This window comes from Paenarthrobacter sp. NCHU4564, assembly GCF_052156435.1.
Classification (GTDB): Bacteria; Actinomycetota; Actinomycetes; order Actinomycetales; family Micrococcaceae; genus Arthrobacter.
Genome location: NZ_JBQLIS010000018.1, coordinates 1 through 55,118, shown reverse-complemented (window position 1 = coordinate 55,118; position 55,118 = coordinate 1). Strand labels below are relative to the sequence as shown.

Sequence of the window (55,118 nt, the reverse complement as noted above, 5' to 3'; positions counted from 1 at the left end):
TGAAACCCTTGCCCGAACGGCGCCGCACGATGCCGGGCTTGGAAAGGTCACTGCGCCGAAGCCTGGCCATGGGTGCTCCGCGTGTCCGGTGCCGGGCCGCCGGTCAGGCTTCGTCCGGGTCCGTTACTGCGGCGCCGGCACCCATGATTTCTGCATTGATCATCCAGACCAACTGCTCAAGGCGGGCGATGAACTCATGCAGGAGGTCCGCCGTCGTGGGGTCTTCCTCATCCACCTCGTCATGGACGTCGCGCATGGTCTGGACGGCTCGTTCCACGCGGTCTGTGACCAGTTTGACGGCGTTCTTGGTGGAGACAAGGCCGCCCGGGAACTCCTCCAGCCGAGTGCCCTTGGCGATCGTGGCGCTGCGGCCGTCGGGGAGGGCGTGCAGTGCCCGCATGCGCTCCGCGGTGTCATCGGCAAACTGCCGCGTGGCCACCACAAGTTCATCCAACTGGAGGTGGAGGTCACGGAAGTTGGGGCCAACGATGTTCCAGTGGGCCTGCTTGCCTTGGAGCTGTAGCTCGATGAGGTCCGTCAGGACGATTTGAAGGTTGTCTGCAAGCTGCTGTGACGCTTTCATGTTTTCCTCTCGTGGACGGTCGCTTGGGCGAAAAACCATGCCAGCAAATTTCTTCACCAACAGGTCAATCATCAGGTGACGACTGCAATTACTCTTTCATAAGGATGCTTAGTAGTACAATGGAGAGTGTCGCTGTTCACAACTGGCGAACCCGCTCACCCGCGGGCCGCTGGCGGTGATAACGGCCAAATGGCACCCGGCGGCAGCAATGCACCGGGAACCGCAACAAAGAAATGAAGTAAGCAGGAATGCATAGTCAGGAATCCAGGAAGATCCCCGGGATTCCAAGGAAAGGAATGTGCTGACCATGAATACGCTTCTGATAATCGCTGGTGTAGTGGCAATTGTTCTTCTTCTGGTGGGCGGCTTCTCGCAGGCCCTCAACTGGCTGCTGTGGGTAGGCGTGGTCCTTCTGGTCATTGCCGCCATTGGCTGGCTGCTCAGCTTCATGTCCGGACGCAGGGGCCACACGGTTTAGAGCGGCGCCGCCAGGATTGACTCCTCAGGCGCCCCAAGCGCCACACCCCGGATGATCGCGGAACGCGAGGGCTGTCCCCCTGCAGCAGGCTTGCGGCACGGGGCAGCCCTCACGCTGCTCAGGCGTTGTCGTCCGGCGAAGCGCCGGTCCCTTCTTCGTCCGTACTTTCCGGTTCCGGAGAGCTCCCGGGTGCGGGCCGTTCCGGGGTTTCGCGTCCGGAGCCACCACCGGGCAATTCCTGCTCCGGTGTAGGTGTTCCGTAGCCGCCGGGTGCATCTTCCGGGTCGACGCGGTGTGGGTCCTGGCTCATTTCTTCCTCCTGGTAATTCCTGTGAGGCCCCGATAAAACACGAGGAATGCTGACAGTTCGACCGTAGTCCGGCGTTCCGTTGGCGTCCACCACATACCCAGCTGGAGGTGCACGAATGGTTGAGCCCGATCAGGCTCCCAGGACCGGCAGGAATGAATCCACCGAAGAGCGGATGGACCGCAATTGGATGGAATTGATCCAGGAATTACGGGTCCTGCAAACAGGCGTGCAGATCCTGGGAGGTTTCCTGCTGACCCTGCCGTTCCAGGAAAGATTCGAGGACCTGGACGATTGGCAGCGCGGGCTTTACCTCTTTAACGTCATGGCCGCCGCCCTCACCACGTCATTGATTGTGCTGCCCGTCAGCGTCCACCGCCGGCTGTTCCGCCAAGGCCTCAAGTCGACCCTCGTCTCCAGTGCCAACATCATCACCAAGTTCGCACTGTTCGGCGTGGCCATCCTCATTGTGGGATCAGCATCGCTGGTCTTCGATGTAGTGGCCGGTAGGACCGCCGGGCTGGTCTCCGGGGGTGTCATCATCCTGGTCCTGCTTGTCCTTGTCCTCGGGACACCGATCTGGCTCCACCGGCGGGCCCTTCGAAACCATGACAACGGTGACAGCGCTGATGAGGCGACAAACGGTAGGGAACGCTGACCCGTGCTGCGGCCAACAGAGCATCAGGAAGCCTCAACGAAAGGAGGACCGATGCGCCAATGGATGAAAGACCACGGCTTGCTGCTGGCAAACGCCGGCCTGTTCGTCGCCTTCCTGGGCGGCATGGTGGTGTCCGGGGCAGCCAGCTACAGCGAGGAGCAGCAAAGCCACGGACAGCCGCCACTGGGCGTCCTGGAGTACGTCGGAACAGGCCACTTTGTGGAGGCCGTGTTCGAGAACTGGGAATCCGAGTTCCTGCAGATGGCCATGTACGTGGTCCTGACCATTTTCCTCTTCCAGAAGGGCTCCTCTGAATCCAAGCCCGTGGATAAACCGGCACCGCAGGATGAGGATCCCCGGGACGCCAAGCACACTGCCAAGACCCCCTGGCCCGTGCGCCGTGGAGGATGGGTCCTGAAAGTGTACGAGCACTCCCTCGCCGGCCTGTTTGCCCTGCTCTTCCTGGCGTCGATCACGCTGCACGCCTTCGGAGGAACGGCGGCGTACAACGAGGAACAGGTCAGCCATGGGCTCCCGGAAGTGGGCCTGTGGGAGTATGTTGGCTCCAGCCAATTCTGGTTTGAGTCATTCCAAAACTGGCAGAGCGAATTCCTGGCCGTCGCCGTCCTCGTCGGCGCCTCCGTTTACCTGCGCCAGCGGGGCTCTCCGGAATCCAAGCCAGTGGCTGAACCACACAAGGAAACCGGCGCCTGATCGACCAGAGAAAGGAAAGACATGCCAGCCAGGAAGAATCCCAGCCTGAAGGATCCGGAGCTTTACGAGGAACTCCGGGAAGACGGTGCTTCCAAGGAAAAAGCCGCGCGCATCTCCAATGCCGCCGCAAACCAAGGCCGGAAGGAAATAGGACGCAAGGGCGGTAAATCCGGCGATTACGACGACTGGACGGTGGACAAGCTGAAAGCCCGCGCCAAGGAGCTCGGCATCACCGGCTACTCAGGGAAGAAGAAGTCGGAGATCATCTCCATGCTGCGGAACCACTGACAACTAGTCCTGAAGCCGCGGCGCGGGCCTGAGCTTTTTCAGCCACTGTTCGGTCTGGGCAATATGCGCCGCCATGGAGGTTGCCGCGAGCGTGGGATTGCGCTGGGCAATCGCCTCAACGATCGCGCGGTGTCCGTCGGTGCTGCCCTCGCGCACGGCGGCGCCAATGTCGCCGTCGAAGATGTGGAAGTGGCCCCCGCGCGAACGGAAGATGCCCACCAGGCCGGCTAGCGTGGAGTTGCCACTGGCACGGCAGATTTCTTCATGGAACCGGGAATCGTACTCCGAATACTCGGAAGGGTTGTCCGTGCCCTCCATGCTTTCCAGCAGCTCCGTGAGGGCAGCGACAGCGGCCGGGGTTGCATTGGCTGCCGCAGCGGCCGCCGCGTGGGACTCCATCAGCCTGCGGATCTCGAACAGTTCCAGCAGCCCGTCCAGGGGCAGCAGGTCCACCAGCAGGGCGAAGTTCTGGAGAATGACGGTAGGCTCCAGCGACGAGATGTAGGTCCCGGAGCCGTGGCGCGACTCCATGATCCCCAGCGCCGACATCGCCCGGACAGCTTCCCGCAAGGAACTCCTGGACACCCCCAACTGCGCACAGAGCTCAGCCTCGGGGGGACACTTTTGCCCGGGCCCCAGCTCCCCGGATGCGATCTTGTTCCGCAGGCCCTGCATGGCCGTTTCAACTGCACCCACTGAGCCGCTCCCTCCAGACGTGTTACACGCTACCCCACCCAGGCAAGCGTGCGCCGGATCGTCATAGTGTCGGACTTTTCTCTAAAGACATCTTATCTCTCCGTCATGTTTTCAACCTTAGAGCCACTTAAGCGCTTTATTTCGCCAAAGTCCTCTGACTTCTTTGCAAAGTTGTCTGTTGTCTTGGCTGCTCCTGTGATGTAACTTACAGACAGTCCCGCCTCTTCGACCAAGAAGGCTTCTGTGTACCCAGCCAGCAACCTCACGGCACCGCATCCGATGACGACTCCGGATGGCAACCCGTCCATCTCCGACTGGAGCCTGACCCCACACAAGACCCACCTGAACCACGGTTCATATGGCTCAGTCCCACGGGCTGCCCAGGAAGTGCAGCTCCAACTCAAGGCCCGCATGGACGCCAATCCGTGCACCTGGTTCATGGGGCAGTACAGCGCCGTGGCCAAAGCCCGGGCACAGGTTGCCGGCTTCCTGGGAGTTGACGCGGGCCATACAGCCCTCGTCCTCAACGCGAGTGCCGGCATCAGCGCTGTCTACAACTCCCTGGACTTCGAGCACGGCGCGGAGATCGTCACCACAAGCCATGCTTACGGGGCCGTGCTGCACGGGGCCCACCGCATCGCGCGCAAGCACGGCGGCAGGGTCCGGATCGCCGACGTTCCGTTGGATGCAGACGCGGAGACCGTCTGCGCCCTGGTTCTGGCCGAAGTCAGCAGCAGGACGGCCCTCATCGTCGTTGACCAGATCACATCGGCAACTGCACGCGCCTTCCCGGTCGAGGCCATCGCGCGGGCCGCGGCCCCGCTCGGCATCCCGGTGTTGGTGGATGGAGCACACGCGCCTGGCATCGTGGAGTCACCCGTGCCCGACTTTGAGGGTTTCTGGGTGGGGAACCTGCACAAGTTTGCCTGCGCCCCCAGGGGAACGGCGGCACTTGTGTGCAGCGGCGACCGTGCTGCGGGCCTGGTGCCGCTCATCGACTCATGGGGATTCCCTTACCGCTTCCCCGAAAACTTTGACCACGTGGGAACCCAGGACGTTACCTCGTGGATGGCTGCCCACGCCTCTTTCGACACCATCGAGGAACGATACGGCTGGGGGACGTTCCGCAGCTACGCCGGCGGGCTGTGCGACTACGGCGCGTCGATCATTGGAGATGCTTTCACCGCGCACACCGGCGAGGACCACTCCGTGGAGGTCGGCATGCCCGTAGGTCCCCTGCGACTCCTCCGGCTGCCGAAGGGCCTTGCCACCACCCACGAGGATTCGCATAGCGTCCGGGAGCTAATCTCCGAACGGTGGGACTTTGAAACTGCCGTGACCACCTTCGCGGGTGAGGGCTTCCTGCGCCTTTCCGCGCATCTCTACAACTCGCCAAGTGATTACGAGGCCTTCGCGGAGAAGGCCGTTCCCGGGCTCGTGGAGCTTGCCCGATCCATTTGAGGAAACCCCGCTGCGCCGCCAACCGGTGCAGGACCATCCATCACAACCATTCAACGGAGGACCCACGTGAAATCCAGATTTATGGCCACTGCCGCAGCAGGCCTTGCGGCTGTTCTTGCACTTGCCGGATGCGGAGGCGGCCAAAATGCTGCCGATGGCAAGGTCACCCTGAAAATGGTGGAAAGCCTCACCAACCCCACCAGGACTGAGACCCTGAAGAAGCTGATCTCCGGGTTCGAGCAGGAGAACCCGGACATCAAGGTGGAGCTGATTTCGCCGCCCACGGATCAAGCCGACCAGAAGATCCAGCAGATGCTGCAGTCCGGCAAGGGGATCGACGTCGTGGAAGCCCGCGATATCACGGTGGGGTCCTTCGGAGCCAACAATTGGCTGTACGACATGACCAAGGACCTGGACGGCTGGGATGGCTGGAATAACCTGACAGAGAACGCCGTCACCTACTCCAAGCAAAACGGCAAGACCTACTACATTCCCTATGGTTTCTACGGCCTCTCCCTGTTCTACCGGTCGGACCTGGTCAAGGACGCCGGCTTTGACGGCCCGCCCAGCAGCTGGCCGGAGATGGCGAAGCAGGCCGAGGCCCTGAACAAGCCGTCAGAGAACAAGTTCGGCTACGCGTTCCGGGGTGGTACCAACGCCAACTCCAACGCCGTCGCCATCATCGAGGCCTATGTGGCCGATGAGATCGACCGGGAGAACGCCTTCAAGCTGACCAACGGCAAGACGATCTTCTCATCCCCCAAGGCCCAGGAAGCCATGGACCTCTACATCGACCTCTTCAAGAAGGGATCGCCGCCGTCGTCCGTGGCCTGGGGCTACCCGGAGATGGTCCAGGGCTTCAGCAATGGTTCCACGGCCTTCCTGCTGCAGGACCCCGAGGTCATCGCCACCGTCAAGGAGTCACAGGCCATCAAGCAGGACCAGTGGAATGTTGCGCCGTTGCTCGTAGGACCGGGCGGCAAGGCGATACAGCCAGTGGCTTCGGCCGGCTGGGGCATCGCACAGTCCTCCAACGCCAAACCGGAGGCAGTCAAGCTCATCAAGTACCTCGCCCAAGGTGACGCCGCCACCACATTCAGCAAGGACAACAGCCTTGTCCCCACGCTGAAGTCCGCCGCGCAGGACCCCTTCTACAGCACCGGCCCCTGGGCTGCCTACGTGAAAATGACGGAGAACCCCGACACCTACATCTCGGCCATCCAGCCACGCAGTGTTTCCTGGTGGACCGAGTGGATCAAGAAGTCCGACGGCGAACTTCAGCGGGTGCTCACCGGCCAGATGAGCACCGCCGACCTGCTGTCCAGCTGGGACACCTACTGGACAGAAAAGATGAAGGGCTAGCCGTTCATGAGCCTCGACATCAAGCGGTCCACGTCGCCTCCCTCGGGGCGCAGGGACGTGCAGCGGGACCAGGGCAGTGGCGGCTCCAAGAGGCGGTTCAGCGGCCGGACAGCGCTGACCCTGCTGGCCTTCCTGGCACCGGCCGCCATATTCGTGGGGATCTTCACCTACTACCCCATGCTCGCCGGCAGCCAGATGGCCTTCCGGAACTGGAACCTGAACGACCTGTCCGATACGTCATGGGTTGGTTTCGGGAACTTCCAAAGCCTGTTCGACGCACCCGAGTTCGGAACAATCGTCCGCAACACCGTGGTGTGGGTTGTCGGCTCCCTGGTTCCCCAAGTGGTCATCGGCTTTGCCGTCGCCCTGTACCTGAAGCGGAAGTTCAGGATGCGCGGCGCCTACCAAGCCATGATCTTCTTTCCCTGGGCAGTTTCCGGTTTCCTCATCGGGATGCTGTTCCGCTGGATGTTCAACGCGGAATTCGGGGTGGTCAACGACCTCTTGATGAAATCCGGACTCATCAGCTCGCCCATCCCGTGGCTATCCGATCCGGGCTTTGCCATGGCGGCGATCATCATAGCCAACATCTGGTACGGCGTGACGTTCTTCGCCATCATGATCCTCGCTGCCCTGCAGTCGGTGTCCGACGAGATGTATGAGGCCGCCGCACTGGACGGCGCCGGCAAAGTACGGACGTTCTTCAGCATCACGCTGCCCAGCATCTCCACGACCCTCGCGCTGACCATCCTGCTGCGGGTGATTTGGATCTTCAACTTCCCCGACATCATCTTCGCGATGACCGGCGGCGGACCTGCGGACCAAACCCACATCATCACCACCTACATGATCAAAATTACCCAGGAAGGCGACTACGGCAAGGCTTCCGCCCTGGGATTGATCGTGATGGTCACCCTCATGCTGTTTGCAGCGTTCTACCTCATGGCTGTCCGGTTTCGAAAGGGAGCCCCATGATCAACAGTCCAACGCTCATAGGCCGCGTCTCAAAAGTTGTCTTCCTGGGCTTATGCCTGATCGTCACTGTCTTCCCGCTGTACTGGATCGTGGTGACCTCCCTCAAGGAGCCGGGAGCAATCTATTCGCTGCCGCTGGACTACTGGCCGCGGCAGTTGTCCCTGGACAACTACATCGGGCTTTTCACGAAGTCGGACTTCGGCCAGTACATGCTCAACAGCCTGGTGGTGGCCCTGGTGGCCGCCTCGGTGGCCACGCTTATCTCGCTGCTCTCCGCCTACGTTCTGGCGCGGTTCCAGTTTTCCGGGCGCGGTGCAGTGCTGGGTGCTTTCCTCATCACGCAGATGATCCCCGGCTTCATTGCCCTGGGTCCGCTTTACCTGATGATGACCGATTTCGGCCTGGTCGATTCCAAAACCGGGCTGATCCTGATCTACATCGCCATTTGCATCCCGTTCTGCACCATCATGCTGCGGGGCTTTTTCGAGAACGTCCCGGATGCCTTGGAAGAGGCGGCCATGATCGATGGCTGTTCCAGGATGGGGGCGCTCTTCAGGGTTATCGTCCCGGTCATGCTGCCCGGCATCGCAGCCAGCTTTGTCTTCAACTTCGTCAATTGCTGGAACGAACTGTTCCTCTCGGTGACCCTGATGAACAGCGACAGCAACAAGACAATTCCGACGGCGTTGGCCGGTTTTATCTCCAGCTTCAACATCGATTGGGGTTCTATGTCCGCCGCCGCAGTCCTGACTGTGGTTCCCACGCTGGTGATCTTCGCCTTCGCCAGCAAGTTCATCGTCCAAGGCCTGACCGCCGGATCCGTCAAAGGCTAATCCCCCCGATTCACCCAACCAGGTCGCAGTTAAGCGCGTTTAGAGCCGTCTAAACGCGCTTAACTGCGACCCAGTTGGGTTTACGACGGCGGGTCACGCCTTTTTCTTGGCCCGCGTCTTGGGTTTGGCCGCAGTTTTGGTGGCGGCAGCGTCGTCGTCGGCGGCTTTTTCCTTGCCGCGCTTCTTGTCGAGGCTGCGCTTGAGGGCCTCCATGAGGTCGATGACGTCCCCACCTTCCCCTTCGCCTTCCACCGCACCGAAGGTGGCCTCGGTGTCCAGGGCCTCGCCCTTCTCCAGCTTGGCTTCGATGAGTGTCTTCAACTGGACCTGGTAGTCATCGGTGTACTCATCGGGGTCGAAGTCGTGGGCCATGGACTCCACCAGGGCGGAGGACATCTCAAGCTCCTTGTCCGAGATCTTGATGTCCGTCTCAAGGGACGGAAACTTGGCCTCGCGGACTTCGTCGCCCCACAGCAAGGCCTGCAGGAGCAGCACGTCGCCGCGGACACGCAGCGCGCCGAGCCGTGTCTTCTGGCGCAGCGCATACTGGACGATTGCGATCCTGTCCGTGTCCTCCAGTGTTTGCCTCAACAGCATGTAGGCCTTGGGCGACTTGGAGTCCGGCTCCAGGAAGTAGCTGCGATCGTACATGATGGGGTCAAGCTGCTCGGCGGGGATAAACTCCACCACCTCGATCTCACGGCTGTTTTCCTCGGGAAGGGACTTCAGTTCAGCCGCTGTGAGGACCACAGTGCGGCCTTCTTCCTCGTAGGCCTTGTCGATGTCCTCGTAGGCAACAACCTCGCCGCAAATTTCACATTTCCGCTGGTAACGGATGCGCCCGCCGTCCTTATTGTGGACTTGATGGAGGCTGATGTCGTGGTCCTCCGTGGCGCTGTAGAGCTTCACTGGTACGTTGACCAGACCGAACGCGATAGATCCCTTCCATATGGCCCTCATGCACCCAGTCAACAGCACAAGCCAGCAGAGGAGAAGAGGTGGCAGTCAAGCAGAAGGAGCGTGTCGTCGTCGAGGGCCATGAACTGACCCTGACGAACCTGGGCAAGATCATCTACCCGGAGACAGGCACCACCAAGGCTGAAGTCCTTGCCTACTACGCAGCGGTTGCCGCGTTTCTCATCCCGGCGGCAGCCAACCGGCCCGTGACGCGCAAGCGGTGGGTCAACGGGGTAGGCACTGCAGAGAACCCCGGGCAGGTCTTCTTCCAGAAGAACCTGGAGGACTCGGCGCCCAAGTGGATTCCGCGCGCCACCATCCACCATTCGGACCACACCAATGACTATCCGATGGTCAACAACCTCGCCACGCTCACCTGGATGGCCCAGATCGCGTCGTTGGAAATCCATGTGCCGCAGTGGCAGGTGGATCCGGCCGGCAATCCGCTGCGCCCGGACCGTTTTGTGCTGGACCTTGACCCCGGCCCCGGCGCAGGCCTGCCCGAATGCGTGGAAGTGGCCAAACTCGCCCGGTCCATCCTGCAGGACATGGGCATGGACCCCGTTCCAGTGACCAGCGGCAGCAAGGGTATCCATCTCTACACGGGGCTGGAAGGCACGCTGAAATCAGAGCAGGTGTCCGCTTTCGCCCATGAGCTCGCCCGCGCCCTTGAGTCCGATCATCCGGACCTGGTGGTCAGCGACATGAAGAAGTCCCTCCGCCACGGCAAGGTCCTGGTGGACTGGAGCCAGAACAGCGGCAACAAGACCACGATCGTGCCCTACTCGCTCCGCGGCAAGGCGCACCCCACGGTAGCTGCACCACGCACGTGGCGGGAACTGGCCTCCCCCACGCTGGACCACCTTGACTTCACCGAGGTCATGAAGCGCGTCAGCACGGGGAAGGACCACTTTGCGCCGATTTCCTCGCGTCATCTCCCGCCGCACGGGGAAGATGAGGACGACGGCGGCACCTCCACGGGCGGCAGCGGCGCCTCCCGGCGGGGTACTCCGGGCGGCCGCGAGCGGGTAGTGACCGTTGAGGACCGTCTTTCCAAATATGTGGGAATGCGCGACCCGGGGAAGACTCCTGAACCTTTTCCGGCGTCGTCCTCCAACCGCGATGGCGGGCAGGCACCTGCCGCACGTTCATCAGAGCAGCCGAAACCCGGCGACCCGCCGCCTCCCGGAGGCATCTTCGTCATCCAGGAACATCACGCCCGCCGCTACCACCTGGACCTGCGGCTGGAGCGCGACGGCGTCCTGGCCTCGTGGGCACTGCCGCGCGGCGTGCCGGAAACGCCGGACCGGAACAACCTGGCCGTCCATACCGAAGACCATCCCATGGAATACGCAAACTTCGCGGGCGTCATCCCCAAGGGCGAATATGGGGCCGGGACCATGACCATTTGGGACCGGGGCGAGTACACCTGCGAGAAATGGCGTGAGGGGAAGGAAGTGATCGCCACCCTTACGGGCCAGCCCGGTGGCGGTCTGCAGGGCACCAAGCGCCTGGCCCTCATCAATACCGGCGACCGCTGGCTCATCCACCTGATGAAGGAACAACCCGGCGGCCGGAAGAAGCCCGCCGCGAAGGTGGCTCCGGAAACGAAGCCGCCACCCGCCGTCGGGCCTGAGCCCATGCCGGCCTACACCCCTATGCTGGCAACCTCCGGAACCGTGGGGGAACTCCGCGGCGGCGGCTGGCTGTATGAACTGAAGTGGGACGGGATCCGGGCGATCATCACGGGCACCGGGAGCAGCATCCGCCTGACGAGCCGCAACGGAAACGACCTCACCGCGACCTACCCGGAGCTCACGGACCGGAAATGCTGGCCGCCGGGCGACTTCGTGGCGGACGGGGAGATCGTGGCGCTCGGCAAGGGAGCCCGCCCGGACTTTGGCCGGCTGCAGTTGCGGATGAACCTGGTCAAGGCTGCGGACATTGAAAGGGTCCGCGCGTCAGTCCCGGTGAGCCTGATGTTGTTCGACCTGTTGTACGACGGCGGCACCGACCTCAGCCGGCTGCCGTTCCACGCACGTCGGGACCATTTGGCGGGCTTCGCAGGGAAGCTGCCAGGCGGCTGCCCAATCCACCTCTCCGAGGTCCTGGACCATGACGTGGACGACCTCATGGCGAGCGCCGCCGAACTGGGCCTGGAAGGGGTGATGGCCAAGAAGGCGGACAGCCGGTACGTGGTCGGACGCCGGAGCCGGGCGTGGTTGAAGCTCAAGCTCGAACAGAGCCAGGAAGTGGTGGTTGGCGGCTGGCGTGTTGGTGCCGGCGCCCGCAGCGGCACGTTCGGTGCCTTGCTGCTGGGCGTGCCCGACGGCGACAAACTGCGCTACGTGGGCCGGGTAGGAACCGGGTTCAAGGACTGGCAGCTGCGGGACATTATGGACAAGCTCGCGCCGCGGGAGATCCCGGAATCACCGTTTGCGGACATCCCGCGGGAGGACTCGGCCAATGCCCGCTGGGTAAAGCCTGAGCTTGTGGCGGAAGTGGCTTTCGGCAACTGGACGGGTCCCGGCCGGCTTCGGCACCCCGTGTGGCGGGGTTGGCGCCCGGACAAGTCGCCTTCCGACGTCAGCCAGCCCAACTAAGTCGCATTTGTGCGCGTTTTGAGCCCTCAAAACGCGCACTGCTGCGACCCAGTTGGGCTGGCTTGGGTTGGTGGGTGTTCAGGAGGAGTGCGGCATCTGGGGCCGGCTGGTGCGGTGGACCGCTGTTACTGCGGCGCCCTGGCCCATGCGGCCATGCGCCTGTTCCCGGTCCTTCGGGTGGCGGCGCTTGCCGTTGCCATCGGGCCACTGGTTCCGCGGAGTGCCGCCCAGGGCGACAGCCAAAGTTGCCGGTTCCGGCATGGGAGCCATGTCCATGGACTCCACCAAATGGTTGGCAACCACAGGATCGATGTTTTCGGCTTCATGCTTGGCAGCCATGGTTCTTCCTTTCCACGCTGAAAATGAAGGGACTTCAATATTAGGGTGGTGCCTCGTTGCTTGTCTGCAGGAATTTCCCCGACAGCTACCAACGCACCTTCTTGACCGTTTTCGCTTGCTTGCCGCTCGCTGACGTTGGCTTGTGGCCCTTGCCCGTGCTTTGCCAGCCGCCAGGCGCGCCACCACCGGACTTGCTGGCGAGCATTGCACGCTGGGCTTCGGTCAGTTTGGAGCGGATGCCTCCGCTGGCGGGGGCATCCTTGGGGCTTTTGCTTGCGGGTGTGGCAGTCATATGCGGACTCCTTAAAAATGGTGAGTCCTGGAGAGGCGGGGGAACCATGGCGTCACGAGCGCACGATCCTTAACGGAAAATCACGGGCGGGAAGGCGTCGACAACGGGAACGGCATGGAGGCATGGCCTCTACAGGCGTGGATTCTTGGTCGGATGTAAACGGGCGAAAAGGCCGGTTTACTCAAAAATCAGTGTTCCCATGCGTCATACCCTAACTACCCTCTGCGGTGTTTGTGAACCCCTCGGCTAGCATTCCAGCATGACCGGGTCCTCCGCTATCGTCGAAAGGCTGCGTACGGCAGGCTGCGTTTTTGCCGAGGATGAGGCGCGGCTGCTGCTGGAAGCTGCCAACGGACGGGACCACCTTGAGCATCTGGTTGAACAGCGGGTCCAAGGATTCCCCTTGGAACACATCCTGGGCTGGGTGGACTTTTGCGGCAGCAGGATGATCATCCGGCCAGGTGTTTTCGTTCCGCGCCGGCGCACTGAATACCTTGTCCGGAAGGCGGCGCACCTCGTTGCCGCGCTGGGCAAGCCCGAGGCCGTCGTCGTGGACTTGTGCTGTGGTTCCGGCGCCATCGGCGCAGCCGTCAGCGACCTGGTGGGCGGCTGCGAGCTGTATGCGGCCGACATCGATCCGAACGCCGTGGCCTGCGCACGGCTTAACGTCCAGCCGCGGAGCGGACACGTCTTTGAAGGCGACCTCTATGACGCTCTTCCGCCCCGTCTTAGGGGCCGCGTGGAAGCGCTGGTGGTGAACGCACCGTATGTTCCCACGGACATGATCGCGCTGATGCCACCGGAGGCGCGCCTGCATGAGTCAGCGGCAGCGCTCGACGGCGGCACTGACGGTTTGGAGGTCCAGCGGCGGGTCGCCGGGGAGGCGGCTGAGTGGTTGGCACCGGGTGGCGCGCTGGTTCTGGAAACGTCATCCAGGCAGGCCGCCGGGACAGCCCGCGTGATGGTCGCCGCAGGGCTCGCGGCTGAGGTCTTCGTCGAAGACGAGGAGGGTGCCACGGTGGTGGTCGCCTCCATCCCCTGACCTTGGGGCGACCCGTCAGTTTTTGGCGCACTAAACGGCCGTTTCGGTGGGCTAAGCCAAACAATTTGGTAACAACGTGCTCCGGAGGGCAAAAACGGGCCAACATCCGCGTCTTTACAGGGCAAAACCGGGCAATGAGATGCAACACAACTGGGCAATTTGCGTCCAGAAACGGCCCAAAAATCGGATCTCAACTCGGGTTTTGGGCACAAACCCCGTAAAATTGAACACCTGCCCAGAGCGGGGCAGCAGAAGTCGCAAGCAAATGACCTCCCTAGGAGAAGCCCAAATGCCCATAGACCCAAGCAACACCGTCTCTCCGGATGGCGCAAGGAACGCCGCCGGACCACAGGTAACGGCAGGCCATGCAACGGCCGCCACGCATGCAGTCAAGAGCCCCAAGAAGGGCAAACTCCGCCCCAGGCGCCGGTTGAAGGAATCCGACGTCAATGTGGTGGACCAGCCGATGCTGAAGAAAGCCCTCGGCGGCACGATCGTCGGCAACACCATGGAATGGTATGACGTGGGTGTCTTCGGTTACCTCATCACCACCATGGGACCTGTCTTCCTTCCGGAAGCTGACAAGTCCGTCCAAACCCTCTTCCTCCTGGGTACGTTTGCTGCCACCTTCATCGCACGCCCTCTCGGCGGCGTAGTGTTCGGTTGGCTCGGCGACAAGATGGGCCGCCAGAAGGTGCTCGCAGCGACACTGATGCTGATGGCGGCAAGTACTTTCGCCGTCGGGCTCTTGCCTGGCTACGCGCAGATCGGCATCTGGGCCGCCGCGCTCCTGGTCATCCTCAAGCTCGTCCAGGGCTTTTCCACCGGTGGAGAGTACGCCGGTGCCACTACTTTCGTCAGCGAGTACGCTCCGGACAAGCGCCGAGGCTACTTTGCCAGCTTCCTCGACATGGGCAGCTACATCGGATTCGCCCTCGGCGCCGCCCTGGTTTCGGTCCTGCAGCTCACGCTCGGACAGGCCGCCATGGAGGAATGGGGCTGGAGGATTCCGTTCCTCATCGCAGGTCCGCTGGGCCTGATTGCCGTGTACTTCCGCAGCAAGATCGAGGAGTCACCCCAGTTCCAGGCCACCCTGGACGCCCAGGAGGCCTTCGCCAAGGACGCCGCATCAAAGGATGCGGACGCTGCCAAGGGTCCGGTGGGCATCATCAAGGCCTACTGGCGCCAGATCGTGCTGGCCATGATCCTCGCCGCGGCCGCCAACACGGTCGGTTACGCCCTGACCTCCTACATGCCCACTTACCTGACCGACTCCAAGGGCTACGATCCCGTTCACGGCACCCTGCTGACGATCCCCGTCCTGGTGGTCATGGCGATCTGCATCCCGCTGACGGGCAAGCTGTCAGACCGCATCGGCCGCCGCCCCGTGCTGTGGATCGGCGCAGGCAGCACCATCCTGTTCGCGGTTCCCGCGTTCCTGCTGATCGGCCTTGGCGAGATCTGGTCCACGCTGGCCGGCCTGGCCCTGGTTGCCTTCCCGGTGACGTTCTACGTGGCCAACCTTGCTTCGGCACTGCCGGCACTGTTCCCCACCTCCAGCCGCTACGGCGGAATGGGCATTGCCTACAACTTCTCCGTGGCGATCTTCGGCGGCACCACCCCGTTCATCGTGCAGGGCCTGATCGAGGGAACCGGCAGCGACATGATGCCGGCGTACTACCTGATGGCAACGTCCATTGTTGGTGCAATCGCGATCTACTTCCTGCGTGAATCCGCCCAGCGTCCCCTGCCCGGCTCCATGCCCAGCGTGGACACCCAGGCAGAAGCACGGGAACTGGTAGCCACGCAGGACACCAATCCCCTGATCAACCTGGATGAGATGCCGTTTGATGGCCAGCCCGTGGACAACGTGGCATTCGGCAACGACAAGAAGGATCTGGCTTCCGTCTAGGAGCCATCTGACTGCAACTTCTGCGCAGCGTTCAACACCCGCGGCAGGCAGCCGCCCACTGCAGCCACCGATCCCAAGGCGCTCTCCTTGGATTGGTGGCTGCGGGCGTTAAATGGCAGACGTGTTTCAGCATGGACTCTCCCCCTGAGTCGATCAATTCGTTTTATGAAACAGCTGTATCGTAGCGCAGATATCCCGCATGACAAGCCGCTTCGCTTGACTTGACTTACCGCAGAAAACCCGCAACGCTCATTCACGGTTGTCCGGTTCGGGAAATTTCCTCCCGCATTGGATAACCAGACTCATCACATTCATATCCCATGGGATAAATATTGAAAGGGCACTCTCATGTCAACTGCTGTTGATGGCGGTAAGCGCATTTTCGGTCGTACTCCGGCCCAGGTGGCGAAAATTGGAGGCGTCACCTTGGCCTTCTTCGCGACCCTGTCCGTGGCTTTCCAGGCTGTTGCAACGCTGGGCATTTCTTCCGGCCTGGCAACAAATCTCTACTTTGCCTTGAACGCCCTGTCCTGGGCCGCTGCAGCTGCAGCAATCGTGGCATCGTTCGGCATTGGCACGGCGCTGGCCGGACTGATCTTCGGGCTGGCCAAGAAGTGGGCCCTGAAGCAGTTCGTCGCCTGGTAAACCGCTGATAGACGCCTGACCCAGAGAGGGCCACTTTGAATTCACCCATCGCCGCCCATCGGCATGACCGTGCCTTCAGTGTGGTCCTCTCCGGGTGCCGGGCAACCTTCACCAATGACTTCCGGCGGAGGTCCCACCGCTTCCAGGACATCGCGGGAAGCCTCGGCTTTCGTGTTGGCGCCGGGACAGCCAACGGCTTCCTGCTGGCCGGGCAGTTCCTGACGCTGCTGCTGATTGTCGCCGGGCTGGCATGGACTCCGCCGGAAGCAGGCCTGGAACCACTGGGGATTCCTGTCACCACCCCGGAACTGGCGGGCGTCGCGGGAGTCCTGCTCGCGGTAGCACTGCTTCAAGCCCGGCGCCGTTACAGGCGGAGCCATCGCCACTGGAACACCGTGTCGCAGGCACTGGATACCGGCATGCGTGCAGGGGTGGTCCTGCTCGATGCGGGCCTCGCCCTGATGCTCGTTGTCCAGAACCTGCGGTGGGCCGGGGCGGGCAACATCCTGGCGACACTCAGCCTGCTGGCAGCCTTGGCACTGGTCCTTTCCGCCGCCAAGCCCTGGTTGATACGGCCCCTCGCGATCGCGGCGGTTTCCGCAGGAGCCGGGAGCCTCGTGGCTGTTGCGGCACAGGCGCCATGGCTCGCCACAACAGCCGGCATCCTGGGTGGCGGCATAGCATCCACGGTGCTGTCGCTTTCCCTGGGGCTCGCCGTCACGGTCTTCGCCACACCCCTGCTGTACAAAGCGTCAGCCCATGTCCGCGCCCTGCAATCGAGGGGCCTGCTGATTGACCTCAGCGTGAAATCCGGAAGCCTGTTTATTTTTGCCGGCGCAGCACTGCCTCTTGCCGGGTCAACGCCTTGGCCATGGACTGCTCCCTTTATTTCGCTAGCGGTATTCTTCCTGGGCCTCGTCCTTTTCCGTTCTTCATTTGCACGGATATCTTCTCCTGAAACAGCAGGATATTCGCTATTCCTTTATCGGCTGGCACCCCATCACATAAGACCACTTATTATCAGAAGCCTGCTGACCTATCTGCTGCTGGTATTGCCGGCCAGTGTGGCATTGGCGATAACCCTGGTCGTCAGCGGCTACGCCCTTCAGGCCGTATTGCTGGCCGCACTTGTTAGCCTTGAAACGAGCATTGACGCCTTGGTTATCCAACGGCGTACGGCCATATTGCCGGCCTCCCATATTTCGCAGTTGGCGCAGAAATCCAAGGCAGGCCTGGGGGCCGCCGTGTGCGCGGGCGTGGCAGTGGTCTTCTCCGGGATCCTCGGCGCGGTCAATCCGCAGGCCACGGAAAACCCTTGGCTGGCCATGGCTTCCGGAGCATTGGTCCTGGTAGCCGGGTTGCTGACCGGCGTGGTCCTGGCCGACGCCACATCCTGGCTGCGTGAACTCTCGGCAACAGAAACGGAAGATGCATGAAGTCCCTTGCCCGCGTTGACCATGCCTTTGGCGCCCATGTGATTTTTGATGCCACCGCGATCGAACTCCCGGAAACGGGCGTTGTAGCCCTGCGGGGCCCCAACGGTTCCGGCAAAACGACCCTGCTCAAGTTGTTGGGCGGCATTCTCGCCACCTCCTGCCAGGACATCAAAGCCTGGCGCAAGGAGTACTCGGCGGTCTATCTGGACACGGACTTCCTGACGCTCGACTACCTCCGTGCCAGCGAAGTCCTGGAAATGGTCAGGCCGCTCACCGGAGACATTCCCCGGGACGGGCTCCTGACCGAACAACTGCTGGCTGCCAAAGTGAGCGACCTCTCCCTGGGCCAGCGGCAGCGGCTGGTCCTGAGGATAGCCCTGTCCCTCAGGAACGTGGACGTGCTGCTGCTGGACGAACCCCTGAACGGTTTGGACCGCGAGGCCTCCGCCACGGCACGGCAGGCGATCCGGGAGGCAGGCCGGAACCAGCTGGTCATCGTTGCCACCCACGAGGACGATCACTGGACCGACTACGACCTCAGTATCGGGCCCGGCCACGGAGTGGAGCTGGAAACCACAGGAGCACGCAAGTGACAGTCCTTCCCGACAGGAGCCGAGCCACCGGGTTCCGGGCTTTCACCACCGGAATCCGGAACAGGTTCCCCAACCTGGGCAAGGACCTTGCCAAAATCCTCGTGGCCGTCGCCTGCGGTGCAGGCTTTGCGTCACTGTTCACCTGGGACACCGGGACTGACGCGCCAGCCATCACGGCGCACGGCATTTTCCTGCACAACACCGCCCTTGCCGTGCTGGCACTCTTCCTGACGCACTACGGTGCCACGTTGATGATGGTCCTGAACGGATTCTGGCTGGGCATGGGGATGGTGGGCAGCATGGCAGCCGCCGGGGTGGAGAAGACCCTGGCGCTGACCGTCGTCCACGTGCCCTTGGAGGTCATTGCGTGGGCACTGACCATCCAAGGCGCCCGCGTCCTGTGGCCGGTTCTGCTGGGCGCGGCCCGTAAAGTCCACAGCTGGCGCGACGCCGGCGCCACGCTCCGCGGCGTCCTGGCCGCGCCGTTCATCTTTTACATCCTCGCGGCCCTTGCCGAGTGGGCCGAGCATGCTCTTCTGGAAAGGTAAGCAATGACCCCCGCGTATCCCGCAACCTCCAACCAGCCGGCGCCCGCGGCGGTGAAGAAGGTCAACCCGGCCTGGATCATAGCCCTCCTGCTGGCCTACACCGCAGCTGCCCAGGTGGCGGTGGGAACCGGCATCGACCGGCTGGTGGCCGAGAACGCCGAGTACAACCAGTTCTCCAGCCAGGAGGTGCTGGTCACCTTCCTCCGGGTCGGTGTCATTGTATGGAGCGCCCTGGCATCATTCCTCCAAGCGCTGGTCCTGCGGCTGATCTACAAAGGCATCGTCCGGGGGCAGGCTCCCACGCTGCGCAGCAGTTGGTTCTGGGTGCTTTTGGGGCAGATCCCCTTCATGCTGACAGTCCTCGGCCTGTTTCTTGCCGCGGACGCGTTTACTGCTCCGGACGCACTGGGCGTGCTGGGCCAGGCCTGGCTGAGGATCCTCTTCGGGGCTGTGGGTGCCGCGATCTACGTAGTTTTGGCCCGCAAAACCCTGGGGGCGCCTGTGGGCCGGCTCGCCGTGCTGTTCGCGATCGTCACGATCGTCAACTCGGTGTTGCTGGTGGCCGGGGGACCTGCCTAGGTCACTGCCCTTAAGGCACGCGGCCCAGCTGCTCGCGCACGGCCTCACCCACAATCCGAGCCCCTTCCGGAAAAGCTGCAGGGTTGGGGCCGGCATAGTTGAGGCGGATGCAAGGCCCTTCGGGTTCGGCCGGGAACCATTCCGTTCCCGCCGCGATCAGTACACCGGCGGCCTCGCAGTCCCTGGTGAGCTGTTCGGCGTCGAACCCGTCCGGCAGACGCAACCACAGGTTCAAGCCGCCTTTGGGCAGGTGGCTGAGATGCGCCTGAGGCACGTGGTCGCGGAGGCTGGTGGCCAGGAGGTCGCGCCGCGACTGCAGTTGGTGGCTCAGACCCCGCAGGTGGGCCTTCCACCCGGGCTGGGTGACGACGTCGAGGGCTGCCGCCTGCAGCAGTCCGCTGACGTACATCGACTCGGCCGCCTGCGCGCCCATGATCCTTTCCCGGGCGGGTCCGCGGGCGATCAGGGCCGCCACCCGGATGGCAGGCGAGACGCTCTTGGTCAGCGAACGGATGTAGACCACGTGGCCGGAGTCGTCCTTGGCAGCCACCGGCGCTGACGGTGCGGTGATGCCAAAGTCGTGTGCCCAGTCGTCCTCCACAAGGAAGGCGCCGTACCGCTGCACGATCTGCAGCACCTCCTCTGCCCGTTGGGCGGACCACTGCGCGCCAGTAGGGTTGGCAAAATTCGGTTGGGCGTAGAACACCCGGGCACCTGACTCCTCGAACGCCCGCGCGAGTTCGTCGGGGTCCGGTCCCTCGGGACCGCTGGCCACCGGAATCACCCGGACACCGGCTTGCCCCGCGGCCAGCAGCGCACCCCAGTAGGTGGGCGACTCCACCAGCAGGGGTTGCCCGTGACCCACCAGTCCGCGGAATATCGAGCTGAGTCCGCTCTGGCTTCCCGGAAGTACGACGACGTCGCCCGGCTGAGGCGGTGTTACTCCCGTTGGTGTTGAGGTACTGAGTTCCTGCGCGAACCACGATTGCAGTTCCGGGAGCCCCTGCGCCGGCGGACGCGACAGTGCAGCCTCGCTCCGGGCGACCCTGCCCAGCGCCGAACGGACCAGTCGCTCAGGGAGAAGCTCGCGGTCCGGGTAGCCGGAATGGAAGGCGATGACATCGTTGGATGCGCTGCGCATGGCGGCGGCGTTCAAGGGACGGGCGGCCTGGGCTGGCCGCAATGCCGCAGTCTGCCATCCGTAGTCGGCGGGGCGGGCCATCCGGTAGGCCCGGACGAAGGTCCCCACACCCGGCCGGCTCTCCACCAGGCCCTGTGCTGTCAAGGTTCGCAAGGCCTTTTGCACGGTGACCGGACTTGCCTGGTGTTCAGTCACCAACTGGCGGGTGGATGGCAGTTTCGCACCCGGGGCGGCGGAAGCGATCCACGCCTTCAGTTCCGCAGCAATCCGTGAACTGCTATCGTTGTTCATGAGTCACAATAGTAGCGCTACTACCTTTTCGCGGCCACTGGTACCGAGCCGGACGTCCACCGGAATCCTGTGGGGCCTCCTGGGCGTCCTTGCATTCTCCCTCACCGTTCCGCTGACCAGGGTGGCCGTGGAAGGGCTGGCCCCGCTGTTCATCGGCGCCGGCCGCGCAGTGGTGGCAGCATCCTTGGCCGCCGTTGCCTTGGCCGTGACACGCCAACGCTTCCCCCACGGGCTTCAGTGGTTCCGGCTTGCCGTGGTCGCCGCCGGCATTGTGGCCGGCTTCCCGCTGTTGACCACGTTCGCCCTCACCAGCACCTCCGCCAGCCATGGAGCCGTGGTGATCGCCCTACTTCCGGCGGCCACGGCCACAGTAGCGGTCCTCCGCAGCCGGGAACGTCCCCGGGCCCTGTTCTGGGTCCTGACCGTTGTCGGTGTCCTGGCGGCCCTGGCTTTCGCGTTCATCCAGTCCGGCGGCCTTGGCTCACTTCACTGGGCGGACCTGCTGCTGCTGGGCGCCGTGGTGGCTGCTGCCGTCGGGTACGCGGAAGGCGGCCTCCTGGCACGGGAGTTGGGTGCCTGGCAGACCATCTCCTGGGCCCTGGTCGTAGCGTCACCCGTCATGATCGTGCTCACGCTGGTTTCGCTGGATTCCGGAATGCCCCAGGCCGCCCCTGGACAATGGTGGTCCTTCGCCTACCTCGGCGCAGTGAGCATGTTCCTCGGCTTCTTCGCCTGGTACCACGGCCTGGCCATCGGACCCATGGCGCAGGTCAGCCAGATCCAGTTGGTTCAGCCCGTCATGACCATTGCCTGGGCATGGTTGCTCCTGGGAGAGCCACTGACCTGGGCGACCGTGTTTGGCGGGCTCCTCGTCATTTTCTGCGCAGGTGCCGCCGTCCGCGTGAGGCTCGCGCCGCCGTCGGGCTCTTAGCTGCGCACCCAACTGAAAGGAAGAACCCATGTACACACCCGCCCACTTCGCTGCGTCGCCTGAAGCAGTCGATGCCTTGCTGCGCCAAACCGGCGCTGCCCACCTGGTGACTTCGTCATCCGAGGGGCCGCTGGCCACACTCCTGCCCTTTGTCTACAACCCGGGCGTCGGGGAGCACGGAGCATTGCAGTCCCACATGGCCCGGAACAACAGCCAGTGGTCGTCTCCTGCGATCGGGGAGGCCTTGATGATCGTCCAAGGCGCGGACGCCTACATTTCCCCGTCCTGGTACGCCTCCAAGGCCGAACACGGCAGGGTGGTTCCCACCTGGAACTACTCCACGGCCCACGTCTACGGGGAACTTGTTGTCCATGACGACGTCGAATGGCTGGCCCGGCACGTCCGCCAGTTGTCCGATCAGCACGAGGCCGCGATGCCGTGCCCTTGGTCGGTGGATGAAGCACCCGAGCGCTTCATCGCCGGACAGCTGAGGGCGATCGTCGGCGTCGAACTGGTCATCCGGCGGGTGGAGGCGAAGACGAAACTAAGCCAGAACCGCACATCAGCGGACGTAGACGGAGTGATCGCCGGGCTCCGGTCGGCGGGGGACGCTGCATGTGCCGCAGATGTGGAACGGGCGCGGACCTCGTAGACTCCCCCCATGGGCGAGGTTCAGGTGGGGTCCATCCACCACATCGAGATCTGGGTACCGCATCTTGAGCGTGCCAGGGAGGAATGGGGCTGGCTCCTGGCGGAACTCGGATACGAGCCGTTCCAGGAGTGGCCCACAGGCTGCAGTTGGCGGCTCGGCGGGATGTACGTGGTGGTGGAATCTTCCGACGCCATCACGGCAACGGCCCACAGGAGGACGGATCCGGGGCTCAACCATCTCGCGTTCCACGCCGGAACACCGGCCAACGTGGACCGGATCCGCGAACTTGGTGCAGACGCCGGATGGTATGAGATGTTCGAATCGAAGTACCCACACGCAGGTGGGCCCAGTCATTACGCGGCGTACTTGGTAAACACCGACAGTTACGAAGTGGAGCTTGTTGCAGACTAGTGGCCAGGGGGCGCGGTAGGCCGCCACATGGCCAAGCGGGGCCAGCGGGTCAGGCCTAGCTCCGCCTCGTGTTCCATGAGGCGGGTGAGCTGCGGACCCCAGGTTCCGGCGTCGAGCTCCTCAAAACCCAGGCGGCGGTAATAGGGCGCGTTCCACGGAACGTCGCGAAAGGTGCTGAGGGTCTGGCGCTGCATGCCATGGCCCCGGCCCCAGATTCGGGCTGCATGCAGCAGCTCGCGGCCCAGTCCCTGGTGGGCCGCGTCAGGGTGGACGGTGACCTGCTCCACGTGGGCGTTGCCATCCACCACGTCCACCAGCACGTAAGCAACCGGGAAATCCAGGCCGTCGGCGTAGACCCAGGCGCGTGACGCTGCTGCATATACCTGCAGTTCGTCCAGGGAAGCGGGGTCGTCATCCGCGACCGAATCCATGCCCAGCCCGCGGAATGCTTCCCCGGCCGCCCGCTCGATATCCTGCAACAGCGGAAGGTCTTCCACCCGCGCGAGCCGGATCATGGTTCGCCCTCCACGGCGGCTGGCTGGCCAACCAGGAACCGGTTGCGTTCCTTGATCAGGTTCTCCATGTACCTTGCCAGCACCAGCTTCTCCACCAGCCGTCCCAGGATACCGAAGGGCGCCGCGAATTCCACGGTGTCCACCATGAGGGTTCCGTTCCGTTCCGGCCTGAACTCATGCGTATGCCTGAGGTACTTGAACGGTCCGCGCACCTGCTCGTCGGAGAACGACGCCGGTGCCTCCATCCGCACGATCCTGCTGGTCATGCGGAACCTGGCTCCGAGATGCCACGCCTGCCAGGTGACTTCCTCCCCCTCGGAGATGAGCCCGGAAGTGACGCCGGCGATGGCGCGTTCCCTGCTCTTCTTCATGGAGCCGACGTGGAAATCGATGTCGCGGGACAGGTCGAAGAGCTGTTCCGGGGCCAGGGCAGAACGGGTGCGGCAGACGAAAACTACGGGCATACCTCGATTTTTCCAGACCTTTTGTGATTGGAGGGCTCTTAATAGTGGTCGGTCAGGGAACGCCCTTACGCAGCGGTTATTTCCAGCTCTCGGGATCGGGAACACAGCGGCTGAAGCCATACACCGCGGTCCGCAGATCACCGGTAGACACTGCGATGGTTAAGCCGTCGGGTCCATGGGCGGTGGTCATGATGAGTTTGTTATCGGCAGTAGATTGGTCGAACACCTGAACGATGTAACCCCGGGACTCATAGAACGCCCGGACTTTCTGCCGCAGCACTTCCCTGTCGGCCAGACTGAGAGGGGCCATGGCCCGGGTACCGGCAAATTTTTTGCCGTTTCCGGTTCCCTGGAAATTGCAGTACCCACCAGCCGGGACATCCTTATTGACCCAGGCACCGGGTGCCATGGCCTGGATCTCATCAAGCAGACCGAAGAACTCCTCACGGGCCTCATCCGGGGTCATGGTTGCTCCCTTTCCATCATTGGGCAGCCGCCCGGGTTGGGTGGCATGCAGGGTTGAAGCCCCCGACAACCCCTCGCCAGGAGGCGCCGAAGCGCAGCTGGACAGCACCAGCAGACAAGCGGCCGCCAAGGCAGGAGGGAGCATCAGTTTCAACAAGGGGTTTTCGTCATTCGTGATGCACCACGGGCTTTCCGGAATTCGTCAGCTTGGCTGTAAGCCCAAGGGAGGCATAGGCCTGATTCACACTGGATTCGGTATTGAGCGAGGCGTAACCACGCTTCCCATCCGACTCAAGCCAACCGTGGTTCTCGGTCGGTAATCTTGCCATCTCGGTTTCCGTTGCTGCGGTCCCATCGGCGCCGAGCTGTGTCGCTCCAAAGCCTGGGACGGGGACCGTAAACGACGGACCTCCCAACGGGCTCTGGTCCGTCTGGACATGGGCATCCTGGATGTGGTGCCTGCCCAAGTTCCCAAGTTCGGAAACCTGGTCAACTGTGAACTTGGTCTGATACACCTCGGCACCCGGATTCAAGTGGAAGTCCTGCACGCCGCAGACACCGGGGAGGACGCCGATGTCGGCATTGAGGTTGATACTGTCCACCGCCAAACCTTCCATGGCCGCTGCCTGGGCCGTCAAAGTACCGTAGGAAAGGGCTGAAACGTTGTTGCTCGCGGTGTTCCCGAGGCTGTCCTGCACGGCGGCGAGCACCTTGATGTCCTTGCTCAGGAAGTCCCCGCCTGTCCAGGCGTTGCCGTCGTCGTAGACTCCGGCGGCCGGGGCCGGTTCAAAAGCCACCCATCCCACCACAGCCAACCGCGGCGGCGTGCCAGCCCGGGAGACGCTGTCACCCGCGGCCTGATATTGCTGGGAGTATTGAACATCAGCGGCGATCGTAAGATCGAACATGCTTTTCGAAACCGTGGTATCGACCCCAGGGACCTGGTAGGTGGTGACCTTGGCGGCGTCCAGGTCGCCCACGCTGATCGCGGCACCTGGCTGGTCGAGGTTCAGGCTAATCAGCTGTTTCACCGCCCCGCTGCGGCCCGAAGTTAGTGCATTCCGGATGCTCTTGAGCCGCTCAAGGTGCCCCGGGCTCTTCAACCATGCCGCTGGAGCAGGCTGAGCTCCCATCGCTGACTGACGTACAAAAACATCAAACTCCTCCAGTTGCCGCGTCAACACCAGCCGGTTGGCCAAGTCACGTGCTGTGTAAGCAACACCCTGCAAATTCCCGATGATCCCCGGGAAGGCTTCGATAAGGAGCCGCTGGGTCTCACCCACGGTGACTTTCCCGGTGCCGGGATCTACCGTTTGCCCCAGCCCCGACCACCACGCAGCAGTCAACGCAGGATCGTATCCTTGCGCACGGAGGAGTCCGCCCAGTCTGTCTCTTTTGGCAGGAACTGCGAGCCAGGCCCTCAACTCTGCCGAGCTCAGGGTGGCGATATCACGCAAACTGATCTGGCCAGGCTCCGCGTAGTGCAGAAACAGCCCGTTAAGTGCTGTGTCGGCCAAGTAACCGCTCCCGGCTGCTTCGAAAGCGGCGGCTATCTTCTCCACCCAATCCGCATCACTGGCGTTTTCTGCTATCAGTCTCTCGAAACCGAACACCACTGTGGCCTGGTCTATCGGCGCCCAGGAACACAAATCGACGAAGGCACTCCACGCAGCACGTACCCTGCCAAACTCTGCGCTAAGGATGTTGTTGGCGGCACGGGACTGGCCCGCAAAAGCACGCAGCCTTCCTGGCTCAGCAGAGGTAGTCCCGTCGCTTGAGTTTCCGGCAAACCGAGGCCGACCCCGAACAGAAAACGGGGCGGAAATCGTTGGCGCCGCGATGGCTATGTCCGAGGGCTTTACGTCAAACAGCAAGCCGTCGAACTCCAACAGGACACCGAAAGGGGCAGCGCGTCGCTGCTGTTCCCTGACCTCCTCACGGCGCTGCCACGCCGCGAGTTCTTCCTGCCGGTCCTTCTCTTCCCGGGCCTTCAGCTTGGCACTCCGGACATCATCGGCAAGGGCCGCGAGGATGCCGCCCAACCGGCCGCGGTCCTCCGACCTTGCCACGCACGCGGCAGCGAACAAGCGCGCGTAACCGCCCGAAAAGTGTTCCATCGCCTGATCCAGGGCGCTGTCCAAAAACCCACCCTCTAAACGCAGAGCCCGGTCCGCCGATTCGGCAGCACCGATCAATGCGTCAGCAACGCCATCATCAAAAGCAATCCCCACGCCGTCCACTTCCGCCCAAAACCCTGACGCTTGGGAGTGGTCCCGGCCGTGGATTCATGACGGAACTGCAGCCGCGCAGCCCAGGGCCGGCCGTTACTACGGGGTGTGACCGGGCTTATGGCGGGGTCGCCAACGGCCCTGATAATTTCGACAGCAAACCCTTAGCGATTGGTGGTGTTCCCGTGCCCGCTTTCATGACGCTCGCCCGCGAACTCCACAGGATCGGACCGGCGGACAACGACCGCCTGTCTGCCGTCCGTGTCGCGCTCAGCGTCGCTGTCCCGGCTGTGGTCCTCATCCTCATCGGCCGCCCCGACCTCATGATGTACGCGGTATTCGGGGCGTTGACCGGGATGTACGGGCGCAACGAAACCCACCAGCTCATGCTCAAGCACCAGGCGCAGGCAGCACTCGTCCTGGTGGGCGGCCTTGCGGTCGGCACGTTCCTCTCCGTCAACCACATCCATTCCTGGGGGCTAATCCTGGCGGCTACCCTTTTCGCCGGGGCAGGCTCGTTGTACGCCGATGCCGTGCGCCTCAAGCCCATCGGACCGTTCTTCGGGATTCTGGCACTGGGAGCCTGCGCGTCGGTCCCCACCAGTGTTCCGTTCACGACGGCGGTACTCATCGGTGCAGCGTCGGCCGCCTTCTCGATCCTGGTCGGTTTTGCCGGTTGGGTCCGGCACAGGACGTGGGCTGCCCGTGCCGCCCGCGACGTGCCGGTATTCCGCGGCCAATTGCGCCAGTCTGCCATGGTCCACGCAACCCGCTACGTGCTTGCCGTCAGCGCCGCCGGCACCGCAGGGGTTTTGAGCGGCAGCGGGCACCCGCATTGGGCCATGGCCGCAGCGGCCGTGCCCTTGGCAGGAGCGGACCTCCCAAGCCGCGTCAACCGGGGCATCCACAGGATCGTGGGGACGTTCCTCGGCCTGGTGGTGGTCGCCGTCGTCCTTTTCCCTGGACCGATGTCACCGCTGCAGTACTTTCCGGACCACCAGGCAGTGGTACTGGCCGTGGTGGTGGTTCTGTGCCAGTTCCCCACCGAACTGTTCATGGCCCGGCACTACGGCTGGGCCATGGTGTTCTTCACTCCGGTGGTGCTTCTGATCGCCCAACTGGCGGCCCCAATGGACCCGGGGGTGCTGGTGTTGGAGCGTGCCGTTGAGACGTTCGTGGGGGCCGTGATCGGTATCGCCGTGGCGGTGGTGGTCCGGGCTCCCGGCAGACTGCCGGTGGCCTGAGCTTACTGCGAGCGGGTGTCGAACCCTGCTGCCGACTCACGCAGCAGCCGCGCCACGGTGTCCACGGGAGTACTGGTTGGCCTCCGCCGGTCGAAGCGCCGCAGCACGATCCGACGGGTGCCCAATCCAGGCACGTCCAGGACGTCCACTCCATCCTGCACAACACCGGTCAGGGCCAACGTTGGGATAATCGCGGCTCCCTCGCCGGCTGCCACCAATGCCAGGGCCGTCAACGTGTCCTGGTACTGGTGGACGATCTCTATTGGAGCGCCGGTCGAGTGGTGGAGCCTGCCAAGCACCGAGGCATTGGCCGCCGAGGGCTGCACGCCCAGCCACGGAAGCTGGAGCCGGCTGAGGTCGATATTCTCCGTGGACAGCACGGCGCCGGAGGGGACCACCAGCTTCCAAGGTTCATCCAGGAGCGGTTCCTCGATCATTCCGGCGCCGCGGGGCTGTTGCTCCACTGTGGTGGAGTCCAGTTCCACGACCACCGCATCCAGTTGCCGCTGGCGCAGCAGGCGCATGAGGGCCGGGAAGTCTTCCTCCACAATCCTGACCTGCAACTGGGGGTAATGGCTGCGCCATTCGGGCAGGCGCGGAATCACCACGGTGCGCATGAAACTCGTGAAGCCACCTACCCGCACAACGCCTGCAACCTTGGCGCCGCCCTCCATCCGGGAGCGTGCCATGTTGAGCGCCCGCTCGATCTCCTCCCCCGCTTCAGCCATCGCAAGGCCGGCAGGTGTGAGCACCGAGCCCTTGGGGGTCCTGAGAACAAGGTCATGGCCGGTCTCGTTCTCAAGTTTGCTGAGCTGCTGCGACACTGCGGAGGGCGTGATTCCCAGCTCATCAGCCGCCGCCAGGATGCCGCCTGTGCGGGCCACGGCAAGGAGAACTAGCAACCGCCGGGGGTCCATTTCCATGTTAAGCAACACTAAATGGCACCTTCAGGCGAATGCAATTGATCTAAAGCGAAAACGGCTCAATAATTTACTGAAAGCTCCGTTCTGGAGCCGGACAAAACCACACTTGCGCCTTACCCCTGCCTTGCCATGGGGAGCGCCGGACTTGTGAAAGGACACCCTGTGGAACTGCTGTGGGAAATCACCGGCTGGGCCGGCGCCGCTGCGATGCTTAGCGCCTACATGGCTGTGTCCATGGGGTGGTTGAAAGCCGGCAAGACCTTCCAGACGGTCAACCTTTTTGGCTCCTGCGCCTTCATCATCAACGGCACGCTGCATGGGGCCTGGCCTTCCGTGGCTACCAACGTGGCCTGGTTCGCCATCTCGGCCATTGCGCTCCTTAGGATGCGCGCTGGCCAGCAACCACCGGTAGTCACGGCTGAAACCGGTCCCATTCCCATCCTGACGGTCCCGGATGCAGGCGAGCCATCACTGGCATTGGACCACCGCGGGCATATCGCAGCCCACGATCAGCTGGCATCCCCCAGGGGCCGCCGGGGCGGCCCGGCGCTGAGCTTTGCCGGCAGGATGCGCGCAAAGAAGCTGACCACCTTGTAGCGCCGGGTCGGGATGGACACTGCCTTGCCCTTGGCATTGTCTTCCAGTCCTTCCCGCACCACCCGCTCAGCGGTCAGCCACAGGAAGCGCGGCGCCACGGACTTGTCCATGCCCATGCGGTCGTGGAACTCAGTGTGCGTGAAGCCGGGGCACACGGCGGTGACCTGGACGCCGGACTTCCCGTAGACAGTGTTGGCCCACCTGCTGAACGTCACCTGCCAGGCTTTGGCCGCCGAGTACGTTCCGCGGTTGGCGAAGGCCGCAACGCTGGCGACGTTAATGATCCTTCCCTTGCCGCGGGCGAGCATGACCTCCAGCGCGGCATGACACAGTTCCATGGGGGTCTGGACGTGGAGCCTCAAGTGGCGGCGTTCCTCCTCCAGCTCGTTGTCCTCGAAGGATTTCAGGAGCCCGATTCCGGCATTGTTGACCAGCACGTCAACGGGACTCCCCGGGTCGCGGAGCCGGTCGGCCACTGCTGAAACCCCGACGTCGGTGGTCAGGTCCGCGGGCAGGACCTCCGCCGAGATACTGAAGTCGCGTTCTAATTCCCCGGCTTTGGCCTTGAGCCGCTCCTCATCGCGGGCCACCAGGACAAGGTGGTGTCCTGCTTCAGCGAGCTGGCGCGCGAATTCCGCACCGAGCCCGGCCGTGGCTCCTGTGACCAAGGCAGTCAGTTCGTTGGCTCGAGTGATCATGGGCCCAGACTAGCCCCCACGGCCGGCCCGCACCCCATCTCCCCTCCCTTCCCGGCCGAGATGGCATTTGATGACAATGTCTGCGACCACGATTGTCATCAAATGCCATCTCGGCGGGGTCCTAGGCGAACTTCGCCAGGGGGTTGGCCAAGCGGCCAGCCATTTGGAGACCGCCGGAGGGGTCCGAGATGTCCAGCATCTGCTGGTTGTTGCGCAACTGCAGCCTGTTGAGGCACGACAACTCGAAGTCCGGCGCGAAGAGGTCGTGCATGGCGAACTGATCGGCAAGCTCCGGGTGGCGTTGCTGGTACTCCCGAAGCACGGCCGCCGCAGTCCCCCAGAACTCGTCCTCGCGGAGCGTTCCGTCCTCTGCCAGGATGGCCGCCAGGAAGCGGAAAATGCAGTCGAAGACATCCGTGAAGATGGCCAGGACCATCTCCTCCGCGGGAATTTCCGCCTTGATGCGGGAAACCTCCTCCGGAAGCTCCAGCCGGTCCCCCATCACGACGATTTCCTCGGCAAGGTCCTTCATGATGGCCTGGACCGGCACGCCGTCCTCCAGGATCAGGATGACGTTTTCACCGTGGGGCATGAACGCGAGCTCGTACTCGTACAGGCAGTGGACCAGCGGCACCAAATAGGCCTCGAAGTAACGTCGCAGCCACTCGGTGGGCGCCAGGCCGGAACGCTTGATGAGCGCGGAAACCACGGATTTACCGGACTGGTCGATATGCAGCAGGGACGCCATGGTTGCCAATTGCTGGCCATCCCCGAGCAGGGGCAGCGGACTTTCCCTCCACAGGGCAGACAGCATTTTCCGGTAGGGGGAACCCTTGGCGGAAGCGGCCTCGTAGTAGTGGTTGTGGTAGCCGATCGCGGCGCTTTCCTTGATCATGGCCAGGCCCCGGTCCTGGAGCTCCTGGTCATTGTCGATCAGCTCCTGCAGCCAGTCGTTGATGGCCGGCGTAGCCTTCATGTATTGCGGCGAAAGCCCACGCATGAAGCCCATGTTGACCACCGACATCGCCGTCTTGACGTACGCCTTCTCCGGTGAGGTGGTGTTGAAGAACGTACGGATAGACTGCTGTGCCTGGTAGTCGTCCCCGCCCGTACCAAGGTGCACAATGTGCCGCTGGGCAATCTCCGCAGCGAAAGTCACGGTCAGCTTGTTGTCCCACTGCCACGGGTGGACCGGCATGAGGAGGTAGTCCTCGGGATCCAGCCCGGAAGCGGACAACTCCGCGTTGAACCACGCAAGAGTTGCCGGACCAAGTTCAGCTTCGAAGTGCGTCCGGTAGTCCAGGCCGGCACTGGATGTGAACACGGCCTTCGAGCGGTGCACCGCGATCCACTGAAGCTTCACCGTTGCTCCGGTCTCCGGAGCAAACGCGTGATAGTCGGCAATCCCGAAGCCCAGGCGCCCGTTATTGGCCACGAAGCAGGGGTGGCCCTCCGTCATGCTGTGCTCGATCGCCTGGAAGTCCGCAGCCCGGTCAGCTCCGCCGGTGACCCCGGCGGCCAGTTCGGTCGAACTGAAAGGCTTGCCCTGCTTGTAGGCGTGGCCCGCCAACGTGCTGCTGATTTCTTCCAGGTACACGGGAAGCATATCCATCCTGATACCCAGGGCCTCGTGGAATTCGGCGATGAACTCCAGTGCATCCAGCGGCAGCTCTCTACCGTCGCGGAACCGGGCAATGGACTCCGGAAGCACGGACCAGTGCTCAAGTTCCAGGACCTTGGCCCGGAAGCGGTACTCAACGGCGTCGTCGTCGCTCACCACCTTGTAGAGGCCGACGCCCTCGCCCTCGTCGCGGATCAGGTCGGGAACCAGGATCCGCTCGTGCGAAAACTCTGCAATCGCCTTGCGGACCAGATGCCGGTTGGCTACGGCCCAGCGTTCCGGAGTCAGGTGGGAAACCGGGTCTGCTGCCTGCGGGGCAATGGCTTCAACAGTGCTGGTCATTGGTCTACTCCTCCGGTCGCCCCGGCAGGCGCGGCCAGGATAGGGGTCAGGGTCGCAAGGAAGTCCTCGCGGCTGCAGAAGCTCAGGAGGCCCTGCTTGTGGTCTTCGGAAGGGTCGACGGCGGGAAGGGTCACCACGCCGTGCGGGCGGAAGCCCACCTTTTCATTGAGTGCGTGGATCTTGTGGTTGCGGGCGTCAGGCTCGACGACGACCCGGCGGGTTGCGGGGTCAGCGAACAGTTCCGCCATCACGGCCCGCATCACGGCAGTGGTGTACCCGGGCTGCGGGTCACCGTCCGGCGGGGACACAAGCAGGTGCATGCCGATATCCCCCGGCTGGACCTCGTAGACGTCCGCAAGGGGCGACGCTTCGGGAAGGTACCGCTCCATCAGAAAGGAGGGAACGCCGTCGTCGAGTCCCAGGAACGCCTGGTGGTGACCGGCGGCGGCAATCTTCGTGTACTCCTCCACAACATCCTGCTCGACACAGCCCACCATGCCCCAAAAACGTGCATACTCTTGGCTGACCCAGCTGTGGAGGACGGGTGCATCTTTCACAGGATCAACCGCGCGGAACGTGAAACTCATACTGCTGCCACCGCTTCTTCCGGGGCCTCCACAGCAACCGGCGCGGGGGCACCAAACTGCTGGAAGGCGATGCTGCGTTCCACCGGGTAGACCTCGCGCCCCGTGATTTCACGCAGGATGACGGAGTTCCGGTAGGCAGCCATGCCCAGGTCCGGCGTGACGAATCCATGGGTGTGCAGCTCCGCGTTCTGTACGAAGATCTCCCCGGGTTCGACGCCGGTCCCATAGTTGCGCTCCACATCGAAGCGGCCCTTGTGGTCACGGCGGATGCGGTCCTTGATACCGGACAGGAAGGCCGGTTCCTTGTAGGAGTACCCGGTAGCCAGCACCACCGCTTCGGACTCCAGCGTGTAGTCGCGGCCGTGCTCCTCGTGCCGCAACTGCAAGGTATGCGTCCCGGTCGCAGGATTCCACACAGCGGCGGTCAGGGACGAGTGCGTGTGCAGCTGGGTATCCACCATGCCGGAGAGGCTCTTGGTGTAGAGGAGGTCGTAGATGTCGTCGATCAGGTCCGAATTGATGCCCTTGTACAGGTTCTTCTGGTTCTTGATCAGGGAGTCGCGCTGATCGCCCGGAAGCGAGTGGAAGTAATCCACGTACTCCGGCGACGTCATTTCGAGCGTGAGCTTGGTGTACTCCAGCGGGAAGAAGCGCCCAGAGCGTGTCACCCAGTTCAGCTGGTAGCCGTAGACGTCGATGTCCGAAAGGAGTTCGTAGTACAGCTCGGCCGCGCTCTGTCCGCTGCCCACGATGGTGATGCTGCGCTTGGACTGGAGCTCACTCTTCCTCGACAGGTACTCGGCATTGTGGAGGACAAGTCCCCCGCCGTCCACTATCCCTGCACAGGAAACGGGGATGTACGGCGAGGTGCCCGTCCCCAGAACCAGCCGGCGGGCGCGAAGCACCTCAGCGCCTTCAGGGCCCTGCACCGCAAGCCGGTACACGCCGCCGTCGTAGCTCACATCCAGCACATCCGTGCTAAAACGGACCGATTCCAGCTGCCCGGCAACCCACTGGCAGTACTGGTTGTACTCGGCACGCAGCGGATAGAAGTTCTCGCGGATATAGAAGCGGTACAGCCGTCCTGTCTGCTTCAGGAAGTTCAGGAACGAGTACGGCGACGTCGGATCGGCCAGGGTCACCAGGTCCGCCATGAACGGCACCTGCAGGTGGGCCGGTTCAAGCATCATGCCCGGGTGCCAGTCAAAGGACTCACGGCGTTCCAGGAACACGCAGTCCAGGTTCTCCACCGGCTCGCTCAGCGCGGCCAGGCCCAGATTGAAAGGTCCGACGCCGATACCGGCGACGTCGTAGATCCTGCTGTTGTCCGGGGTGCTCACGCGGCGGCCTCCGTGGTGTTTGCGAGCAGGCTGGCGCCCGTGCGGCGGATGAGTTCGATGATTTCCTGAATGTCCCTCAGGGAGGCCTCGGCGTTGAGGAGGGTGAATTTGAGGTAATGGCGACCAGCCACCTTGGTACCGGCCACAACTGCTTCGCCGGAGGCAAAGACAGCCGCCCGGATGGCAGGGTTGAGGGAATCGGCGGCGTCCTCGTCAATGCGGACTCCGTTGATTTCCGGTCGATAGCGGAAGACGAGGGTGCTCAGTTGGGGAGCGGCAGCGAGTTCGAATTCGGCGTCGTCCGCCAACAGGGTCCCAACGCGGCCGGCAAGGTCGATCGCCTCGTCGAACAGCGCACCAATGGCGTCGGCGCCCATGATGCGCAGGGTGAGCCACAGCTTCAAGGCGTCAAAGCGGCGCGTGGTCTGGATGCTCTTGTCCACCTGATTGGGGATCTCGGCCTTGGCGGCGCTCTCCGGGTTGAGGTAATCGGCGTAGTAGGTGACGTGGCGCAGCATGGCACCGTTGCGGACCAGGACTGCACTGGAGCTGACGGGCTGGAAGAACGTCTTGTGGAAGTCGACCGTGACCGAGTCCGCCAGGTGAATACCGTCCAGGAGGTGGCGGTAGCGGCCGGAGACCAGCAGCCCTCCTCCATACGCCGCATCCACGTGCAGCCAGGAATCGTAGGCACGCACCAGGGCCGAGAGCTCGGCGAGCGGGTCCACCGACCCAAAGTCGGTGGTCCCGGCGGTGGCCACGACCGCCATAGGCACCAGCCCGGCGTCGTGCGCTTCCGCCAAAGCAGCCGCAAGGGCGGCGGGGTCCATGCGGTGGTCGTCAGCGGTGGGGACTGCGATCACAGCGTCGAAACCGAGACCCAGCATGGAGGCAGACTTCTGGATGCTGAAGTGGCTGTCCACTGAGGTGAAGATGCGGAGCCGATCCAGCAGGTGCGGGAGGCGGGCTTCGGGCTGGTCGGCGCGGAGCTTGGCAACGGCGTGGTTCCGGGCAATCAGCAGCGCCTGGAAGTTCGACTGGCTGCCGCCGGACGTGAAGACGCCGTCAGCCTCGGCGGAGAAGCCAATGCGTTCCGCGGTCCAATCGATAAGGCGGCGTTCGATCATGGTGGCACCTGCACTCTGGTCCCAGGTATCCATGGACGAGTTCACCGCTGACAGCACGGCCTCACCCACCAGGGCGGGGATGACCACGGGGCAGTTCAGGTGGGCGGCGTAGCGGGAGTCGTGGAAGTAGATGGCGTCCTTGAGGTACAGCTCATCCAGTTCCTCCAGGGCAGCAGCCGTGTCCGGCAGCGGCCGGCCCAGGTCCACGGCACCCACTTTCGCCTTAAGTTCGGAATGCGCGACGCCGGTAAATGGCTGGGTGGTCCGCTGGACTTTGGTGGAGACGGCGTTGACTCCCTGAAGGACCTGCGCCACGTAGCTGGGCGAATTTCGCGCGTTGAAGAGCTGGTTGGTGGCAGCAAGTGCCAACTCCACTTTGGAGCCGAAGTCCTGCTCCTGGGCTATCTGCTCTTCGACACTGGGTGACGTCACGACAGCTTCCTTCCGTTGCGTTGGGGTCGCTAGTTAGCAAAGGCAAGCCTTACTTAGGTTTGCCTTTCCGTCAAACTTTCGTGACCTAATTCGCTCAGAAGGCGGTTTCTCGCTGTTCTACTTGCCGGTAGCGCGTCATTGACTTTCCAGGATCCGGTTTTGGGTGCAAAATACCCGCTCCCTTCGCAAGCACGAACGCCGCCGTCGCTGCTGTTCCCACGGCAGGCATGTGGGTTCCCGGAGGACCACTATCGGGGTAGGGTCAGTGCCACAGGCCATAACGGTGGGGGAAATCCATGACTGACCATACGCACGAGCGGCTCGGTTTCCGCGAAATCGATGACCAGGGCAAGGCGGTGCGTGCAGTGAGCCCCCATGCACCGGATCCTCTCGATGCTCCGAAGAAGCGCTTGTCCGTGAACCCGTTCATCGTGGCGCTGTGGGCGCTCGATGGCGCGATGCTTTACTTCAGCGTCTGGGCCTTCACCGAGACCTTGCGCCCCATGGTTTCCGCTCCCTCTTCGGACGGAATGCCCATGAACTTCGTGGTCCTCTCGATGCTCCCCTACCTCGTGCCGGCGTCTCTGCTGATCACCGGCGCGTTGCTGTTCTGGCACGCGTTTCAGTGGCAACGTCGGCACGGCCCACAGGGCCAGTCAGGGAGTTGATGAATGCAGCAAAGTGGCCGGCCAGGGATGCCCTGGCCGGCCACTTTTCTGTGTGCCGCTTGCGCCCTGCCGCCCGGACCCCGCTGCTGGAGTCCCGACTTTCCGGCCGCCTACTGGAGCACAGCCGCTCCCAGCACACACTTGGCCTCGGTCCCCTTTTGGGGGACTTCGGCGGTGATGGCCCATTCAAGGGCTTTTCCTGCCTGCGGGTCTTTGAAAGTCTGCTCGCCGCGGGCCAGCACCGATGACGATTGGGGATCAACCCAGCTCACCGAGATCTTCACGGTTCCCTTGGTACCCTCAGGCGGGGTGACGGTACCCTTGGCGGCAACCTTTCCCGCAGCGGTATCACACGAGGTCATCTTGGTGGCCTCGATGATGCCGGTTCCAGGGTTGGCCGCTTTCGCCTCGCCCGTCGTGGCGGCCTGGGTGGTGGTGGACGAGGGCGATGAGCCCGCCCCGTTCCCTGAACAGCCCGCGAGGGCTGCTGCGGCAACCAGCACGCCGGCAACGCACGTGACTGACTTCTTCATGGGTTTACTACCTGACTCTTGGGTAACTGGGATGTGGAACGTGCGCGGCAACCGGCTTGGGGTCCGATTGCCGCGCACTTTGGCCCTACGCTTCAGAACGCTTGCGGCGTCCCATGAGCAGCAGGAACAGGCCCGCACCAACCACCAGGAGGGCAATCGGCAGCACGGTGAGGACAACTCCCGTGTTTGCCAAGGAGCCGCCCGGCTGGCCCGGATCAACCGGCGGGAAGGTCACGACTGCGCTTGCAGGCGGCGTGGTGACCTGGGGTCCCGTCGGAGGTGTACCCGTCGCGGTCGCCTTGTTGGCGACCTTGCCGGCGTTGATGTCGGCCTGGGTGATGGCGTACGTTGCCGTGGCAGTCACCGACTGGCCCGGCAGCAACTCGCCGGGGGTACCCGGCCAGGTGTAATCCAGGGCAGACAGGCCGGGCATTTCATCCACGATGGCCACGTCAGTCAGCGTGACATTGCCCGTGTTCGTGGCCGTGAAGTTGTAGGTGACAATGTCGCCTACCTTCGCGGGATCACCAACGGCGGAGGCATCCGCAGTCTTGGAGAACTGCAGGGCTGCATCCGGCGACAGCGGGGTGTCCGTACCGGCAGGAGGCGGGGTGACCGCCGGGCCGCTGGGAGGAGTACCCGTAGTGGTCGCCAGGTTCTCCACGTGACCGGCGTCGAGGTCCGCCTGCGTGACGGCATAGTCCGCCGTCGCCATGACGGTCTGGCCCGGCAGCAACTCACCGGGGGTACCCGGCCAGGTGTAGACCAGGTCAGAGAGGCCAGCCATGGGGTCGTCGATGGACACCTTGGTCAGCTTCACGTTGCCGGTGTTTTTGGCCGTGAACTGGTACTCAATCTTGTCCCCCACCTTGGACGGTCCCGAGTTTGCCTGAACCACTGCCTGCTTGCTGAATTCCATCGCAGGAGTCGGGGTCAACGGGGTGTCCGTGGTGCCCGGAGGAGGCGTTACAGCAGGACCAGTGGGCGGATTGCCCGTTGCCGTAGCCGAGTTGACCACGTGCCCGGCGTCGATATCAGCCTGCGTTACCGCATACTTTGCCGTAGCAGTTACGGTCTCCCCCGGCTGCAACTCGCCGGGCGTACCGGGCCAGCTGTAGTTGAGGGCGGACAGGCCTGCCAGGGGGTCGTTGATCGACACGTTGGTCAGCTTCACGTTGCCGGTGTTCTTCGCCGTGAAGGTGTAGGTGATGACATCACCAACCTTCGTGGGGTCCTGAAGAGCACTCGAGTCGGCCGACTTGGTGAACTCCATCGCCGGTGCCGGGGTCAACGGTGTGTCCGTGGTTCCCGGAGGAGGCGTCACCGGAGTGCCGGTGGGAGGAGTACCGGTGGACGTCGCCACGTTGGTGACATGGCCGGCGTCGATATCAGCCTGGGTGATCGCGTACGTTGCCGTAGCCGTCACGGACTCGCCCGGCAACAACTCGCCAGGGGTTCCCGGCCAGGTGTACGCGAGCTCCGACAACCCCGCGAGCGGATCGTTGATGCTGACACCGGTCAACTTCACATTGCCCGTGTTCTTTGCCGTCATCGTGTACGTGATCACGTCCCCCGCCGTGGCCGGGTCCTGCACGGCCGAAGCGTCCGCGGACTTGGTGAACTCCATGGCCGGTGCCGGGGTCAACGGGGTATCCGTGGTTCCCGGAGGCGGCGTCACAGCCGGACCCGACGGCGGAGTGCCGGTGGTCGTCGCCGCGTTGGCGACATGGCCGGCGTCGATATCAGCCTGGGTGATCGCGTACGTTGCCGTAGCGGTCACTGTCTGACCCGGCAGCAGTTCACCGGGCGTGCCCGGCCACGTGTAGTCCAGGGCGGACAGGCCCGCCAGCGGGTCCGTGATGGATACGTTGGTCAACTTCACGTTGCCGGTGTTCCTGGCAGTGAAGGTGTAGGTGATGACATCATCCACTTGCGCAGGGCTCTGCAAAGCGGAGTCGTCTGCCGTCTTGGTGAACTGCATCGCCGGAGCCGGGGTCAGCGGGGTATCCGTGGTTCCCGGAGGCGGCGTCACAGCCGGACCCGACGGCGGAGTGCCCGTCGTCGTGGCGGTATTCACCACGTGACCTGCATCGATATCCGCTTGGGTGATCGCATACGTTGCCGTAGCGGTCACGGTCTCACCCGGGAGCAGCTCACCCGGCGCACCCGGCCACGTGTACGTGAGCGCGGACAGACCGGCCAGCGGGTCCGTGATGGACACGTTGGTCAACTTCACGTTGCCGGTGTTCTTGGCGGTGAAGGTGTAGGTCAGCAGGTCGCCTATTACAGCAGGATCCTGGATAGCAGAAGCGTCCGAAGACTTGCTGAACTCCATGGCCGGTGCCGGGGTCAACGGGGTATCCGTGGTTCCCGGAGGCGGCGTCACAGCCGGACCCGACGGCGGCGTACCAGTGGTGGTCGCCGTGTTGGCGACATGACCGGCGTCGATATCAGCCTGGGTGATCGCATACGTTGCCGAAGCGGTCACTGTCTGGCCCGGAAGGAGGATTCCTTCTACGCCGGGCCAGGAGTAGACCAGCGGCGACAGCCCCGCGAGCGGGTCATTGATGACCACATCCGTGAGCGTGACGTTGCCGGTGTTCTTGGCCGTGAAGGCGTAGTTGATGCGGTCGCCCACCACGCTCGGGTCCTGCACGCCGGAAGCGTCGGCCGACTTGGTGAACTCCATGGCCGGTGCCGGGGTCAACGGGGTATCCGTGGTTCCCGGAGGCGGCGTCACAGCCGGACCCGACGGCGGCGTACCAGTGGTGGTGGCCGTGTTGGCCACGTGACCGGCGTCGATATCGGCCTGGGTGATCGCATACGTTGCCGTAGCCGTCACCGACTGGCCAGGTTCCAGCTCGCCGGGAGCACCTGGCCAGGTGTACGTGAGCGCCGACAGGCCCGCCAGCGGATCGTTGATCACAACGCCCGTCAACTTCACGTTGCCGGTGTTCCTGGCCTCGAACGAGTAGGTGATGATGTCCCCCACCCGGGCGGGGTCCTGAACAGCCGACGCATCAGCGGACTTGGTGAACTCCAGCCCAGGGCCGGGAGTCAGCGGCGTATCCGTGCCGGCCGGAGGCGGCGTCACAGCAGGACCCGACGGCGGAGTGCCGGTCGTGGTTGCCGTGTTGACCACATGGCCTGCTTCGATATCCGCCTGGGTGATCGCATACGTTGCCGTAGCGGTCACCGTCTGGCCCGGCAGCAACTCGCCGGCAGTGCCCGGCCAGGCGTACGTGAGCGCAGACAGGCCCGCGAGCGGGTCATTGATGATCACACCGGTCAACTTCACGTTGCCCGTGTTCTTCGCGGTGAAGGTGTAAGTGATCTGGTCACCCACAACAGCAGGGTTCTGGATGGCGCTCTTGTCAGCTGACTTGCTGAACTCCATGGCCGGTGCCGGGGTCAACGGGGTATCCGTGGTTCCCGGAGGAGGCGTCACCGGAGTACCGGTGGGAGGAACACCCGTTGCGGTGGCGCTGTTGGCGACATGGCCGGCGTCGATATCCGCTTGGGTGACCGCGTACGTTGCCGTAGCGGTCACCGTCTGGCCCGGCAGCAACTCGCCGGCAGTGCCCGGCCAGCTGTACGTGAGCGCAGACAGGCCCGCGAGCGGATCGTTGATGCTCACACCGGTCAGCTTCACGTTGCCCGTGTTCTTCGCCGTGAAGGTGTAGATGATCTGGTCACCGACCTGCGACGGGTCCTGGACAGCTGACGCGTCAGCGGACTTGGTGAACTCCAGGGCAGGGCCGGGAGTCAGCGGCGTATCCGTGCCGGCCGGAGGCGGCGTCACAGCAGGACCCGACGGCGGAGTGCCCGTGGTGGTCGCCGTGTTGGCCACGTGACCGGCGTCGAGGTCAGCCTGCGTGAGCGCATACGTTGCCGTAGCCGTCACCGACTGGCCCGGCAGCAGTTCGCCGGCAGCGCCCGGCCAGGTGTACGCCAGTGCCGACAGGCCAGGCAGCGGATCGTTGATCACAACGCCCGTCAGCTTAACGTTGCCCGTGTTCTTCGCCTCGAACGAGTAGGTGATGACATCCCCCACCTGTGCCGGGCTCTGAACGGCCGACGCGTCCGCCGTTTTGGTCAGCGAGAGGTCGGCACCGGGTGTCAACGGTGTGTCCGTGCTGGCCGGCGGAGGCGTCACGGCAGGACCCGTGGGCGGCGTGCCCGTGGTGGTCGCCGTGTTGGCCACATGACCGGCGTCGATGTCAGCCTGCGTGAGCGCGTACGTTGCCGTAGCCGTCACCGACTGGCCCGGCAGCAGTTCGCCGGGGGCACCAGGCCACGTGTACGTCAGGGCGGAAAGTCCGGCCAGCGGATCATTGATCACAACGCCCGTCAGCTTAACGTTGCCCGTGTTCTTTGCCTCGAACGTGTAGGTGATGATGTCCCCCACCTGCGACGGGTTCTGGATTGCCGAAGCATCCGCCGCCTTGGTCAGGGTGAGGGCAGGACCAGGAACCAACGGAGTGTCAGTGGTTCCGGGAGGAGGGGTAACCGGTGGGCCGGTGGGAGGATTACCCGAGACCGTTGCCGAGTTGGCAACGTGTCCGGCATCGATGTCAGCCTGGGTGATGGCATAGGTGGCCATCGCCGTCACTGTTTCACCCGGAAGCAGGGTTCCGGGCGTGTCCGGCCACGTGTAGCTCAGAGCGGACAGGCCGGCCAGGGGATCGTTGATGACGACGCCAGTGAGGACCGTATTGCCGGTGTTCTTTGCAGTGAACGTGTAGGTGATCACGTCACCTGCCTGCGACGGTGACTGAAGGTCCGAGGTATCAGCTGACTTGGTGAACTCCAGGGCAGGTGCAGGAACGGCAGTGTTGGTCAGGACACAGTTGATATCCGCGCCGGCCACCGGCACCAGGGCCAGGGAGCCTTCGAATGCAGCGCCGGACGGCAGCCCCTGCTGGAGACCGTTGGCATCAGTGCAAGTGATGGCTTGATCGTACCCGGAAACGTTGGAGCCGGACTCAGTCAGGTAATAGGTGCTGCCGGCGTCCGCAACGTAGGTGCCAGTGACACCCGTTCCGGCGGTGACAGCTGAGCCGGTTCCCGAGGTGGTGGAGTTGGCCGTGCTGTTGACCACTGCACCGGTCGCGGAACCCGAACGGATTTCCATGGTGAACTGGTCGCCATCGGTCAGGCGGGGAGCATCCAGTGCCTTGGAGAGGGCCAGGCGGGGAGCCTTGACCACCAGGGTGGCGTCAGCAGGCGGGTTCAGGTTGGTCTCGATGTTCGCAGGACCGTTGACGTAGGAACCCTCGGTGTCCGAGGTGACATCGACGGTAATGGTGCAGGACTCTTCGCCCCTGGCCAAGTCGCCGCCAGTCACGGAGATGACGTTGCCGCCGGCCACCGCGGTGGTGGCCAATGGGGCACCGGCGGACTGAACGCACGTGCCACCGATATTCGGTGCTGCGGCAACCACCAGGCCGGCCGGAAGGGTGTCCGTGATGGACCAGTCGTTCTTGGCGTTGAGCTCGCTGGTGTTCGTGACGGTCAGCGTCAGCGTGGAAGCCTGGCCCGGACCGATCAACGTCGGAGAAAACGACTTGTCCAACTGCGGGGTGACGTCCACCAAACGCACATTGTCAAAGGCGCCGTCGTTGCCATTGGACCGGCCATTGTTGTTCCACATTTCAAGACCCAGCGATCCGCCCGCGGACTGGAAGGCTTCGTTGGTGAGCATCGAATTGATGTTCACGGTCTTGGTGATCGTGCCGAAGGACCCACCGACATCGCTCGTGACATTCTGCTGGTATGCCTGGACATTCGGATCGGACGACGCCTGGCAGCCGTTGAGCGGGTCACCTATGGGCGTGACCGTGCCGTCGGCGTCGATCCTGGCAAACTGGTAGGACGGATCAGACGTGCCGCCGAAGCAGTTCATGTACGCCGTGTCAACGCCGAAGGTGTAGTAGTGGCCGGCGGTGGTGGCCAACGGGTTGGCCGTCTTGAACATCACGCCGTCCGTAGGACCCGCAGGAAGAGTGGCGCAGAAGCCCCCGGCGGTGTTGGTGGACAAGCATTCGGTGAAGGAGCTCGTCACATGGTTGGTGCTGGGCGAACCGGGCGTGAACTGCTGGCCCATGGCCTGCGCGAGCATCCGCAGGTGCTGGTAGCTGCGGCGGGTATCGACGTCGGCGCAGCGGTTCTCCGTACCCGATCCGGCTGCGCCGGACAGTGCCCAGGGGGGTGTCTCGGAGTTGTCATAGCTGAGGATGACGCCGTTGCAGCGGATACCGTTGATCCAGTTGATCGAACCGGTGTAGGTCTGCCCGGTTGCACCCACGTAGGTGGTGGACCCGGGCGCGGAGTACGACTGCGCACCCAACGGGGTGTTGTCGGTACCGTTCTCGAAATCTTCGGTGAAGACAACGGTGCCGGGCTGGGTAACACCCGGCGTGCCCGGCACCGTGGCCAAGGCCGGCGGCGCCAAGGCGCCACCAGCCCCCAGGGACAGGATCGCTGCAGCGAGTACGCCCGCCAACAGCTTTCGTGGACGTGAATGTTTCATGGACTCTCTTGTTTTCGCTAGGTCACGCCGAAGCCAGGTCAGAGGTGACCGGCCCGGCTCGGCTACTCGCCACTGACCCAGTAGGCGCAGCGGGCGTTTCGTGTCGTCGAAGCCCGGACAGACTTCAGCGGGCGCACCGACATAGGGCGGCCCAAAGCTGTAGTGCGGGCAACACGTGAAACGTGACGCTGGTAATGAGAGAAACTTTGAGAAAAGTTGTCCAGGCCCTAGTGGAAGGTGCTGGCGAATGTTTTGGTGACGATGTCCTGGCCGCTGAATCCATAGTCCAGGGTTTCCAGCTCCGACTTCGCAGGCATGGTGACCCCGAAAGCAAAGTTCAGCTGGGCGGGATCCATCGCACGGCTGGTGCACGTCACCTGACGGGCACCGGTGGCACTGCATTCCCACCCGGCGGGTGCGAGCGTCCTGCCGGAAATGAACGTGGCCTGATCCGGCAGGGTGAAGACGGCTTCACCGGCGGTGGGTGAACCGTCGCCCACCAAGGAAAACTGCACCTCAAGGTTCCGCTCCACGGCGTTGGCCGCAGTGGTGGAAGCAAAGACAGCCTCGACCGTCTGGAGCGCGGACGTCGGCGAAGAAGGTTGCGGCACCGGAACCGAAGTGACCACGGCAGAGTCAACGACCGTCGCCTTCCGCTGCAGCGCAGGCTCCTGCGCAACCACGACGGCGGGTTGTTCCGGAGCCGCTGGAGGTGCCGGGACTGCCGGAACTTCCACAGGAGGGGCAGAAGGAGATGGCTGCGGAACGGTAGGGACCGGGACCGGTGTGGCAACCGGCGTCGGGGTCTCACCGGCGGGCGCGGGGGGAGGCGGCTCTGCGACGACCGACTGGGAGGCAGGCTGCAGGATCCACCCCAGCGCTCCTGCCGCGACCACTACGGCAAGCACGACGGCGGCGGCTGGCTTCCAGAGGTGGCCGGCACCTTTCGACCCGCCCGGTCCCGACAGGACAGGAACAGCCGTCGAGCCGGACAATGACCCAAGTGAACCCACGGCCCCCGCGCCGGCCCCCGATCCGGAGAGGACGGCCGTAGCGACGCCCGGCGTGAAGGTGATGCCCGCGAACAACGGGAACAGGATGGCCCGCATCCCACCCTGGACATCGTTGAGTTCGATCAGAAGCGCCGTGCATCGTGCACAGCCTTCCAGATGGGCATTGACCTTTTCCCGGGAGGTGCGCTTCAGGGCATTGCGGGCGTATTTGCCCATCTGGCCCGCAAACTCAGCGCACGCCTCATCAGCCACGGTAGTAATGTGATGCTGCAGGTAGGCCTGCCGGAGGCCTTCCCGGGCGCGGATCGCCAAGGATGACACCCCGTTGGGAGTGAGGCCGACCAAGGGAGCAACCGCAGCGGGTTTCAGTCCCTCGATGTCCATGTGCCACAGCACCGCCTGCCAGCGTTCGGGCAAGGACTTGAAGGCTTTGGCCATGATGGTGGACTCCAGGTCCTTCATGACCGTGTCGTCATCCAGCACCGCGGTGTCCAGCAGGGCGTCCTCGGTGGTCTGCGTACGGCGGGCTTTCCGGTTGCGGTCGTGGGCGGTCCGCCTGACTACCGTCAGCAGGTAGGGACGGAAGAACTCTTTGGGCCCTTTGCCGTCCTTGAGGGACTGGAAGACGGAGGCAAACGCCTCGGCCACAACGTCGTCGGCGTCGCTCTGGTTGTCGGTCTGCTGCCGGGCAACGTACAGGGCGATCTGCAGGTGGCGCTTGTAGAGGGTGTCGAAGGCATCGGCGTCGCCCTGGCGCACAAGGTCAAGCAGGCAGGGATCACTGTCTGCGGGCCCCTTCAGGACGGAAGTTCCCTTGGCTCCGGCCGCTGTTCCATGATCCATAAGCAATAGTGTGACATCACATTGCAATCTGACTTGAATCTCAGGGTACTTGCGACTACAAGGGGGCAATTTTTGTGGTCAAAGCCGCGACATGTTCCGGTAGTTGCTGCCACTACCCAAACATGAGGCTGCACAGCATTGAGTCCCCTTCCCCGAGAAAACAGGCAGACCGCCGTCCGCCGCTGGCCAAAATTGCGCGTTCGTGGCGGAAAAGCCGCTCCACGTGGCCTGATGCTGCTGCGAGACCCGGCCTGCAGGCTCCCCGTGGAGGACGTTTTGCGCGGGGAAAAACGGCGGCAACCATCAGCTTGGTCTACGGCTCCGACCGCTCCGTGGCCGTCCCGGGCGACACCGTCATCTTTACTGCCTGGATCACCAACGACTCCCGGAGCCACCTGCGTAACATTCGACTTATTCCGCGTTCATTCACCAACGAGGCCATGGAACCGTTGGCTTATTCCTCGGCGCCGGCACGGGAAGACCTCGCTATCCCATCCCTGGCGCCCGGCGAAGCTGTCATGCGGAGCTTCTCCTACCAGGTCACGGCAACGGACCATATCCACGGCGGCAGCCTGGTCAGCGCCATGCAGGTCAAGGCACTGTGCCTGGGCCGCCACGTTTCAGACGAGCACGACGCCATCGTGTCCCTGACGGGCGCACGGATGAGCTGGCCCTTCCGGTCCGCCAAACCCGGCCTTGGCTATTGGAACATCACCAGGATTGCGTCGGTGTCACCACGGCGACGGCCCCGCACACTGGTCAGCGCAGCTAACTGACGTCAGTCGTTGTTCGGATTTCCCACGGGCTTTTCTGCCGGCCAGTCCACATCCTGCTCATAGCCTTCGTGCTTCTGCAGGTATGCGGCGATGTACGGGCAATGGGGAATGATGCGCTTGCCTGATGCCACAACATCGTCCAGTGCGAAATGTGCCAGGACCTTGGCCAGGCCCTGACCCTTGAACTGGGGCTTGGTTTCGGTGTGCGTGAAGTCGATGTGACCGGGCCTGTTGATGAAGTGTGCGATGACCGCCAGTTCACCATCCACGTGGAGTTCGTAGCGGTGGAATTTATCGTTGCGGGCAGTCGTGACGCCTGCACGGAAAGAGTCGGCCAATGAATCAGTATGCTCGGTCATGCTTCGAGATTGGCACGTAAACCTGGCTCTGGCAATCCGGAGCCCATCGCGTTCTCCACCTTTCCCGACGGGTGCTGGGACGGCGGCGGTACCGGCGTCGGGACCCTGCCCAGCAGCAGGACGGCGAGCGCGAAGCAGGCCGCTCCGCCACCCAGCAGCGCCAGCGTCAGGCCGTTCAGTGCTGCGTCCACCACCGGGACAAAAACCACGACGGCGGCAGTCACCACAGCGGCCCGGGATGGACCCCGCGCATGGCTGGCCGCCGTCGGACGGTCTTCCAGGCGCCCCAGGAACACGGCCACGGGAACGAGCAACGCAGCCACTGCGAGGAAAACGGGAATGCGGCCCCACCACCACTCGGCGGTTTCCGGGGAGGGCTTCGGGAAATCCGTCAGCAGCAGGATTGCCGACATGCCCACCAGCAACGGCAGGTGCCACAGGTAAACGGTCATGGAACGGCGGCCCGCTACGGCAATGCAGGTGCGGACCCACGTGACTCCCCCAAGCCATGTGATGGCTCCGCGCAGAAGCTGGATCGTGGCTGTTTGCGATACGCCAAGGAGCAGCAAGCAGAGGTTGGGTGGGTTGATGTTGACCACCATGTTGCCCGGATAGATGCCAACGCCGGTCAAAAGGCCGAGCAGCAGGTTGCTGGAGATCATCACGCCCATCAACCAGGTCCGGGTGCGGTGCTGGAAGCCCCCGTCGGCGATGAAGAAACCCAGCTGCTGCACAGCGCACCAGACAAAGGCCAGGTTAAGGTAGGCGATCACCGGCAAAGCGCCGCGGAGCGAATCGACCGTGATAATCAGTGCCACCAGAGCTGTGAACGTCAAGCGCGGCGCTGCCCCATGGCACCGTGCCAGCAAGGGGATGCTCAACTGCGCTGTAAGGTACGCGGCGAGGAACCAGAGCGGCATGGCGGCGCCGGCAGTCATGAGCTGGATGACCTGCGGGTGGACCCCCAGGAGCAAGGCCGCCCAGAGGGCCGCCCACATGATGGCCAGCAGTGCCATGGCCGGGCGGACCAGCCGCAGCAACCGCAACTGGGCGAATCCGTAAGCGGTCCCGCCCCGGGCCTGCAGGCGTCTCCACGATTGCAGCCCTGTCACCCCTCCCATGACGAAGAAGAGGGGAACGATCATCAACACCCATACCACGGGCGTAAACCAGTCTTGCTCCATCAGGGTGTTGTGGGTGGTGACTGTTCCATCCGGGTGGAGGACAGGGCTGACCATCATGCAGTGGGCGGCCACCACCAGGAACAGGCAGGCAAAGCGCACAAGGTCGATCGCCGGGTCCCGTCCGGGGGCTACCGCCTGCCCGACGGGAGTATCCACATGCCGTGGCCGCTCCATGGCTCCTCCCCGCCCGATGCTGCCTCTATTGTCCGCCGGGTTCGGGATCCGGGCCAGAGGACCGGGCTTGTCCACATAGAGCGGGGATACTCTGGACGGGGCCGCCAAACAACGGCAGGATCAGACCCATGACAACCTCTATTTTTGTGAATCTGCCTGTCCGCGACCTTGAGGCGTCCAAGTCGTTCTACACGGCGCTGGGCTACACGATCAACCCGAACTTCACGGATGACACGGCGGCCTGCGTCGTCTTCAGCGACACGATTTACACCATGCTGTTGACGCACGCCAAGTTCAGCGAGTTCACCAAGCAGCCGATCGCAGATACGCAGGCATCCACCGCTGCCATCCTTGCCCTGTCTGCGGACAGCCGGGAAGCCGTGGACGAGCTGGCCACCAAGGCGTTGGAAGCCGGCGGCTCGGAAACCTATGACGCGCAGGATCTTGGCTTCATGTACAGCCGGGCGTTCCGGGATCTGGACGGCCACCACTGGGAAGTCCTCTGGATGGACGAAACCGCCGCCCAGGACGGTCCGCCGGCTTCCTAGTACACGCGTGCTTTACGGACTGCCGTGGGCTACCCCAGCGTTATGGCCAGGATTCCCAGCACGACGGCTAGCAACGGCGTAGTTCCCTGCAGCACCGCTGCGCGGAGGTACTTCCGTCCGCTGGCCGCGAGAACCAGCGCAGCCAGCAGCATGGAGCCACAAGAACTGAAGACCAGCGTCCATCCCACCTGCGGTGAGCCGGCCCAGACGGCCACGATGCCTGCCAGCGCACCGATGGCCAGGAACAGGTTGTAGAAGCCCTGGTTGTAAGCCAGCGGTTTGGTGGTTTCGGCGTCTGCCTGGGACGTGAGGCTGAAGCGCTTCCACGTTGCCGGCTTGGTCCAGGTAATGGATTCCATGGTGAAGATGTACACATGCAGGAGGGCTGCCACCAGGGCAAAAATCAGGGAGGCCAGGATCATGTGTTGATCCTAGCCTCCCGTGATTTGGCGCTTCAGCGTCAGGCGCTCAGCATGTCCAGCGTGGAGCCCGCGAAGGCCGCTGCCGATGCGTTCCAGCGGCCCAGCAGGCCTTGGAGATTCTCCCCGTCGGCGCGGTGCGGAGCAGTTTCAGTCTCAAGCGTCTGCAGGATGCCCGTGCGGAGTTCGGTGTTGAAATTCACCTTGCCCACGTGCAGGGAAGGAGCCTTGGCAAGTTCGGCCGCGGGGATCCCGGAGGCCCCATGGAGCACCAGCGGCACGTCCGTGCGTGAGGCGACATCCTGCAGCACATCCCACCGGATGTTGGGTTCGCCCTTGTACTTTCCATGCACATTTCCCACGGCAACGGCGAGCAATTGCGCACCGGTGCGTTCCACGAAGTCGGCCACCTGGCCAGGGTCGGTGAGGCCCGCAACCGGAGTGCCGGCGTCGGGCGTTTCAGCACCGAAGGCCTTGTCCTCGTCACCGGCCAGGCCGCCGAGTTCGGCTTCGATCACGATGCCCGTGTGGCCGGCGCCGTCCAGGGCCGCGCGGACGCGACGAACCAGCGCGATGTTGTCCTCGTAGGCCAGGGACGAACCGTCCGCCAGCACCGCATCGGCGCCGGCTGCCACGGAGTCGAGGATCACCGGAAGGTCCGAAGCGTGGTCGAGTTGCACTGAAACCGGGACGGAGGCGCTGTCCGCCAGGCCTCGGAGAGCGGTAATGAGCCGCTGCCCGTTGGGGGTGGCTGCTGTCTTCGGCGCGACCAGCAGGATCACACCGAGGCGGGCCTCTTCCGCTGCGGACACCACGGCCAGTGCAGTGGTGAAGTCGTAGCAGGTGAAGGCGGGGACCGCTGAGCCGGAGGCAAGGGCGGATGAAACCAGCTGGTCGAGTGTGCTGCGCATCAGTGGGCCAGGCCTCCCACCAGGATCCAGGCCACGTAGGTCAGCACGAAGCCGGCCAGGCCAAGGATGGTGGTGAGGACGGTCCAGGTCTTGAGACCGTCGGACACGGTGAGGCCGTAGTAGCGGATGACGGTCCAGAAACCGGCGTCGGTCACGTGCGAAAGGCCCAGCGAACCGAAGCCGATGGCGATCACGATCACGGCGATCTGGGCGGGCGTATAGCCGCCTTCCATGACGGCGGAGGTGAGCAGGCCCGTGGTCGTCACGATGGCGACGGTGGCGGAACCCTGGGCCGCACGGAGTGCCAAGGAGATGATGAAGCCGAGCACGATCACCGGAAGGCCCAGGCTGTCCAGCGTGTGGGACAACGCGGCGCCGATGCCGGAGGTGCGGAGGACTTCACCGAATACGCCACCGGCTGCAACCACCATGAGGATCGAGGCGATGGGAGGCAATGCCCCTTCGAAGATCTCGCCCGTTTCCTTGAGCGACCAGTGACGGCGCACTGCCAGCAGGAAGAAGGACAGGGCCACGGCCACCAGGAGGGCAAAGAACGGGTTGCCGATGAAGGCCGCAACGCCGTACCAGTAGTTGTCCTTGGGCAGGGTGAGCGTACCCACGGTGCCGAGGAGGATCTGCACGATCGGAGCGGCGATGAGGAACATGATGAGGCCTGGACGCGGCGGAGCGATGGCGCGGGCACCGGGGCCGTCGTGGCCAACGTGGACCAGGGAATCGGAGCCGAACTCGTCCACCTGCTGCTTCACACCGGGAAGGAGCTCGTAGTCCTTGCGGTTCATGATGCTGGCAACCCAGTAGGACAGGAAACCCAGCGGCACACAGATAATCAGGGAGATCAGGGTGATGAGTCCGATGTCCGCACCAAAGACACCGGCGCCGGCAACAATACCGGGGTGCGGCGGGACGGCGACGTGGATGGACAGCATGATGCCGGCCATCGGGAGGCCGAACTTGATCGGGTGGACCTTGGCGATCTTGGCGAAGGCATAGACGATCGGCACGAGCACGATCACGCCGACCTCGAAGAAGACGGGGATGGCGACCAGGAAGCCCACCGCGGTCAATGCCACCGCGACCCGCTTGGCACCGAGCTTCTCCGTGAAGTGCGTCGCTAGCGACTGCACGCCGCCGGAAACTTCGATCATGCGGCCGAGGATCGCGCCGAGGGCGATCAACAGCGCCACCTTGCCCATGGTGCTGCCGACACCTGTGGTCACCACGGTAAAGATGTCCTTGAGCGGAATCTGCGCGGCAATACCCACCAGGATGCTGACGGCGAGCAGGGCCACGAAGGCCTGGATCTTGAAGCGGATGATCAGCACCAGCAGCAGTGCGATGCCCGCGGCGGCGATGGTCAGCAGCAGCGGAGTGCCCAACTCCACGGCCGGCTTGATAGGCGGCGCATCGGCGGCGCGGACCATCAGCGAATTGATGAGGGGATTCATTTGGGGAGTGTCTCCTTTGACATACCAGTCTAGAAGACCGGCGAAAAGGGGCGACGACGGCGAAGGGGGGACCGCCGTCGTCGCGGGTTTTACAGGGGTGCTTAGGCGGTGCGCTTCTCGGGCGCGACAACCTTGATGACGGCGGAGTCGTCAGCAGCGGCGAGGCCTTGGGCCTGGCCGAGGAGGTAAAGCTGTTCGGCAGCGGCGGCGACGGGCGCAGCCAGACCGGCAGCACGGGTCGCCTTGCCCACGATGCCCATGTCCTTGACGAAGATGTCGAGACGGCTGAGAACTTCTGCGCCTTCTTCGGTGTAGGCCTCCAGGATGCGGGGGCCGCGGTTGGAGAGCATGAACGAACCTGCCGCGCCGGCTTCGAGGGCGGCGAGGGTCTTCGCCTGGTCCAGGCCGAGGGCGTCCGCCAGGGCCATGGCCTCTGCTGCGGCGGCGATGTGCACACCGCAAAGCAACTGGTTGACGGTCTTGAGGGCCTGGCCGTCTCCGGGCTTGTCGCCCACGATGCTCAGGGTGGAGGCCAGCAGTTCGAGCGCCGGGCGGGCCTTTTCGAGGGCTTCCGGCTCGGCGCCGACGACAATCAGGAGGTCGCCTTCGCCGGCACGCTTCGGGCCACCGGACAGCGGAGCATCAACCAGGGCAACGCCGTACTCAGCCAACTTAGCGACCGTGGCCGGGATGGCTTCGGTGCCCACAGTGCTGCCGAGGATCACGACCGCGCCCGGCTTCAGGACGGATGCCACACCGTTCTCTCCGAAGAGGACATCGTTGAGCTGTTCGCCATTGCGGACGGCAAGGAGCAGTGCGTCGGCGTCCTGGGAGGCTTCGCGGGCGGAGGCGAACGTCTTGATGTCGGCTTCTGCTGCCAGTTCCAGGCGGGCTTGGGCGATGTCGAAGCCGTGGACGGTCAGCTGCGAGGCGAGGCGGGTCGCCATCGGCAGGCCCATGGCCCCGAGGCCGAGGACGGTAACGGTGTAGTTGCTGGTCATGGTGTTCTCCATTGAATTTCCTGGTGGGGACGTGCAGTTAGAAAGTGGCGCTGAGCTTGCGCGTGACCTGGGCGAGGGACTGGTCGTCGCCCACGTTGCCGGCGAAGACGATGTAGGGGATGCCCTTGGCCGGACCGTCCACCGGTTCCCAGAGCGAGACAATGCCCGGGAGCATGGGTCCGCGGACGATCGCATGCCGGATTTCCAGACCGTGCGCGGCGACGTCGGAGGAGGTGATGCCACCCTTGGCGATGACGAACCGCGGTGGGAACGTCTTCAGGGTCCGGTTCACCACGGATACGACGGCGGCGGAGACCTTGCGGGCGATCTCCAGGCTGGCCGCGGGGTCGTCGGTCTTGATGAGCAGGCGGCTGGTGTGCACGATCACGTCGCCTTCGCGGAGGGCAGCAACGACGTCGGACACGACGGTTCCGATGAAGGCATCGGCTGCCGCTTCGGTCCCGGCGGCGAGCAATTTCTCGACATCGATCTCGATGATTTTTGCCGAGCCGTGTTCCGCGGTGAGGACGTTGAGCTGGCGGGTGGTCAGGCCCACGTGGGAACCGACTACGATCAGGCCACCGGCGGTGGAGGGGCTGTTTCCGGCGTAGGCTTCCTCGCCGGTGAGGGCTTCACGGATGTCCTGGCCGATGCGGCCACGGACGAACGGCGGGCCCACGCGGTACAGGAGCTTCTTGCCACGTCGTTCGGCCTCCTCGAGGCCAAGGGCCAAGGCCCGGAAGTCGTTTTCGGTGACGATGTCAGCCACGATCGGGGTGGAGTCCGTGGCCGGTTCGATGGCGTCGGCAATGGCCTTCGCGGAGATTGCGGGGTCGTTGGCGGCTGCACCTGCGCGGATGATGTTCAGGTCCAGGACAATGACGTTCTCTGCGGCGAAGCGTCCCTTTGATTTCTCTTCCACGTACTTGGCCATCTCGGAGTTGGCGAACCCGAACGTAGCGTCCTTGGCGAATTCGGTCCCGGCCACCGGGGTGAGGGCGCCGGCATCTTCTCCGGAGGCGCGCATGTAGTGCACACCGCCGATGGTGACGCGGCCGGCGTCGGGAAATGCCGAGACGATGACGACGCCGTCGGTGGCTTCGCCGGTTTCGGCGGCGACGGTCGCCGCGATGACGTCCGGTTCCAGTGGGTAGTGGCCGCGGAGGGTGGAGTCGCTGCGGCTGACAAAACCGAGGCTCAGTCCGGCAGCAGCGGCTGCGGCGAGGGCGTTGCGGACGATCTCCTCGTTGCGGGCGGCGGCTTCGGCCGGGTCCAGGCTGCGCGTGTTGGTCAGGACGTAGACGGCGGGCTTGGTCTGGTTCCCGCTGATATGCGAGAACGCCCAGGAGAAGTCCTCCACGTCCCAGCGCGTCAGCACGGCAAGGTCCGCAACGGACTGGGTGCCCGTGGGGTCGTCATCCAGGACGACCAGGACGCGGGGGCTGCTTGCCGAAGACTCTGCAACGGCGTCGGCCACGAGCTGAGCGGGGATCTGGACTTCAGCCGGGAAGGCGGCCAGGACGTCGGCTTCTAGGATCACGGGACACTCCATCGTGGGAAATCTGTGGGGCAGTTTTGTGAATGTAAGATGTCAGACATCTAACATTTGAATGCCAGTGTGACATACGGCTCTTCCCGGCGCAAGATGGCCGTGCTCACTAGGCTGGGTCCATGGCTGACACCGGCGTGCCGCACTGCTTCGTTGACAAACGCGAGCCCTCAGGGGCTTCGGCCGTCCAGCCCCCGGCAGTGCTCATCCACGGCTGGGCTTCGGGCTCCACCTACTGGGAGCCACTGACTGCCTTCCTCCTCGCCGCCGGACAAACAGTGTGGATCCTGGACCTGCCCGGCTACCGCCGTGGCCAGGACCTTCCTGCCGGATTCGAATGGACCTTGGACTCGGCAGCAGCATCGGTTGCAGCGACCCTGGAATCCCTGGGAGCCGATGGGGTGCATCTGGTGGGCCACTCCATGGGCGGCAGCGTTGCATTGACCCTCGCTGCGGCGTGGCCGGAAAAAGTCGCCTCCATAGCTTTGGTGGGCATGGTTCCGGCACCCCCAAACGCTGGCTTCAGGAACCTGATCCGGCAGCAGGTGGAGCAGGGATATTTTGATGCCGCCACCATCCGGAAGTGCATGGAGGCCTGGTACGGGGAGCTCTCCGCGGAGGACAGCGAGCGGCTTGGCAGAGGGTTTGATGCGCCCTTCCCTGTTCTTGCCGCCAGCGCGAAGGCGGCCATGACCGGCGTCGAACCTACAGTACCCGGGCGCGTCCACGCGCCGCTGCTGGTGATCGCCGGAGCCGGGGACCGGGTGCGGCCGATCGAACAGATGGAGTCGTTCGTCGCGGCAGCCCCGGGGCGGCGTTTGCGCGCGATACCCAATGCCGGCCACAGCGTCCACTGGGAACAGCCCGGCGAATGCGCGGCGACATTAAACGAATTCTGGAGAACAAGCCTGCGATCGCCAGCGTAAGATGTCTGACATCCATCCCGCCCACGGGGAACCCTGGGGTGCGCGGCCTGAAGTACAGAAATGGGGACACATGGCACGCAAGTCGCTGGTCGGCGTCGTTGCTGATGAGCTGCTGGACAGGATCGTCGCGGGGGAATTTCCCCCGGGCACCGTGGTCCCCGGTGAGCTGGAGCTCAGCGCCCGGCACGAGGTAAGCCGCATGACCGTGCGCGAAGCCATGAAGACCCTTGAGGCCCAGCGGATCCTCAGTGTTGAGCGGGGCCGCGGAACGTTCGTCAATCCCCTCAATCAGTGGGCGTCGCTGGAGGCTGTACTGCGGGCCGCCTCCGAAGGAACCAAGGACGCGGAAGCAGCCATCCAGCTGATTGAGCTGCGCCGGATGTTGGAAACCGGCGCCTGCGAACTTGCGGCTGAGCGAATCTCCGATGAGGACCTCGCGGTTCTCGCGGACCATGTGGAGAAGATGCAGGCGGCGCACGAGGTCAACGATCTTGCAGCTTTCGTAGAGGCCGATCTCGCCTTCCACGATGTCATCCTCCACGCCTCCGGCAACATCTTCGTGGCGGTCCTGTTTGAGCCGCTGCACCGAGTCCTGGAAGCCCGGCGGGCCCAGACATCGGCAGTGCCGGAGATCCAAGCGCATGCAATCGGACACCACCGGAAAATTGCGGCAGCCCTGTCATCCCGGAACCCCCACGACGCCCGGCTCGCCATGGACGCCCACATGCAGCAGACGCTGGACGACCTGAAGACGTACGTGCTGGAGGCCTAGCACCCAACTGGGTCGCATTTGTGCGCGTTTTGAGCGCTGAAAACGCGCACAAATGCTACCCAGCGTGTGAGTGCCTTCGGCGCGCCGTGATCCGGGAAAGTATGCGGTTGGCTCGCCTGGGCTCTGGTGGGCTC

Annotated in this window: 54 protein-coding genes (1 of these 54 running past the window's edge); 26 read left to right on the top strand and 28 right to left on the bottom strand. The window is 63.8% G+C overall.

The features are described 5' to 3' along the window. Together ACSVIE_RS16520 and ACSVIE_RS16515 are read right to left on the bottom strand one after the other, a co-directional pair. On the bottom strand, nt 1–70 hold the beginning of the coding sequence (locus tag ACSVIE_RS16520; RefSeq protein WP_426005471.1) for a DNA topoisomerase IB. The gene continues 887 nt to the left of window position 1, outside the view; 70 of the gene's 957 nt are visible here — the first part of the coding sequence; its start codon is at nt 68–70; its stop codon lies off the left edge, out of view. 33 nt (nt 71–103) lie between these two features. Continuing rightward, a complete protein-coding gene (locus ACSVIE_RS16515) occupies nt 104–583 on the bottom strand; it encodes a Dps family protein (RefSeq protein WP_426005470.1) in 480 nt (159 codons plus the stop codon). Nucleotides 584–890: 307 nt separating this feature from the next. On the opposite strand from ACSVIE_RS16515, the gene ACSVIE_RS16510 reads away from it, so the two are divergent. Further along, nucleotides 891–1,061, top strand: coding sequence for a hypothetical protein (locus ACSVIE_RS16510; protein ID WP_018778938.1), 171 nt, complete (start codon nt 891–893; stop codon nt 1,059–1,061). Nucleotides 1,062–1,179: 118 nt separating this feature from the next. Here the strand turns inward: ACSVIE_RS16510 and ACSVIE_RS16505 are convergent, their stop codons facing one another. Further along, nucleotides 1,180–1,371 (bottom strand): hypothetical protein, encoded by a 192-nt coding sequence (locus tag ACSVIE_RS16505; RefSeq protein ID WP_426005469.1) that lies wholly within the window; start codon nt 1,369–1,371, stop codon nt 1,180–1,182. A 115-nt stretch (nt 1,372–1,486) separates the two neighbouring features. Between ACSVIE_RS16505 and ACSVIE_RS16500 the strand changes: the two genes are divergently transcribed. From ACSVIE_RS16500 to ACSVIE_RS16490, 3 genes are read left to right on the top strand one after another with little or no spacing between them, the layout of a single operon-like run. After that, nucleotides 1,487–2,026, top strand: a complete 540-nt coding sequence (locus ACSVIE_RS16500) for a DUF6328 family protein (RefSeq protein WP_426005468.1) — start codon at nt 1,487–1,489, stop codon at nt 2,024–2,026. 51 nt (nt 2,027–2,077) lie between these two features. After that, nucleotides 2,078–2,740, top strand: a complete 663-nt coding sequence (locus tag ACSVIE_RS16495) for a DUF6766 family protein (RefSeq protein WP_442424549.1) — start codon at nt 2,078–2,080, stop codon at nt 2,738–2,740. A gap of 21 nt (nt 2,741–2,761) precedes the next feature. Further along, nucleotides 2,762–3,028, top strand: a complete 267-nt coding sequence (locus ACSVIE_RS16490) for a DUF7218 family protein (protein WP_426005466.1) — start codon at nt 2,762–2,764, stop codon at nt 3,026–3,028. A 3-nt stretch (nt 3,029–3,031) separates the two neighbouring features. Here the strand turns inward: ACSVIE_RS16490 and ACSVIE_RS16485 are convergent, their stop codons facing one another. Further along, complete coding sequence (locus ACSVIE_RS16485) at nt 3,032–3,724, bottom strand: FadR/GntR family transcriptional regulator (protein WP_442424548.1); 693 nt, start codon at nt 3,722–3,724, stop codon at nt 3,032–3,034. A gap of 243 nt (nt 3,725–3,967) precedes the next feature. Between ACSVIE_RS16485 and ACSVIE_RS16480 the strand changes: the two genes are divergently transcribed. The 4 genes from ACSVIE_RS16480 to ACSVIE_RS16465 all read left to right on the top strand — a co-directional run bounded on the left by ACSVIE_RS16480 (nt 3,968) and on the right by ACSVIE_RS16465 (nt 8,355). Then, complete coding sequence (locus tag ACSVIE_RS16480) at nt 3,968–5,185, top strand: aminotransferase class V-fold PLP-dependent enzyme (protein WP_442424547.1); 1,218 nt, start codon at nt 3,968–3,970, stop codon at nt 5,183–5,185. 66 nt (nt 5,186–5,251) lie between these two features. Further along, complete coding sequence (locus ACSVIE_RS16475; protein WP_442424546.1) at nt 5,252–6,547, top strand: ABC transporter substrate-binding protein; 1,296 nt, start codon at nt 5,252–5,254, stop codon at nt 6,545–6,547. Nucleotides 6,548–6,553: 6 nt separating this feature from the next. Beyond that, nucleotides 6,554–7,522, top strand: coding sequence for a carbohydrate ABC transporter permease (locus tag ACSVIE_RS16470; protein WP_442424545.1), 969 nt, complete (start codon nt 6,554–6,556; stop codon nt 7,520–7,522). Then, entirely contained in the window at nt 7,519–8,355 is an 837-nt protein-coding gene (locus ACSVIE_RS16465) for a carbohydrate ABC transporter permease (protein WP_426005461.1), read from the top strand. The genes ACSVIE_RS16470 and ACSVIE_RS16465 overlap by 4 nt, the downstream gene beginning before the upstream one ends. A 93-nt stretch (nt 8,356–8,448) precedes the next feature. On the opposite strand, the gene ku is transcribed toward ACSVIE_RS16465, so the two are convergent. Next, nucleotides 8,449–9,315: a non-homologous end joining protein Ku gene (ku, locus tag ACSVIE_RS16460; protein ID WP_442424544.1), complete on the bottom strand. Its 867-nt coding sequence runs from the start codon at nt 9,313–9,315 to the stop codon at nt 8,449–8,451. A gap of 38 nt (nt 9,316–9,353) precedes the next feature. Here ku and ACSVIE_RS16455 point away from each other — a divergent pair, with 38 nt between their 5' ends. Then, nucleotides 9,354–11,915, top strand: coding sequence for an ATP-dependent DNA ligase (locus ACSVIE_RS16455; RefSeq protein ID WP_442424543.1), 2,562 nt, complete (start codon nt 9,354–9,356; stop codon nt 11,913–11,915). A gap of 78 nt (nt 11,916–11,993) precedes the next feature. On the opposite strand, the gene ACSVIE_RS16450 is transcribed toward ACSVIE_RS16455, so the two are convergent. Together ACSVIE_RS16450 and ACSVIE_RS16445 are read right to left on the bottom strand one after the other, a co-directional pair. Further along, nucleotides 11,994–12,254, bottom strand: a complete 261-nt coding sequence (locus ACSVIE_RS16450) for a hypothetical protein (RefSeq protein ID WP_442424542.1) — start codon at nt 12,252–12,254, stop codon at nt 11,994–11,996. An 85-nt stretch (nt 12,255–12,339) separates the two neighbouring features. After that, nucleotides 12,340–12,546 carry a hypothetical protein gene (locus ACSVIE_RS16445; protein WP_426005457.1) on the bottom strand — a complete coding sequence of 69 codons (207 nt, stop codon included), beginning with the start codon at nt 12,544–12,546 and terminating at the stop codon, nt 12,340–12,342. Nucleotides 12,547–12,805: 259 nt separating this feature from the next. On the opposite strand from ACSVIE_RS16445, the gene ACSVIE_RS16440 reads away from it, so the two are divergent. The 7 genes from ACSVIE_RS16440 to ACSVIE_RS16410 all read left to right on the top strand — a co-directional run bounded on the left by ACSVIE_RS16440 (nt 12,806) and on the right by ACSVIE_RS16410 (nt 19,301). Further along, nucleotides 12,806–13,588: a putative protein N(5)-glutamine methyltransferase gene (locus tag ACSVIE_RS16440; RefSeq protein ID WP_442424541.1), complete on the top strand. Its 783-nt coding sequence runs from the start codon at nt 12,806–12,808 to the stop codon at nt 13,586–13,588. A 289-nt stretch (nt 13,589–13,877) separates the two neighbouring features. Further along, nucleotides 13,878–15,500 (top strand): MFS transporter, encoded by a 1,623-nt coding sequence (locus tag ACSVIE_RS16435; protein WP_442424540.1) that lies wholly within the window; start codon nt 13,878–13,880, stop codon nt 15,498–15,500. A 348-nt stretch (nt 15,501–15,848) separates the two neighbouring features. Then, nucleotides 15,849–16,145, top strand: coding sequence for a hypothetical protein (locus ACSVIE_RS16430; protein WP_426005452.1), 297 nt, complete (start codon nt 15,849–15,851; stop codon nt 16,143–16,145). A 35-nt stretch (nt 16,146–16,180) separates the two neighbouring features. Next, the gene (locus ACSVIE_RS16425) at nt 16,181–17,581 is read left to right on the top strand and encodes a hypothetical protein (RefSeq protein ID WP_442424539.1); all 1,401 of its coding nucleotides are present in this window, start codon (nt 16,181–16,183) and stop codon (nt 17,579–17,581) included. After that, nucleotides 17,578–18,174 carry an ABC transporter ATP-binding protein gene (locus tag ACSVIE_RS16420; protein WP_442424538.1) on the top strand — a complete coding sequence of 199 codons (597 nt, stop codon included), beginning with the start codon at nt 17,578–17,580 and terminating at the stop codon, nt 18,172–18,174. The genes ACSVIE_RS16425 and ACSVIE_RS16420 overlap by 4 nt, the downstream gene beginning before the upstream one ends. Then, nucleotides 18,171–18,722, top strand: coding sequence for a hypothetical protein (locus tag ACSVIE_RS16415; protein ID WP_442424537.1), 552 nt, complete (start codon nt 18,171–18,173; stop codon nt 18,720–18,722). The genes ACSVIE_RS16420 and ACSVIE_RS16415 overlap by 4 nt, the downstream gene beginning before the upstream one ends. Before the next feature lie 3 nt (nt 18,723–18,725). After that, entirely contained in the window at nt 18,726–19,301 is a 576-nt protein-coding gene (locus tag ACSVIE_RS16410; protein WP_442424536.1) for a hypothetical protein, read from the top strand. 10 nt (nt 19,302–19,311) lie between these two features. Here the strand turns inward: ACSVIE_RS16410 and ACSVIE_RS16405 are convergent, their stop codons facing one another. Then, the gene (locus ACSVIE_RS16405) at nt 19,312–20,733 is read right to left on the bottom strand and encodes an aminotransferase-like domain-containing protein (RefSeq protein WP_442424535.1); all 1,422 of its coding nucleotides are present in this window, start codon (nt 20,731–20,733) and stop codon (nt 19,312–19,314) included. Between ACSVIE_RS16405 and ACSVIE_RS16400 the strand changes: the two genes are divergently transcribed. The 3 genes from ACSVIE_RS16400 to ACSVIE_RS16390 are packed head-to-tail and all read left to right on the top strand — an operon-like array spanning nt 20,732 to nt 22,727. Continuing rightward, nucleotides 20,732–21,664, top strand: a complete 933-nt coding sequence (locus ACSVIE_RS16400; RefSeq protein WP_442424534.1) for a DMT family transporter — start codon at nt 20,732–20,734, stop codon at nt 21,662–21,664. The genes ACSVIE_RS16405 and ACSVIE_RS16400 overlap by 2 nt on opposite strands. 28 nt (nt 21,665–21,692) lie before the next feature. After that, on the top strand, nt 21,693–22,316 hold the full coding sequence (locus tag ACSVIE_RS16395; RefSeq protein WP_442424533.1) for an FMN-binding negative transcriptional regulator: 624 nt from the start codon (nt 21,693–21,695) through the stop codon (nt 22,314–22,316). 9 nt (nt 22,317–22,325) lie between these two features. Continuing rightward, nucleotides 22,326–22,727, top strand: a complete 402-nt coding sequence (locus ACSVIE_RS16390) for a VOC family protein (protein ID WP_426005440.1) — start codon at nt 22,326–22,328, stop codon at nt 22,725–22,727. Here the strand turns inward: ACSVIE_RS16390 and ACSVIE_RS16385 are convergent. The 4 genes from ACSVIE_RS16385 to ACSVIE_RS16370 all read right to left on the bottom strand — a co-directional run bounded on the left by ACSVIE_RS16385 (nt 22,724) and on the right by ACSVIE_RS16370 (nt 26,288). Then, nucleotides 22,724–23,242 (bottom strand): GNAT family N-acetyltransferase, encoded by a 519-nt coding sequence (locus tag ACSVIE_RS16385; RefSeq protein WP_442424532.1) that lies wholly within the window; start codon nt 23,240–23,242, stop codon nt 22,724–22,726. The genes ACSVIE_RS16390 and ACSVIE_RS16385 overlap by 4 nt on opposite strands. Continuing rightward, nucleotides 23,239–23,706 (bottom strand): SRPBCC family protein, encoded by a 468-nt coding sequence (locus tag ACSVIE_RS16380; protein WP_442424531.1) that lies wholly within the window; start codon nt 23,704–23,706, stop codon nt 23,239–23,241. Before ACSVIE_RS16380 ends, ACSVIE_RS16385 begins: the two co-directional genes overlap by 4 nt. Before the next feature lie 76 nt (nt 23,707–23,782). Next, the gene (locus ACSVIE_RS16375; RefSeq protein WP_442424530.1) at nt 23,783–24,172 is read right to left on the bottom strand and encodes a hypothetical protein; all 390 of its coding nucleotides are present in this window, start codon (nt 24,170–24,172) and stop codon (nt 23,783–23,785) included. 166 nt (nt 24,173–24,338) lie between these two features. Continuing rightward, on the bottom strand, nt 24,339–26,288 hold the full coding sequence (locus tag ACSVIE_RS16370; protein ID WP_442424529.1) for an alpha/beta hydrolase: 1,950 nt from the start codon (nt 26,286–26,288) through the stop codon (nt 24,339–24,341). Nucleotides 26,289–26,596: 308 nt separating this feature from the next. On the opposite strand from ACSVIE_RS16370, the gene ACSVIE_RS16365 reads away from it, so the two are divergent. After that, nucleotides 26,597–27,643: an FUSC family protein gene (locus tag ACSVIE_RS16365; protein ID WP_442424573.1), complete on the top strand. Its 1,047-nt coding sequence runs from the start codon at nt 26,597–26,599 to the stop codon at nt 27,641–27,643. Nucleotides 27,644–27,645: 2 nt separating this feature from the next. Here the strand turns inward: ACSVIE_RS16365 and ACSVIE_RS16360 are convergent, their stop codons facing one another. Further along, nucleotides 27,646–28,566, bottom strand: coding sequence for a LysR family transcriptional regulator (locus tag ACSVIE_RS16360; RefSeq protein ID WP_442424572.1), 921 nt, complete (start codon nt 28,564–28,566; stop codon nt 27,646–27,648). A 162-nt stretch (nt 28,567–28,728) separates the two neighbouring features. On the opposite strand from ACSVIE_RS16360, the gene ACSVIE_RS16355 reads away from it, so the two are divergent. Further along, nucleotides 28,729–29,163 carry a CBU_0592 family membrane protein gene (locus ACSVIE_RS16355; RefSeq protein WP_442424571.1) on the top strand — a complete coding sequence of 145 codons (435 nt, stop codon included), beginning with the start codon at nt 28,729–28,731 and terminating at the stop codon, nt 29,161–29,163. Here the strand turns inward: ACSVIE_RS16355 and ACSVIE_RS16350 are convergent. From ACSVIE_RS16350 to ACSVIE_RS16330, 5 genes are all read right to left on the bottom strand, one after another. Further along, nucleotides 29,076–29,861, bottom strand: coding sequence for an SDR family NAD(P)-dependent oxidoreductase (locus ACSVIE_RS16350; RefSeq protein WP_442424528.1), 786 nt, complete (start codon nt 29,859–29,861; stop codon nt 29,076–29,078). The two genes, ACSVIE_RS16355 and ACSVIE_RS16350, sit on opposite strands and share 88 nt — an antisense overlap. 121 nt (nt 29,862–29,982) lie before the next feature. Beyond that, entirely contained in the window at nt 29,983–31,824 is a 1,842-nt protein-coding gene (locus ACSVIE_RS16345) for an IucA/IucC family protein (protein ID WP_442424527.1), read from the bottom strand. Then, nucleotides 31,821–32,411, bottom strand: coding sequence for a GNAT family N-acetyltransferase (locus ACSVIE_RS16340; RefSeq protein ID WP_442424526.1), 591 nt, complete (start codon nt 32,409–32,411; stop codon nt 31,821–31,823). Before ACSVIE_RS16340 ends, ACSVIE_RS16345 begins: the two co-directional genes overlap by 4 nt. Then, nucleotides 32,408–33,751 (bottom strand): lysine N(6)-hydroxylase/L-ornithine N(5)-oxygenase family protein, encoded by a 1,344-nt coding sequence (locus ACSVIE_RS16335; protein WP_442424525.1) that lies wholly within the window; start codon nt 33,749–33,751, stop codon nt 32,408–32,410. Before ACSVIE_RS16335 ends, ACSVIE_RS16340 begins: the two co-directional genes overlap by 4 nt. Continuing rightward, nucleotides 33,748–35,310: a pyridoxal phosphate-dependent decarboxylase family protein gene (locus tag ACSVIE_RS16330; RefSeq protein WP_426005425.1), complete on the bottom strand. Its 1,563-nt coding sequence runs from the start codon at nt 35,308–35,310 to the stop codon at nt 33,748–33,750. The genes ACSVIE_RS16335 and ACSVIE_RS16330 overlap by 4 nt, the downstream gene beginning before the upstream one ends. Nucleotides 35,311–35,606: 296 nt before the next feature. Between ACSVIE_RS16330 and ACSVIE_RS16325 the strand changes: the two genes are divergently transcribed. Beyond that, complete coding sequence (locus ACSVIE_RS16325; RefSeq protein ID WP_442424524.1) at nt 35,607–35,978, top strand: hypothetical protein; 372 nt, start codon at nt 35,607–35,609, stop codon at nt 35,976–35,978. A gap of 110 nt (nt 35,979–36,088) precedes the next feature. Here ACSVIE_RS16325 and ACSVIE_RS16320 read toward each other — a convergent pair whose 3' ends face one another. From ACSVIE_RS16320 to ACSVIE_RS16310, 3 genes are all read right to left on the bottom strand, one after another. Further along, complete coding sequence (locus ACSVIE_RS16320; protein WP_442424523.1) at nt 36,089–36,511, bottom strand: hypothetical protein; 423 nt, start codon at nt 36,509–36,511, stop codon at nt 36,089–36,091. Nucleotides 36,512–36,596: 85 nt separating this feature from the next. Further along, the gene (locus tag ACSVIE_RS16315; protein ID WP_442424522.1) at nt 36,597–43,043 is read right to left on the bottom strand and encodes a DUF7507 domain-containing protein; all 6,447 of its coding nucleotides are present in this window, start codon (nt 43,041–43,043) and stop codon (nt 36,597–36,599) included. 227 nt (nt 43,044–43,270) lie between these two features. Then, a complete protein-coding gene (locus tag ACSVIE_RS16310; protein WP_442424521.1) occupies nt 43,271–44,899 on the bottom strand; it encodes a sigma-70 family RNA polymerase sigma factor in 1,629 nt (542 codons plus the stop codon). Between the two features lie 122 nt (nt 44,900–45,021). On the opposite strand from ACSVIE_RS16310, the gene ACSVIE_RS16305 reads away from it, so the two are divergent. Further along, nucleotides 45,022–45,675 (top strand): hypothetical protein, encoded by a 654-nt coding sequence (locus ACSVIE_RS16305; RefSeq protein WP_442424520.1) that lies wholly within the window; start codon nt 45,022–45,024, stop codon nt 45,673–45,675. Nucleotides 45,676–45,677: 2 nt separating this feature from the next. Here ACSVIE_RS16305 and ACSVIE_RS16300 read toward each other — a convergent pair whose 3' ends face one another. Both ACSVIE_RS16300 and ACSVIE_RS16295 read right to left on the bottom strand, forming a co-directional pair. Continuing rightward, a complete protein-coding gene (locus tag ACSVIE_RS16300) occupies nt 45,678–46,034 on the bottom strand; it encodes a GNAT family N-acetyltransferase (RefSeq protein ID WP_426005419.1) in 357 nt (118 codons plus the stop codon). Then, nucleotides 46,031–47,392 (bottom strand): acyltransferase family protein, encoded by a 1,362-nt coding sequence (locus ACSVIE_RS16295; RefSeq protein WP_442424519.1) that lies wholly within the window; start codon nt 47,390–47,392, stop codon nt 46,031–46,033. Before ACSVIE_RS16295 ends, ACSVIE_RS16300 begins: the two co-directional genes overlap by 4 nt. A gap of 128 nt (nt 47,393–47,520) precedes the next feature. On the opposite strand from ACSVIE_RS16295, the gene ACSVIE_RS16290 reads away from it, so the two are divergent. Further along, the gene (locus ACSVIE_RS16290) at nt 47,521–47,940 is read left to right on the top strand and encodes a VOC family protein (protein WP_426005416.1); all 420 of its coding nucleotides are present in this window, start codon (nt 47,521–47,523) and stop codon (nt 47,938–47,940) included. Between the two features lie 29 nt (nt 47,941–47,969). On the opposite strand, the gene ACSVIE_RS16285 is transcribed toward ACSVIE_RS16290, so the two are convergent. The 5 genes from ACSVIE_RS16285 to ACSVIE_RS16265 form a co-directional block, all read right to left on the bottom strand. After that, a complete protein-coding gene (locus ACSVIE_RS16285) occupies nt 47,970–48,362 on the bottom strand; it encodes a DUF1304 domain-containing protein (RefSeq protein WP_426005415.1) in 393 nt (130 codons plus the stop codon). Between the two features lie 38 nt (nt 48,363–48,400). After that, the gene (locus ACSVIE_RS16280) at nt 48,401–49,270 is read right to left on the bottom strand and encodes a class II fructose-bisphosphate aldolase (protein WP_442424518.1); all 870 of its coding nucleotides are present in this window, start codon (nt 49,268–49,270) and stop codon (nt 48,401–48,403) included. Then, complete coding sequence (locus ACSVIE_RS16275) at nt 49,270–50,736, bottom strand: GntP family transporter (RefSeq protein WP_442424517.1); 1,467 nt, start codon at nt 50,734–50,736, stop codon at nt 49,270–49,272. The genes ACSVIE_RS16280 and ACSVIE_RS16275 overlap by 1 nt, the downstream gene beginning before the upstream one ends. A 101-nt stretch (nt 50,737–50,837) precedes the next feature. Continuing rightward, nucleotides 50,838–51,737, bottom strand: coding sequence for an NAD(P)-dependent oxidoreductase (locus ACSVIE_RS16270; protein ID WP_442424516.1), 900 nt, complete (start codon nt 51,735–51,737; stop codon nt 50,838–50,840). Between the two features lie 37 nt (nt 51,738–51,774). After that, nucleotides 51,775–53,277 carry a four-carbon acid sugar kinase family protein gene (locus ACSVIE_RS16265; RefSeq protein WP_442424515.1) on the bottom strand — a complete coding sequence of 501 codons (1,503 nt, stop codon included), beginning with the start codon at nt 53,275–53,277 and terminating at the stop codon, nt 51,775–51,777. A gap of 131 nt (nt 53,278–53,408) precedes the next feature. On the opposite strand from ACSVIE_RS16265, the gene ACSVIE_RS16260 reads away from it, so the two are divergent. Both ACSVIE_RS16260 and ACSVIE_RS16255 read left to right on the top strand, forming a co-directional pair. Then, a complete protein-coding gene (locus ACSVIE_RS16260) occupies nt 53,409–54,212 on the top strand; it encodes an alpha/beta fold hydrolase (RefSeq protein ID WP_442424514.1) in 804 nt (267 codons plus the stop codon). 70 nt (nt 54,213–54,282) lie between these two features. Beyond that, the gene (locus ACSVIE_RS16255) at nt 54,283–54,984 is read left to right on the top strand and encodes a FadR/GntR family transcriptional regulator (protein WP_426005408.1); all 702 of its coding nucleotides are present in this window, start codon (nt 54,283–54,285) and stop codon (nt 54,982–54,984) included. Nucleotides 54,985–55,118 lie beyond the last annotated feature (134 nt).

Excerpts from the sequence above, each read along its gene's own strand:
- ACSVIE_RS16515 (WP_426005470.1), bottom strand. The coding sequence starts at position 583 with ATGAAAGCGTCACAGCAGCTTGCAGACAACCTTCAAATCGTCCTGACG.
- ACSVIE_RS16510 (WP_018778938.1), top strand. The coding sequence starts at position 891 with ATGAATACGCTTCTGATAATCGCTGGTGTAGTGGCAATTGTTCTTCTT.
- ACSVIE_RS16505 (WP_426005469.1), bottom strand. The coding sequence starts at position 1,371 with ATGAGCCAGGACCCACACCGCGTCGACCCGGAAGATGCACCCGGCGGC.
- ACSVIE_RS16500 (WP_426005468.1), top strand. The coding sequence starts at position 1,487 with ATGGTTGAGCCCGATCAGGCTCCCAGGACCGGCAGGAATGAATCCACC.
- ACSVIE_RS16495 (WP_442424549.1), top strand. The coding sequence starts at position 2,078 with ATGCGCCAATGGATGAAAGACCACGGCTTGCTGCTGGCAAACGCCGGC.
- ACSVIE_RS16490 (WP_426005466.1), top strand. The coding sequence starts at position 2,762 with ATGCCAGCCAGGAAGAATCCCAGCCTGAAGGATCCGGAGCTTTACGAG.
- ACSVIE_RS16470 (WP_442424545.1), top strand. The coding sequence starts at position 6,554 with ATGAGCCTCGACATCAAGCGGTCCACGTCGCCTCCCTCGGGGCGCAGG.
- ACSVIE_RS16465 (WP_426005461.1), top strand. The coding sequence starts at position 7,519 with ATGATCAACAGTCCAACGCTCATAGGCCGCGTCTCAAAAGTTGTCTTC.
- ku (WP_442424544.1), bottom strand. The coding sequence starts at position 9,315 with ATGAGGGCCATATGGAAGGGATCTATCGCGTTCGGTCTGGTCAACGTA.
- ACSVIE_RS16450 (WP_442424542.1), bottom strand. The coding sequence starts at position 12,254 with ATGGCTGCCAAGCATGAAGCCGAAAACATCGATCCTGTGGTTGCCAAC.
- ACSVIE_RS16445 (WP_426005457.1), bottom strand. The coding sequence starts at position 12,546 with ATGACTGCCACACCCGCAAGCAAAAGCCCCAAGGATGCCCCCGCCAGC.
- ACSVIE_RS16440 (WP_442424541.1), top strand. The coding sequence starts at position 12,806 with ATGACCGGGTCCTCCGCTATCGTCGAAAGGCTGCGTACGGCAGGCTGC.
- ACSVIE_RS16435 (WP_442424540.1), top strand. The coding sequence starts at position 13,878 with ATGCCCATAGACCCAAGCAACACCGTCTCTCCGGATGGCGCAAGGAAC.
- ACSVIE_RS16430 (WP_426005452.1), top strand. The coding sequence starts at position 15,849 with ATGTCAACTGCTGTTGATGGCGGTAAGCGCATTTTCGGTCGTACTCCG.
- ACSVIE_RS16420 (WP_442424538.1), top strand. The coding sequence starts at position 17,578 with ATGAAGTCCCTTGCCCGCGTTGACCATGCCTTTGGCGCCCATGTGATT.
- ACSVIE_RS16410 (WP_442424536.1), top strand. The coding sequence starts at position 18,726 with ATGACCCCCGCGTATCCCGCAACCTCCAACCAGCCGGCGCCCGCGGCG.
- ACSVIE_RS16400 (WP_442424534.1), top strand. The coding sequence starts at position 20,732 with ATGAGTCACAATAGTAGCGCTACTACCTTTTCGCGGCCACTGGTACCG.
- ACSVIE_RS16405 (WP_442424535.1), bottom strand. The coding sequence starts at position 20,733 with ATGAACAACGATAGCAGTTCACGGATTGCTGCGGAACTGAAGGCGTGG.
- ACSVIE_RS16395 (WP_442424533.1), top strand. The coding sequence starts at position 21,693 with ATGTACACACCCGCCCACTTCGCTGCGTCGCCTGAAGCAGTCGATGCC.
- ACSVIE_RS16390 (WP_426005440.1), top strand. The coding sequence starts at position 22,326 with ATGGGCGAGGTTCAGGTGGGGTCCATCCACCACATCGAGATCTGGGTA.
- ACSVIE_RS16385 (WP_442424532.1), bottom strand. The coding sequence starts at position 23,242 with ATGATCCGGCTCGCGCGGGTGGAAGACCTTCCGCTGTTGCAGGATATC.
- ACSVIE_RS16380 (WP_442424531.1), bottom strand. The coding sequence starts at position 23,706 with ATGCCCGTAGTTTTCGTCTGCCGCACCCGTTCTGCCCTGGCCCCGGAA.
- ACSVIE_RS16375 (WP_442424530.1), bottom strand. The coding sequence starts at position 24,172 with ATGACCCCGGATGAGGCCCGTGAGGAGTTCTTCGGTCTGCTTGATGAG.
- ACSVIE_RS16370 (WP_442424529.1), bottom strand. The coding sequence starts at position 26,288 with ATGGAACACTTTTCGGGCGGTTACGCGCGCTTGTTCGCTGCCGCGTGC.
- ACSVIE_RS16365 (WP_442424573.1), top strand. The coding sequence starts at position 26,597 with ATGACGCTCGCCCGCGAACTCCACAGGATCGGACCGGCGGACAACGAC.
- ACSVIE_RS16360 (WP_442424572.1), bottom strand. The coding sequence starts at position 28,566 with ATGGAAATGGACCCCCGGCGGTTGCTAGTTCTCCTTGCCGTGGCCCGC.
- ACSVIE_RS16350 (WP_442424528.1), bottom strand. The coding sequence starts at position 29,861 with ATGATCACTCGAGCCAACGAACTGACTGCCTTGGTCACAGGAGCCACG.
- ACSVIE_RS16345 (WP_442424527.1), bottom strand. The coding sequence starts at position 31,824 with ATGACCAGCACTGTTGAAGCCATTGCCCCGCAGGCAGCAGACCCGGTT.
- ACSVIE_RS16340 (WP_442424526.1), bottom strand. The coding sequence starts at position 32,411 with ATGAGTTTCACGTTCCGCGCGGTTGATCCTGTGAAAGATGCACCCGTC.
- ACSVIE_RS16325 (WP_442424524.1), top strand. The coding sequence starts at position 35,607 with ATGACTGACCATACGCACGAGCGGCTCGGTTTCCGCGAAATCGATGAC.
- ACSVIE_RS16320 (WP_442424523.1), bottom strand. The coding sequence starts at position 36,511 with ATGAAGAAGTCAGTCACGTGCGTTGCCGGCGTGCTGGTTGCCGCAGCA.
- ACSVIE_RS16315 (WP_442424522.1), bottom strand. The coding sequence starts at position 43,043 with ATGAAACATTCACGTCCACGAAAGCTGTTGGCGGGCGTACTCGCTGCA.
- ACSVIE_RS16310 (WP_442424521.1), bottom strand. The coding sequence starts at position 44,899 with ATGGATCATGGAACAGCGGCCGGAGCCAAGGGAACTTCCGTCCTGAAG.
- ACSVIE_RS16305 (WP_442424520.1), top strand. The coding sequence starts at position 45,022 with ATGAGGCTGCACAGCATTGAGTCCCCTTCCCCGAGAAAACAGGCAGAC.
- ACSVIE_RS16300 (WP_426005419.1), bottom strand. The coding sequence starts at position 46,034 with ATGACCGAGCATACTGATTCATTGGCCGACTCTTTCCGTGCAGGCGTC.
- ACSVIE_RS16295 (WP_442424519.1), bottom strand. The coding sequence starts at position 47,392 with ATGGAGCGGCCACGGCATGTGGATACTCCCGTCGGGCAGGCGGTAGCC.
- ACSVIE_RS16290 (WP_426005416.1), top strand. The coding sequence starts at position 47,521 with ATGACAACCTCTATTTTTGTGAATCTGCCTGTCCGCGACCTTGAGGCG.
- ACSVIE_RS16285 (WP_426005415.1), bottom strand. The coding sequence starts at position 48,362 with ATGATCCTGGCCTCCCTGATTTTTGCCCTGGTGGCAGCCCTCCTGCAT.
- ACSVIE_RS16280 (WP_442424518.1), bottom strand. The coding sequence starts at position 49,270 with ATGCGCAGCACACTCGACCAGCTGGTTTCATCCGCCCTTGCCTCCGGC.
- ACSVIE_RS16275 (WP_442424517.1), bottom strand. The coding sequence starts at position 50,736 with ATGAATCCCCTCATCAATTCGCTGATGGTCCGCGCCGCCGATGCGCCG.
- ACSVIE_RS16270 (WP_442424516.1), bottom strand. The coding sequence starts at position 51,737 with ATGACCAGCAACTACACCGTTACCGTCCTCGGCCTCGGGGCCATGGGC.
- ACSVIE_RS16260 (WP_442424514.1), top strand. The coding sequence starts at position 53,409 with ATGGCTGACACCGGCGTGCCGCACTGCTTCGTTGACAAACGCGAGCCC.
- ACSVIE_RS16255 (WP_426005408.1), top strand. The coding sequence starts at position 54,283 with ATGGCACGCAAGTCGCTGGTCGGCGTCGTTGCTGATGAGCTGCTGGAC.